Annotated in this window: 38 protein-coding genes (1 of these 38 only partly in view); 16 read left to right on the top strand and 22 right to left on the bottom strand. The window is 65.7% G+C overall.

The window, feature by feature from the left end; all coding sequences use genetic code 11:
• Positions 1-72: 72 nt before the first annotated feature.
• From J7I12_RS10350 to J7I12_RS10380, 7 genes are all read right to left on the bottom strand, one after another.
• Positions 73-3,192, bottom strand: a complete 3,120-nt coding sequence (locus J7I12_RS10350) for an efflux RND transporter permease subunit (protein WP_270229366.1) — start codon at positions 3,190-3,192, stop codon at positions 73-75.
• Positions 3,193-3,275: 83 nt separating this feature from the next.
• Complete coding sequence (locus J7I12_RS10355) at positions 3,276-6,413, bottom strand: multidrug efflux RND transporter permease subunit (protein ID WP_302548989.1); 3,138 nt, start codon at positions 6,411-6,413, stop codon at positions 3,276-3,278.
• Positions 6,414-6,476: 63 nt separating this feature from the next.
• Positions 6,477-7,784, bottom strand: a complete 1,308-nt coding sequence (locus J7I12_RS10360; RefSeq protein WP_302548991.1) for an MdtA/MuxA family multidrug efflux RND transporter periplasmic adaptor subunit — start codon at positions 7,782-7,784, stop codon at positions 6,477-6,479.
• The gene (locus tag J7I12_RS10365) at positions 7,781-9,277 is read right to left on the bottom strand and encodes a sensor histidine kinase (RefSeq protein WP_303192732.1); all 1,497 of its coding nucleotides are present in this window, start codon (positions 9,275-9,277) and stop codon (positions 7,781-7,783) included. The genes J7I12_RS10360 and J7I12_RS10365 overlap by 4 nt, the downstream gene beginning before the upstream one ends.
• Positions 9,277-10,005, bottom strand: coding sequence for a response regulator transcription factor (locus J7I12_RS10370; protein WP_130958004.1), 729 nt, complete (start codon positions 10,003-10,005; stop codon positions 9,277-9,279). The genes J7I12_RS10365 and J7I12_RS10370 overlap by 1 nt, the downstream gene beginning before the upstream one ends.
• A complete protein-coding gene (locus tag J7I12_RS10375) occupies positions 9,980-10,429 on the bottom strand; it encodes a YgiW/YdeI family stress tolerance OB fold protein (protein ID WP_130958003.1) in 450 nt (149 codons plus the stop codon). Before J7I12_RS10375 ends, J7I12_RS10370 begins: the two co-directional genes overlap by 26 nt.
• A 274-nt stretch (positions 10,430-10,703) precedes the next feature.
• Positions 10,704-11,117, bottom strand: a complete 414-nt coding sequence (locus J7I12_RS10380; RefSeq protein ID WP_165450917.1) for a NirD/YgiW/YdeI family stress tolerance protein — start codon at positions 11,115-11,117, stop codon at positions 10,704-10,706.
• A gap of 119 nt (positions 11,118-11,236) precedes the next feature.
• Here J7I12_RS10380 and J7I12_RS10385 point away from each other — a divergent pair, with 119 nt between their 5' ends.
• From J7I12_RS10385 to J7I12_RS10395, 3 genes are all read left to right on the top strand, one after another.
• Complete coding sequence (locus J7I12_RS10385) at positions 11,237-11,506, top strand: hypothetical protein (RefSeq protein ID WP_242621235.1); 270 nt, start codon at positions 11,237-11,239, stop codon at positions 11,504-11,506.
• 97 nt (positions 11,507-11,603) lie between these two features.
• Positions 11,604-12,560: an iron exporter MbfA gene (gene mbfA / locus J7I12_RS10390; protein ID WP_118229725.1), complete on the top strand. Its 957-nt coding sequence runs from the start codon at positions 11,604-11,606 to the stop codon at positions 12,558-12,560.
• Between the two features lie 306 nt (positions 12,561-12,866).
• Positions 12,867-13,067, top strand: coding sequence for a twin-arginine translocase TatA/TatE family subunit (locus J7I12_RS10395; protein ID WP_118229724.1), 201 nt, complete (start codon positions 12,867-12,869; stop codon positions 13,065-13,067).
• A gap of 218 nt (positions 13,068-13,285) precedes the next feature.
• Here the strand turns inward: J7I12_RS10395 and J7I12_RS10400 are convergent, their stop codons facing one another.
• Positions 13,286-14,215, bottom strand: coding sequence for a hypothetical protein (locus J7I12_RS10400; RefSeq protein WP_303192730.1), 930 nt, complete (start codon positions 14,213-14,215; stop codon positions 13,286-13,288).
• A 266-nt stretch (positions 14,216-14,481) separates the two neighbouring features.
• Here J7I12_RS10400 and J7I12_RS10405 point away from each other — a divergent pair, with 266 nt between their 5' ends.
• Together J7I12_RS10405 and J7I12_RS10410 are read left to right on the top strand one after the other, a co-directional pair.
• Positions 14,482-15,498, top strand: coding sequence for an NAD-dependent epimerase (locus tag J7I12_RS10405; protein ID WP_118229723.1), 1,017 nt, complete (start codon positions 14,482-14,484; stop codon positions 15,496-15,498).
• Positions 15,495-17,654, top strand: coding sequence for a peptidase U32 family protein (locus tag J7I12_RS10410; RefSeq protein ID WP_303192729.1), 2,160 nt, complete (start codon positions 15,495-15,497; stop codon positions 17,652-17,654). Before J7I12_RS10405 ends, J7I12_RS10410 begins: the two co-directional genes overlap by 4 nt.
• 160 nt (positions 17,655-17,814) lie before the next feature.
• Here J7I12_RS10410 and J7I12_RS10415 read toward each other — a convergent pair whose 3' ends face one another.
• The 3 genes from J7I12_RS10415 to J7I12_RS10425 form a co-directional block, all read right to left on the bottom strand.
• The gene (locus J7I12_RS10415) at positions 17,815-18,990 is read right to left on the bottom strand and encodes a glycosyltransferase (RefSeq protein WP_302413123.1); all 1,176 of its coding nucleotides are present in this window, start codon (positions 18,988-18,990) and stop codon (positions 17,815-17,817) included.
• 92 nt (positions 18,991-19,082) lie between these two features.
• Positions 19,083-26,045 carry a VCBS domain-containing protein gene (locus J7I12_RS10420; RefSeq protein ID WP_487125679.1) on the bottom strand — a complete coding sequence of 2,321 codons (6,963 nt, stop codon included), beginning with the start codon at positions 26,043-26,045 and terminating at the stop codon, positions 19,083-19,085.
• 534 nt (positions 26,046-26,579) lie between these two features.
• Positions 26,580-28,244 (bottom strand): FmdE family protein, encoded by a 1,665-nt coding sequence (locus tag J7I12_RS10425; RefSeq protein ID WP_130958000.1) that lies wholly within the window; start codon positions 28,242-28,244, stop codon positions 26,580-26,582.
• A 192-nt stretch (positions 28,245-28,436) separates the two neighbouring features.
• Here J7I12_RS10425 and J7I12_RS10430 point away from each other — a divergent pair, with 192 nt between their 5' ends.
• The 3 genes from J7I12_RS10430 to J7I12_RS10440 all read left to right on the top strand — a co-directional run bounded on the left by J7I12_RS10430 (position 28,437) and on the right by J7I12_RS10440 (position 33,619).
• Positions 28,437-29,723: a phenylacetate--CoA ligase family protein gene (locus tag J7I12_RS10430; protein WP_288907915.1), complete on the top strand. Its 1,287-nt coding sequence runs from the start codon at positions 28,437-28,439 to the stop codon at positions 29,721-29,723.
• Positions 29,724-29,891: 168 nt separating this feature from the next.
• Positions 29,892-30,587 (top strand): acyltransferase, encoded by a 696-nt coding sequence (locus J7I12_RS10435; RefSeq protein WP_118229717.1) that lies wholly within the window; start codon positions 29,892-29,894, stop codon positions 30,585-30,587.
• Between the two features lie 20 nt (positions 30,588-30,607).
• The gene (locus tag J7I12_RS10440; protein WP_302548413.1) at positions 30,608-33,619 is read left to right on the top strand and encodes a DEAD/DEAH box helicase; all 3,012 of its coding nucleotides are present in this window, start codon (positions 30,608-30,610) and stop codon (positions 33,617-33,619) included.
• Positions 33,620-33,909: 290 nt separating this feature from the next.
• On the opposite strand, the gene tsaB is transcribed toward J7I12_RS10440, so the two are convergent.
• The 10 genes from tsaB to J7I12_RS10490 form a co-directional block, all read right to left on the bottom strand.
• Complete coding sequence (gene tsaB / locus J7I12_RS10445; RefSeq protein WP_302548406.1) at positions 33,910-34,755, bottom strand: tRNA (adenosine(37)-N6)-threonylcarbamoyltransferase complex dimerization subunit type 1 TsaB; 846 nt, start codon at positions 34,753-34,755, stop codon at positions 33,910-33,912.
• A complete protein-coding gene (locus J7I12_RS10450) occupies positions 34,752-35,921 on the bottom strand; it encodes a M50 family metallopeptidase (protein WP_302548407.1) in 1,170 nt (389 codons plus the stop codon). Before J7I12_RS10450 ends, tsaB begins: the two co-directional genes overlap by 4 nt.
• Positions 35,915-37,246, bottom strand: a complete 1,332-nt coding sequence (gene dxr, locus J7I12_RS10455) for a 1-deoxy-D-xylulose-5-phosphate reductoisomerase (protein ID WP_118229714.1) — start codon at positions 37,244-37,246, stop codon at positions 35,915-35,917. The genes J7I12_RS10450 and dxr overlap by 7 nt, the downstream gene beginning before the upstream one ends.
• A 543-nt stretch (positions 37,247-37,789) precedes the next feature.
• Complete coding sequence (locus tag J7I12_RS10460) at positions 37,790-38,611, bottom strand: phosphatidate cytidylyltransferase (RefSeq protein ID WP_302548408.1); 822 nt, start codon at positions 38,609-38,611, stop codon at positions 37,790-37,792.
• On the bottom strand, positions 38,601-39,323 hold the full coding sequence (uppS, locus tag J7I12_RS10465; protein WP_288908081.1) for an undecaprenyl pyrophosphate synthase: 723 nt from the start codon (positions 39,321-39,323) through the stop codon (positions 38,601-38,603). The genes J7I12_RS10460 and uppS overlap by 11 nt, the downstream gene beginning before the upstream one ends.
• 464 nt (positions 39,324-39,787) lie before the next feature.
• Positions 39,788-40,348, bottom strand: a complete 561-nt coding sequence (gene frr, locus J7I12_RS10470) for a ribosome recycling factor (RefSeq protein ID WP_118229711.1) — start codon at positions 40,346-40,348, stop codon at positions 39,788-39,790.
• 30 nt (positions 40,349-40,378) lie between these two features.
• Positions 40,379-41,092 (bottom strand): UMP kinase, encoded by a 714-nt coding sequence (gene pyrH, locus J7I12_RS10475; protein WP_118229710.1) that lies wholly within the window; start codon positions 41,090-41,092, stop codon positions 40,379-40,381.
• A gap of 98 nt (positions 41,093-41,190) precedes the next feature.
• Positions 41,191-41,595: a DUF4911 domain-containing protein gene (locus J7I12_RS10480; RefSeq protein ID WP_242621234.1), complete on the bottom strand. Its 405-nt coding sequence runs from the start codon at positions 41,593-41,595 to the stop codon at positions 41,191-41,193.
• Between the two features lie 15 nt (positions 41,596-41,610).
• Positions 41,611-41,955 (bottom strand): AzlD domain-containing protein, encoded by a 345-nt coding sequence (locus tag J7I12_RS10485; protein WP_118229709.1) that lies wholly within the window; start codon positions 41,953-41,955, stop codon positions 41,611-41,613.
• Positions 41,952-42,701, bottom strand: a complete 750-nt coding sequence (locus J7I12_RS10490; RefSeq protein ID WP_118229755.1) for an AzlC family ABC transporter permease — start codon at positions 42,699-42,701, stop codon at positions 41,952-41,954. The genes J7I12_RS10485 and J7I12_RS10490 overlap by 4 nt, the downstream gene beginning before the upstream one ends.
• Positions 42,702-43,243: 542 nt before the next feature.
• Between J7I12_RS10490 and rpsB the strand changes: the two genes are divergently transcribed.
• From rpsB to J7I12_RS10525, 7 genes are all read left to right on the top strand, one after another.
• On the top strand, positions 43,244-44,038 hold the full coding sequence (rpsB, locus tag J7I12_RS10495; RefSeq protein WP_118229754.1) for a 30S ribosomal protein S2: 795 nt from the start codon (positions 43,244-43,246) through the stop codon (positions 44,036-44,038).
• Between the two features lie 230 nt (positions 44,039-44,268).
• Positions 44,269-45,126: a translation elongation factor Ts gene (gene tsf / locus J7I12_RS10500; protein WP_118229708.1), complete on the top strand. Its 858-nt coding sequence runs from the start codon at positions 44,269-44,271 to the stop codon at positions 45,124-45,126.
• A 373-nt stretch (positions 45,127-45,499) separates the two neighbouring features.
• Positions 45,500-46,663 carry a glycosyltransferase family 4 protein gene (locus J7I12_RS10505; protein ID WP_302548409.1) on the top strand — a complete coding sequence of 388 codons (1,164 nt, stop codon included), beginning with the start codon at positions 45,500-45,502 and terminating at the stop codon, positions 46,661-46,663.
• Positions 46,660-48,009: a sugar transferase gene (locus tag J7I12_RS10510; protein WP_118229706.1), complete on the top strand. Its 1,350-nt coding sequence runs from the start codon at positions 46,660-46,662 to the stop codon at positions 48,007-48,009. The genes J7I12_RS10505 and J7I12_RS10510 overlap by 4 nt, the downstream gene beginning before the upstream one ends.
• Before the next feature lie 231 nt (positions 48,010-48,240).
• The gene (locus J7I12_RS10515) at positions 48,241-49,317 is read left to right on the top strand and encodes a hypothetical protein (RefSeq protein ID WP_302413117.1); all 1,077 of its coding nucleotides are present in this window, start codon (positions 48,241-48,243) and stop codon (positions 49,315-49,317) included.
• Between the two features lie 9 nt (positions 49,318-49,326).
• Positions 49,327-52,698, top strand: coding sequence for a UvrD-helicase domain-containing protein (locus J7I12_RS10520; RefSeq protein WP_498793668.1), 3,372 nt, complete (start codon positions 49,327-49,329; stop codon positions 52,696-52,698).
• A gap of 97 nt (positions 52,699-52,795) precedes the next feature.
• The gene (locus J7I12_RS10525) at positions 52,796-55,234 is read left to right on the top strand and encodes a penicillin-binding protein 1A (protein ID WP_118229703.1); all 2,439 of its coding nucleotides are present in this window, start codon (positions 52,796-52,798) and stop codon (positions 55,232-55,234) included.
• 465 nt (positions 55,235-55,699) lie between these two features.
• Here J7I12_RS10525 and J7I12_RS10530 read toward each other — a convergent pair whose 3' ends face one another.
• Positions 55,700-57,172, bottom strand: a complete 1,473-nt coding sequence (locus tag J7I12_RS10530) for a sigma-54-dependent transcriptional regulator (protein ID WP_118229701.1) — start codon at positions 57,170-57,172, stop codon at positions 55,700-55,702.
• A gap of 169 nt (positions 57,173-57,341) precedes the next feature.
• Here J7I12_RS10530 and J7I12_RS10535 point away from each other — a divergent pair, with 169 nt between their 5' ends.
• On the top strand, positions 57,342-57,671 hold the 5' portion of the coding sequence (locus J7I12_RS10535) for an adenine nucleotide alpha hydrolase family protein (RefSeq protein ID WP_118229700.1). Its footprint extends 738 nt past the window's final position; 330 of the gene's 1,068 nt are visible here — the first part of the coding sequence; the start codon lies at positions 57,342-57,344; the stop codon falls past the right edge of the window.

Below are 57,671 nucleotides of genomic sequence, written 5' to 3' on the forward strand. Positions count from 1 at the left end.
TTACGTCCGGGCTTTGCGGTTTTTGCGTTTAACGATAGGGCGTTGTTTCGTGCCGCTACACGGCAGGCCGCGTTACGGTTTGGCTTTGCGGCTTCGCCAGCGGTCCAGGGTCAGGTAGACCACGGGCGTGGTGTAGAGGGTGAGCAGCTGGCTCACCAGCAGGCCGCCCACGATGGTCACGCCCAGGGGCTGGCGGATTTCGGCTCCGTCGCCCTGGCCCAGGGCCAAAGGCACGGCCCCCAGAATGGCGGCGAAGGTGGTCATCATAATGGGCCGGAAGCGCCGCAGACAGGCTTCGTAGATGGCTTGTTCCGGCGGCAGGTTGCGGGTGCGGGCGGCCTCAATGGCGAAGTCCACCATCATGATGGCGTTCTTTTTGACGATGCCGCAGAGCAGCAGCACGCCGATCAGGGCAATGACGCTGAACTCCATGCCGCAGGCCATGAGGGCCAGCAAAGCCCCGCCGCCCGCCGAGGGCAGGGTGGAAAGGATGGTCAGGGGGTGGATAAGGCTTTCGTACAGAATGCCCAGCACGATGTAGAGCGCGGCCAGAGCCGCCAGGATGAGCACCACCTGGTTGCCCACCGTGTCGCTGAACATCTTGGCCGTGCCCTGAAAACTGCCCACTACGGTGGAGGGCATGCCCAGGCGCACCCTGGCGGCGTCGATGGCCGTTTGCGCCTGGGAAAGCGCAGCCCCCGGCGCCAGGTTGAAGGCCAGCGTCACTGCGGCAAATTGCCCCTGATGGGCTACGGAAAGAGGCGCAAAGGCGGGGGTTACCTGGGCCACGCTCAACAGGGGCACCAGCCCCCCCGTGCCCGGCAGACGCACCTTTTCCAGGGCCTCGGCTCCGGCCAGCCAGTCCGGCCCGTATTCCAGCACCACGCGGTATTGGTTCTTGTCTTCATAGATGGTGGAAACCTGGCTCTGACCAAAGGCGTTGCCCAAGGCGCGGTCCATGTCCTTCATGCTCAGCCCGTAGCGGGCCAGGGCATCGCGGTCCGCGCTGATTAAGGTTTGCAGGCCGCGTTCTTCTATGTCGCTGTCCACGTCCTTGAAAGCGGCGTCCGCAGCCAGGGCCTGCTGCAAGCGGCGGCCCCAGGTGCGCAGGGCGTCCAGGTCGTCGGCCTGGAGGGTGTACTGGTACTGCGCGCGCGCGCCGCGGCCGCCCATCATGATGTCCTGAGCGGGCTGCAGAAAGATCTGCAGGCCCGGCTCCGAGGCCAGCTTGCCGCGCAGGCGTCCGATAACGCCCTGTGCGCCGATTTTGCGTTCCTTCAGCGGCTTGAGGGCGATAAAGACCCCGGCCCCGCCGCGGCTGCTTGAAAGGTGGGCCGAAACCTGCTGCACGGCCGGGTCCGCCCGAATGATGTTGACCAGCCGGGTGAGTTTGGCCTGCATGGCCTGGAAGGACGCGCTCTGGTCCGCGCGTACGCTGCCCATGATTACGCCTGTGTCCTGCACGGGGAAAAAGCCTTTGGGCACTACAACGTACATCCACACATTGGCGGCTACCACCAGCAGCAGAGAAAAGAGCGTCAGGCGGCGGTGGCGCAGCACCACGGGCAGGCTGCGGGCGTAGCCCGTCTGCAGGGCTGCCAGGACATGCCCCCAGGCGTCGCCCACGCGGGCCAGCAAACGGCGCAGCGCGCCCACCAGCCCCCCGGCCCCGCAGCGCCTGGCGGTTTGGCGGGCCTTGGCTTCGTGCTCCAGGGGGCGCAGCAGGCGCGCGCACATCATGGGCGTGGTGGTGAGGGAAACCAGCATGGAAACCAGCACCGCCGTGGTCAGCACTACGGAAAACTCGCGGAACAGTCGCCCCACAATGCCGCCCATGAACACGATGGGCGTGAACACCGCCACCAGCGAAAGAGAAATGGAAACCACGGTAAAGCCCACTTCGCGCGCGCCGCGCAGGGCTGCGCGCAGGGGTTTTTCGCCCGCTTCCAGCCGACGCACGATGTTTTCCAGCACCACGATGGCGTCGTCCACCACAAAGCCTGTGGAAACGGTGAGGGCCATGAGCGAAAGATTGTCCAGGCTGTAGCCGCAGAGGTACATGACGCCGAAGGTGCCCAGCAGGGATACGGGCGCGGCCACGGCGGGGATAGCCGTGGCCCGGCCGTTGCGCAGAAAAAGAAAGGTCACCAGCACCACCAGGGTCATGGCCAGAAGCAGGCTTTTTTCCACCTCGTGCAGGGAGGCGCGGATGGTCTGGGAGCGATCCATGCGCAGCTCCAGATCCGCGCTTTCGGGCAGCCAGGAGCGCAGCTGTGGCAAGAGCGCCTTAACATGGTCCACAGTGGCGATGATGTTGGCGCCGGGCGAGCGGAAGACGATCAGCAGCACCGCCGGTCTGCCGTTGGAAAGGGCCATGGCGCGCACGTCCTGCGCGCCGTCCTCCACCCGGGCCACGTCGGCCAGGCGAATGGTTTTGTCGCCCCGGCGGGCCACGATGACGTCTTTGTAGTCCTGCGCTTTGCGCAGCTGGTCGTTAGCCCCCACCAGCCAGAAGTTTTTGTCGCTTTCCAGCATGCCGCGGGGCAGAAAGGCGTTGGCCCCGGCCAGGGCCTTGCGCACGTCTTCCATGACCAGGCCGGCGCGGCTCAGGGCGTCCGGGGTGACCTCCACCCGCACGGCGGGCAGGGCCCCGCCCCCTACGACCACTTCGCCCACGCCGGGCAGCTGTGAAATCTTTTGCGCCAGCACCGTGGAGGCTGCGTCGTAAAGCTGGGAGCGGGTCAACACGCCGGAAGTGATGGACAGGATCATGATGGGCGCGCCGGCCGGGTTCACCTTCCGGTAGGTGGGGTTGGAAGGCATGGTGGGCAGGGTGGAGCGGGCCGCGTTGATGGCGGACTGCACGTCCCTGGCCGCACCGTCGATATTGCGGTCCAGATCAAATTGCAGGACCACTTCCGAGGAACCCAGGCTGCTGGAGGAGGTCATTTCGGTCACGCCGGCGATGCGGCCCAGGGCGCGTTCCAGCGGGGTGGCCACGGTGGCGGCCATGGTTTCCGGCCCGGCGCCGGGCAGTTTCGCCCGCACCACCACCACGGGAAAATCCACCTGCGGCAGCGGGGCTACGGGCAGCAGGCCAAAGGCCACCACGCCCGCCAGGGCAATGGCCAGGGTCAGCAGGGTCGTGGCCACGGGCCGCCGGATAAAGGGCGCGGAAAGGTTCAGAGGCAGGATTTCCGGCCCCAGGCGGTGGGCGCGCCCTTCCTCGCGGTTCTTGCGGCCGTTGTCGGGCGTTGCGCCGCGCGCCGTGTCATTCACGGTCGCGCCTCCGGGGCTTCCAGCCCGTCTGCGTCGCCCGCTGCGTCCGTCCGGGGCAGGGCCGCGCCCCGGCCTCGCAGCCGACGGCTCAGACGGTCAAACCAAAGGTAGACCACGGGCGTGGTGAAGAGGGTCAGCACCTGGCTTACCAGCAGCCCGCCCACCATGCTCACGCCCAGGGGACGGCGCAGTTCCGCGCCCATGCCCCAGCCCAGCATGAGGGGCAGGGCCCCCAGCAGGGCCGCCAACGTGGTCATGAGAATGGGCCGCAGCCGCAGCAGACAGGCCTGCCGGATGGCCGCCAGGGGCGTTTTGCCCTCGCGTCGTTCGCCCTCCAGGGCGAAGTCGATCATCATAATGGCGTTTTTTTTGACGATGCCGATGAGCAGGATAATGCCGATAATGCCCACCACGCCCAGCTCCATGCCCGCCAGCATGAGGGCCAGCAGAGCCCCGATGCCCGCCGAGGGCAGGGTGGAGAGGATGGTCAGGGGATGGATGTAACTTTCGTACAGCACGCCCAGTACAATGTAGACCGTGACCACGGCGGCCAGAATAAGCCAGAGCTGATTGTCCGTGGAGGACAGAAAGGCGCTGGCTGCGCCCTGAAACTGGGTGCGCAGGGCCGCGGGCAGGCGGAGTTCGCGTTCCTCTTCCTGCACGGCGCGCACGGCTGCGCCCAGAGAAGAGCCCTGCGCCACATTGAAGGAAAGGGTGGCCACGGGGAACTGCCCCTGCCGGGCCAGAGCCAGCTGCACGGGGCGCTCTTCCACCTTGGCGATGCTGGTGAGGGGTACGGGCTTGCCGTCCCCGCCGGTAACGTAAATATGCTCCAGATCCTGCGGCGTGCGACGGAAATGTTCTTCCGTTTCCAACACCACTTTGTATTGGTTGGTCTGGGTAAAGATGGTGGAAATGAGCCGCTGGCCCAGGGCGTCGTAAAGGGCGTTGTCCACATCATCCATGTTGATGCCCAGGCGTCCGGCGGCGTCACGGTTGATTTCCACCCAGGCCATGCGCCCGGGGGGCAGGTGGTCGCTGGTGACGGTGTCCAGTTCCGGCCGCCGCTGTAAGGCTGCTGTCAGTTTCGGCGTCCAGGCTTCGAGCTGTGTACGGCTGAGGGCCTCTATGGTGAACTGGTACTGGCTGCGGGCCACGCGGTCTTCAATGGTCAGATCCTGCACGGGCTGCAGATACAGGCGCACGCCGGGCAGGGCCGCGGCCCTGGCTGCAATGCGCCGGGCAATGGCCGGTGCGCGGGCGTCGCGCTCGTCCAGGGGTTTGAGGGCGATGCTCAGGCGCGAGGTAGCCGGGCTTTGGTTTACGCCGTCCACGCCCACAAAAAAGACCACGTCGGCCACGGCCGGGTCCTGCAGGATGCTCCGGGCCAGGTCGCGCTGCCGCTCGGCCATGGCCGCGAAGGAGGTGTCCTGCGGAGCCTCGGCCAAACCCTGGATGACGCCCGTATCCTGCACGGGGAAAAAGCCCTTGGGCACGAGCGTATAGAGCAGGGCTGTGAGCGCCAGCGTGCCTACGGTGACGGCCAGGGTCAGGCCTTGATGGGCCAGCACCCAGTCCAGCCGTCGCTCGTACCAGGCCAGCAGCTTGGGGAAAAAGCCGCCCTGGCCTGCGGCCTGCGCCTCCGGCCGCAGCAGTACGGCGCAGAGCATGGGGGTGAGCGTGAGCGAAATGACTGCCGAAATGAGGATGGTGACGGCCAGGGTGACGGCGAATTCGCGGAACAGCCGCCCCACCACGTCGCCCATGAAAAGCAGGGGAATAAGCACCGCCACCAGGGAAATGGTCAGAGAAATGATGGTAAAGCCGATTTGCCCCGCGCCAATGAGGGCGGCCTCCCGTGGTTTGTGTCCTTCTTCCAGATACCGGGCGATATTCTCAATGACCACAATGGCGTCGTCCACCACAAAACCCGTGGCGATGACCAGGGCCATGAGGGTCAGGTTGTTGAGCGAAAAGCCCGCCAGATGCATGACGCCCAGCGATCCCACCAGCGAAAGGGGCACGGCCAGGGCCGGAATGAGCGTGGCCCGGCCGTTGCGCAAAAACAGCCAGATAACCCCGATGACCAGGCCGATGGAAAGCAGCAGCTCCAGCTGCACGTCGTGCACTGTGGCCCGGATGGTCACGGTACGGTCCGTGACCACGCGCACGTTGACGTGGCCGGGCAGGGTCTGCTGCAGCACGGGCAGCAGGCGCAGCACGCCGTCGGCCACGCCAATGACGTTGGCTCCGGGCTGTCGCTGCACCGAAAGCACGATGGCTGGGCGAAAATTTCCGCCTTCCCCAGCCACATAAGCGGCCAGGCGGGCGTTTTCCGCCCCTTCCACCACCGTGGCCACGTCCTCCAGGCGCAGGGGAGCGCCGTCCTTGTAGCCGATGATGGTGCGGCCGTATTCCGTTGCCGAGGTCAGCTGGTCGTTGGCGTCCAGGGTGCTGGCGCGCTCCGGCCCGTCAAAGCTGCCCTTGGCGTCGTTGACGTTGGCCTTGTCTATGGCCGTGCGCACGTCGGCCAGGGTCAGGCCCGCGTGGGCCAGAGCGCGGGGGTTCACCCGCACCCGCACTGCCGGGCGCTGCCCGCCCGAAAGGGTTACCAGACCTACGCCCGGCAGCTGCGAAATTTTTTGCGCCATGCGCGTGTCCACCAAGTCTTCCAGCCGGGTAAGGGGCATGGCGTCGCTGGTGACGGCCAGGGTCACCACGGGCGGGTCCGCCGGGTTGACCTTATTGTACACGGGGGGCGTGGGCAGGTCTGAAGGCAGCAGATTGTCCGCCGCGTTAATGGCCGCCTGCACCTCCTGTTCGGCCACATCCAGCGCTGTGGTCAGGTCAAACTGCAGAGTCACCACCGAAGCGCCGGCTGTGGACTGCGAATGCATCTGCACCAACCCCGGCATGGTGCCGAACTGCCGCTCCAGCGGGGCCGTGACCACCGAAGCCATGACGTCCGGCGACGCGCCGGGATACAAGGTCTGCACCTGAATGGTGGGGTAGTCGATCTGCGGCAGGGCCGCTACGGGCAGATAGCGGTAGCCCAACAGCCCCGAAAGCAGCAGGGCCGCCATGAGCAGCGAAGTGGCCACCGGGCGGAGAATGAAAATGCGCGAAAAATTCATGCGGGTTCCGGGGTAAGGTGCGGGACGATGGAATTTTTGTGGAGGAGGGGCGGCGCGGCCGGTTTAACTGCCTGCACTTTCCCGCTGTTGCGCAGGCAGAACAGGCACGGCTTCGGCCTTGGGCGTGTCCACACTGGCCGCCACGCTCACCGTGCTGCCGTCGCGCAGCCGGTCCAGTCCGTCCACTATCACGGTTTCGCCGGCGGCCAGCCCCTTTTCCACTACCGTCAGACTGTCCGTTGTCAGACCCACGGTAATCAGACGCAGACTGACCGTGCCCGTCGGAAGGGCGGCTGCCGGTTTTTGACCCTTGGGGGCGACAGCGGAAGTCTGCGCGGCGGCCTTGGGGCCGGAGGCGGTTGCGGCGGCCGCGGCGTTCAGCACATAAACGTAGCTGCCGCGCGTGCCCAGCTGCACGGCGGAGGCCGGTACGGTAACCGCTTCGGGCAGCACGCGCGCCAGCAGGCGGGCATTGACAAACTGGTTGGGGTAGAGGGCTTCCGCCACATTATCGAAACGGGCCTTGAGCTTCACCGTGCCTGTGGAGGCGTCGATCTGGTTATCCAAAGAAATCAGCCGCCCCAGGCCAAGACAGGTTTTCTGCTCTCTGTCCCAGGCCTGCACGGGCAGGGGGCCGGAACCTTCCTGTTCGCTGCGGCGCAGAGCCTGCACCACCAGGGGTACCTGGCTTTCGGGCAAGGTAAAAACCACGTCGCAGGGGCTGACCTCGGTAATGCGTACCAGCCCCTCGGTGGAAGAGCTTTTGATCATATTGCCTTCGTCCACGTTGCGCAGGCCCAGCCGGCCCGACACCGGGGCCGTGATGCGGCTGTATTCCAGCTGCAGGCGGGTCGAATCTGCGGCGGCTTTGTCCGCCGCCACCGTGCCTTCGTACTGGCGCACCAGAGCGCGCTGGGTTTCGTATTGCTGGGCCGCGATGAAGTCCCCCTTGGAGAGCTGGGCGTAGCGGCGTAGGTCCTTGCGGGCATTGTCCAGCTGCGCCTGGTCCTTGGCCAGAGTGCCCAGGGCCTGATCCAGAGCGGCCTGGAAGGGACGCGGGTCAATTTCCGCCAGCAGCTCACCGGCCTTGACGCGCTGGCCCTCGGTAAAGTGCAGACGCAGCAGCTGCCCGTCCACCCGGCTGGTCACCAGCACGTCGCTGGAAGGCAGCACCGTGCCCAGCCCGTTGCAGAACTGGGGCACGTCCTGCGCCAGGGCCACGGCTACGCGCACCGGAGCCGCGGCTATGGGCGCGCCCTGACGGCCGCCGCTGGAGAGCAGCCGCCAGCCCGCCAGGGCCAGAACGACCAGAAGCAGGACGGCCAGCCGACGACGTGAACGGGGGAAACAGGACGGTAAAACAGGACTCATGCGAGAGGTTCTCCTTGAGGCAGGGGCCCGAAGCTGACGCAAAAGACGGCTTCTTCCGGCCCGGCGGGCAGCAGTTCCAGCCGCCAGTGCAGACGTTCACAGGCGCGCAGGGCAAGAGAAAGCCCCAGGCCGTGGCCGGCAGTATCCCGCCCTGTGTGGCCGTGTCGTGCGCCGCGCGCAAAAACATCCACATCCGCCGGGATGCGGCCGCGGTTGCGCACCAGCAGCGTTGTAGCCGTAAGGCTGACGGCGGCGCGATTATCTTCTGTGTACTTGCAGGCGTTGTCTAGTAGATTTTTAAAGATAATGGTTGTCAGATCTCTGTGCCCCCAGACCCGTACCGCCGGGGCCAGGGCTGCGCAGACCTGTACGGGCGCGCGCTGTGCGCTGCGGGCAAGCGCATTGGGCGAAAGCGGCGGCCGCGACGGCGAAAGCCCGCCCGGCAGCCCGTGGGCGGCGGAATCTGCAGCGTCGCGGACCGGCACACTCCCGTCAACGTCGGGGGGTGCCGGAATAGATTCCAGGCGCAGCAGTCCGTCTTTTTCCATGCGGTGCAGCAGTCCGCACAGCAGGGCTGTGGCGTCCAGTTCCCGGCACTCCAGCTCTTCCGGCCGCCGGGCCAGCAGCAGCAGGGTGCGCACAGTGTGGGCCATGCCTTCGGTGGTGCGCGTCAGCCGTCGCAGGGTGGGCATAAGTGCGGCGCTCTGGGGCAGGGCCGCCAGACGCGGTTCCAGAATTTCCAGGCCGCCCTGCAGCACGGTGAGGGGCGTGCGCAGCTCGTGGCTTACGTCACCGGTAAAATTGCTTTCCCGCCGCACATAGCTGCGCAGGGCCGCCTCGCGCGCGGCCACGGCCCTGGCCAGCACGCCCACCTCGTCATGCAGCTCCGTGCAGGGCACGGCGGGTGTCTGTGTTGCTCCGTCGTGCAGCAAGGCTTCCGGCGGGCGGGCCTCCACGGCGGCGGTAAGTTCGCGCAGGGGCGCGGTGAGGCGGCGGCTCAGCACCACGGCCAGCGCCACGGCCAGGCCCAGACCCGCCAGCGCGCAGAGCAGCAGCGCGCCGGTGAGCTTTTGATTGAGTGCCGCAAACACGCCCACCTCGCCGCTGAGGGCGTAGATGACGTTGTCGCGCCGCGCCACCAGCACGAAGTCGCGGCTGTTTTCAGTCAGGTGCAGACCGTCGGGCAAGGCGCGCCAGGGGTCGGGCACTTCTTTGCCTACCAGAAAACGCCAGTGCATGACGGCGGCCAGATCTTCGCCGTAGTAGAGTTTTTCGCCGCCGCGATCTTCGGCTTCCCAGGCGCGGCGTTCCGCCTCCATGAGGGCGTCCATGACCGGCCGGGTATGCCAGGCCAGCAGCGCCGTGCCCAGAGAATCAAAGGAAAGGCGTCCGGCCAGGCCCAGCGCCGCGCCCATGCTCAGGGCCAGAAAGACAAAGGCCGCCAGCAGGCGACGGCGGATGCTGGCGCGGCGTGGGCGGAAAGCGACAGACATCAGGCTGTCCCCTCCGTGTCCTCTGTTGCTTCGTCATCGGCATCCAGGCACAGACGGTAGCCCATATGGGGCAGGGTGTGCAGCAGGGCGGCGGCAAAAGGTTTGTCCAGTTCGCGCCGGAGTTCGTGGATGTGGGTGCGCAGGGCGCTGCCTTCGGGCGGCGCATCGCCCCAGAGGAGGTTTTCCAACTCCTGGCGGCGCACCAGGGCCGGAGCTGCGCGCAGCAGTTCCGTCAGGATGCGGAAGCCCGTGGGGCTCAGGCGCAGGGGGCGGCCCGCGCGTTGGGCCCAATGTTCGGCCGTGTTGAGCTGCACGTCGGCATAGGTCCAGACTGCGCCGGCAACCTTGCCCGCCTGCAGCCGACTGCGTCGGAGCAGGGCGCGCACGCGGGCCGCCAGCTCTTTGAGGGCAAAGGGTTTGACCAGATAGTCGTCTGCTCCGGCCTCCAGGCCCAGTACGCGGTCGGCCACGGTATCGCGGGCCGTGAGCATGAGCACGGGCAGGGTCTGCCCATGCTCTTCCCGCAGGGCGCGGCAGAGGGCCAGACCGTCCATGCCTGGCAGCATGACGTCCAGAATCAGGCAGTCAAAGCGCCGTTCCAGGGCCATGGCCAGGCCCGCGCGGCCGTTGCGGGCGCAGTCCAGCTCATAGCCCAGGGGCTCCAGGTAGGCATAGAGGTTGGCGAGGATATCCTCGTTGTCCTCAACGAGCAGCAGGGTGTCGGGCATGGCCGGGGGCGTTTTCCTGTCGGGGCTGGACGGGGGGCAGGTCCGCGTCCGTCACCGGGCCCAGAATGGTGAGGCTGTCCACCTCCACCGTATTGGGGCGTTTGCGGTTCCAGTCCACATGGCCCTGCAGGCGGATTTTGTCCTTGGGCGTCACAGTAGACTGGCCGAAAACCGCGTTTTCGATTTCCACTACCACCTGGCCGCTGCGGTCTTCAAACAGATAACGGTGCTTACGCCGGGGCAGCTTTTCCACCAGGCGGCCTTCCAGCACGCAGGGGGCATCGTCCTGCGCATTGAGCACGTCCACGGCGCGGGTCACCGCCGGGGCCACGCCTGGCCCTTCAAAGCCTGCGGCTTGGGCGGGCGGGGAGCAGATTGTCAGCGCCAGCAGGGCCAGCAGGGCGGCAAGGGCTGTTCTGGGCATGGGGCCTCCTTGTAAAACAGTTTGCCTTTGAAAACAGACATAGGCAAAGTTTGCGTCATGTTCATTGCGGCGCGCGCCGACCTGAATGCGCGGCGTCGGCCTCTGTGCCGCGGGGACTGGCGCACGTCGTTGCCGGAGCGAGGTTATGATGAACAGGCCCCGGCAGATGCGGCGCAGCGCTGGGCGGGCGGGTTTGCCCGCCCGCCCAGGGAATAACGGCGGATCGGGCCCCTCCGGGCCTGCAGAGACCCGGAGGGCGCGAAGGGCGGCGGTTTTACAGGGGCTGCACGCTGTGCGCCACCATCACAGGGGTAGTTTTGTTTTTGACGCGCAGCACGCCCGCCAGGCGCACTTCGCTCTGCAGGGCCGGCACGGCCGCGCCTTTGAGGGCTTTTTTGCCCAGCGCCACGGTTACGCGGCCGGTGGCGTCCTCAAAAACATACTGCACTTTTTTGCCGGGCACTTTTTCCACCAGGCGTCCGGTAACGCGCATGGGGGTTCTGTCGCCGGAAGCAAGGGCCTTGGCCACTGTATCCACCGGGGCTTTTTTTGTCACCCCTTTGGTTTTGGCGGCTTTGGTTTTGTGGGGCGCGGCGGCGGCGGGAGCGCCCGTGCTGTCGGCAGCGACGGCATAGGCGGCGGGAGCGGCCAAGGCCAGGGTCAGAAGCAGAATCCACAAATAACGCATGGTGTGTCCTCCTGGAACAGGCATAGAGTTTAGGCAGTGCGGGCAAAAGCACTGTGGGGGCCACCATGCGCCCCCCCGTGTCAGCAAAGCGTTAAGGCGCTCCTCACGCCGACGTTCTTGTGAAAAGATCGCAACACTGCTATCTTGCGGCCATGAAAGAGCTCGATCCCCATACCATCCGTCCTTGCCTGGCCTGCGGCGGCACCGACGTGCACCTGGAGTCCATGTTGCCGCCGGGACGCCGGCAGGAAGTGTGGCGCGTGGTCTGTTCTTGCGGGCAGACCTCGCAGCAGTGGTCGGTTTCGCAGGGGGCGGCCATCCGCGCCTGGAACCGCAACCTGGCCAGCGGGCACGATGCGGGCAGTCTGCACACGCCCGAAAAAGCCTGACCAACCCCGGCCCCGGCGGGGCGAGCTCTTGGGACTGTTGCCCCCTGCGGGAACAGCCATCCCCCGACCCTGAAGCCCTGCGGCGGAGCTGCGCGCCATGAAAAAATTTTCAGAACTGAGCGAGGCGGAAATCCTTGCCCTGGCCATCAGCCTGGAAGAAGAGGACGAGCGTATCTATGCGGACTTCGCCGCCGCCCTGCGGGAGGACTTCCCGGCCACCGAGGCCGTGCTGGCGGGCATGGGCGCGGAAGAAACCGTGCACCGGCAAAAACTCACCGAGCTGTTCCAGAAAAAATTCGGCGGGCACATCCCGCTGATCCGTCGGCAGGACGTCAAAGGCTTTGTGCAGCGCAAGCCCTTGTGGCTGGTGCGTCCGTTGGGCCTGGAGGCGGTGCGGCGCTTCACGGCCTCCATGGAGCTGGAAACCCGTCAGTTTTATGAAAAGGCCGCATCCAGAACCGCAGACCCGGATATCCGCCGCCTGCTGGACGACCTGGCGCAGGTGGAGAGGCGACACGAAATCAACGCCGAGCGCCTTTCCGACAAATACCTGAACAAGGACGCCAGAGCCGTGGAAGCCGCGGCCCAACGCCGCCTGTACGCCCTGCAGATCATCCAGCCCGGGCTGGCCGGGCTCATGGACGGCAGCGTTTCCACCCTGGCGCCGGTTTTTGCGGCGGCCGCGGCCACGCACGATTCCTGGCAAGCCTTTCTGGTGGGCCTGGCCGCCTCCCTGGGGGCGGGCATCAGCATGGGCTTTGCCGAGGCCCTTTCGGACGACGGCAGTGTTACCGGCCGCGGCCACCCCTGGGTGCGCGGCCTGGTCTGCGGCCTTATGACCACGCTGGGCGGCATAGGCCACACCCTGCCGTTTCTTATCGGCAACTACCGGGCGGCGCTCATGGCGGCGCTGGTGGTGGTGGCGCTGGAGCTGGCCGCCATTACCTGGGTGCGTTCCCGCTTCATGAACACGCCCATTGTTTCCGCGGCCCTGCAGGTGGTGCTGGGCGGGGTGCTGGTCTTTCTGACCGGACTGCTTATCGGCAACGCCTGAGGGCGCACAAGAAAAAAGCCTTTGCACTGGTGGTCGTTTTGGCCTAACACTAACCCTAAGGTGTCCCTGGCGGCCCGCAGCTTTGCCGCTGGCCGATTTGAGAGCAGATCAGCTTTGAGCGTATCCATTCAAAGTTCAAAGTAAAAGATGCGTCCGCTTCAGCGCGTAACTGCAACTACATTGCGCGTATGCCTTTGCGGAGGACGTCTGCTTCGGCAGCTGCCAGGGCAATTTCACTGTGGAATTGCTTCAGGGGATGTCTTGGGACCGACATACCGCGAAAACGCTCGGAAGGGGGGGCGTATCATGTTAGATTTCTTCAGCGTACCACATTTGCTGTTGGTAATGGTTATAGCCATGATTCTGTTCGGCACCAAAAAATTGCCGGAAATCGGCGCCGGTCTTGGCCGGGCCATCCGGGACTTCCGCCGGGCGGCCAGTGAGCCTGACACGGTGGACCTGCCCCGCCGGGAAAGCAAGGCCGAGGACGTGGGCCGCGACAGCTGAGCCCGGTGACCTGCCGGAAACAGAACGCCATAAAAACACGGCGGCTACGTCCTCAGAGGCATGGCCGCCGTGTTTTTATGGCGTTTCCCGCGTGGTTTGTCGCTTGTGGTAAAAAGGACGCTGGCCCTGTCGGCGTGCCCGCGCAGGCCAACAGGGCTGCAACCCGCGCGGCGGGTTCTTTACACGCCATGGCCCACGCGGGCTCACGGTGAAATTGTTCAGTCCTTGCGCGGCGGGGCCACTTCCGCATCCACGATGTCTTCATCGCTGTCGGGGGACGCGGTGGCGTTTTGCGGCCCGCCTTCCGGTCCCGAATCCGGCTTGCCGTCCGGTTCGGAGCCTGGCCCTGTGTCCGGGTCGGCGGCGTCCGCGCCCTGGGGCAGGGCGTGGGCGTCCAGTACCTGCGCGTTCAGGGCCAGGCGCTGTTCCTGGTTTTGCGGCAGGGGCACGCAGCCTTTGTCCACCAGCACAATGCCCGTGCGTTCCAGCACCTGGCGGCGGTAGGCGTATTCTTCCTGCATCTTATGGTGCCGGTAGACAAACCAGCGGTGCACCAGGTAACAGACGGCCAGCAGGGCCGCGGCGCTGCCAGCTATCCAGGGGATATACGGCGTCAGCGCGCCGCCCATGCGCACCAAAGCCGTAAAGGCCCCGTCCACAAAAAACAGCCCCGCACCCAGCAGCAGGATGCCCAGCAAGAGCACCACCGTGGGCGCATTGCGGATAATGGCGTAAAACCGTCGTAGGCGTTCGGGCACCTGCGCCTCGTCCGCATCGCCCCCGGCTTCTTTTGCGGCTGGCGCGGCGTCTTCCCGGCCCAGAAAGCGCGCCACCCAGGTGCCGGAAAGGTGCACCAGCAGCATGAGCCCCACCGGGGCCAGCACGGCCGCCACGGCCCAGCCCAGCCAGGGAAAGCGGGCCAGGGGCGGGCCGCCCGGAGTTTCTGGCGCGGCGTGCATGACCCCGTAAAAAAAAGACACGCCGCCCACGGCCAGTTCCACCAGAAAAATGGCTACCATCAGATAGAGCAGGGCGTCTTTGTACGGCCCGGCGTACCAGGCCAGCCGCCCACGGCCGGCGCGGGGGCCTGCTCCGGACCGGTCGGCAAACTGGGCGGCTGGCCGCCCGTTATGGTCAGATTTGCGCATGCGTTCCCTCACGAATAGGCAGCATACGTTGCCGCGCGCCGTCCCGCAAGCCCCGGACCGCCCCTTGCCCGCAAGGCGCATCTGGCTTACCGTGCGCGCAGACGTGGGGCGTTGCAGCCTTGAGCCGAGCGGACGGCTGCGTGAGCTGACGTCCGCCGTGCAGCCGTAGCGCGGTTTGCCCGGCGGATAAGCGTCGGAGTGGGGTCTTGTCCTTGCAGATATACTTCCGCAACGGCAAGCGGGGCCAATGGAATGGAGGACACAGCATGCATGTACTTGTGACGGGCGCGGCGGGTTTTATCGGCTACCATCTCTGCCGGCGGCTGCTGGCCGACGGGCATACGGTGGTGGGGCTGGACAACTGCAACGACTACTATGACGTGCAGCTTAAAAACGACCGCCTGGCGCAGCTGGCGGCACTGCCGCAGGCCGCCGGTTTTCGCTGCGTGCGGGGAGATTTGGCCGATGGCCCGGCCCTGGCCGCGCTCTTTGAACAGGAAGGCTTCAGCCATGTGGTCAACCTGGCCGCCCAGGCCGGAGTACGCTACAGCCTGCAGAATCCTGAGGCCTATCTCAATGCCAACCTGCTGGGTTTTGGTCACATTCTGGAGGGCTGCCGCCGTCACAAGGTGGAGCACCTGGTTTTTGCCTCCTCGTCCTCGGTCTACGGGCTCAACGCGGCCCAGCCCTATTCTGTGCGCCACAATGTGGACCATCCCGTAAGCCTGTATGCGGCCAGCAAAAAAAGCAACGAACTCATGGCCCACGCCTACAGCCATCTGTTCCGCATTCCCTGCACGGGGCTACGCTTTTTTACGGTTTACGGCCCCTGGGGCCGACCGGATATGGCCCTGCACCTGTTTACCACGGCCATTTTGCGCGGCGAACCCATCAAAGTTTTCAATGCGGGCCGCATGCGCCGCGATTTTACTTATATCGACGACATTATTGAAGGCGTGGCGCGCATCCTGCCCCAGGCCCCCGGTCCGGACCCGGATTTTGACCCTGCGGCCCCCAACCCGGCCAGCAGCTCCGCGCCCTGGCGCATCTACAATATCGGCAACAACCACACGGTGGAGCTCAACGACTTCATCGCCACCCTGGAAGACGCCCTGGGCCGCAAAGCCGTCAAAGAGCTGCTGCCCATGCAGCCCGGCGACGTGGCCGCCACCTGGGCCGACATTGACGACCTAACCGCCGCCACGGGCTTTGCCCCCCATACGCCTCTGCGCGAGGGCATTGCCCGCTTTGTGGCCTGGTACCGGGAGTACTACAGATCATGACCCTCCAAAGCGCGCCCCTCCTGCCCGTTCCCACGCCGGAGCGCCCCGAAATCCTCGCCCCGGCGGGGGATGTTCCTTCCTTTCTGGCCGGGCTGGCCGCCGGGGCGGACGCCATCTATCTGGGGCTCAAAAATTTTTCTGCCCGCATGCAGGCCGAAAATTTCGGCCTCACCGAACTTTCGCGCCTGACGGACCTGGCCCACGCTTCGGGCGCGCGCGTTTATGTGGCCATGAACACCTTGCTTAAGCCGGACGAGCCCGCCCAGGCCTTCCGGCTGGCGGCCCGGCTGGCCCGTCAGGTGCGGCCCGACGGCCTGATCATCCAGGATCTGGCCCTGCTGGATCTGGCCCGTCAGGCGGGCTTTGAGGGCGGGCTTTTTCTCTCTACCCTGGCCAACCTCACCCATCCGCAAAGTCTGCTGGAGGCTCGCGCTCTGGGGGCCAGCCGGGTTATCCTGCCGCGTGAACTCTCCATTGACGAAATCCGCCTTATGGGCGCGGCCTGCCCCGAAGGGCTGGACCTGGAGTGTTTTGTTCACGGCGCGTTGTGCTACTGCGTTTCCGGGCGCTGCTACTGGTCCAGTTATATGGGCGGCAAAAGCGGCCTGCGCGGTCGCTGCGTGCAGCCCTGCCGCCGGGTCTACCGTCAGGGCGGGCAGGGCACGGCCCAGGCCCTGATCCGCCAGGCCGCGCCCGATGCCCTTGCGCGCGGCCGCCGCCCGGACGGACGTCCTGAGCGTGAGGATGTCCGGTCCCGGCGCGAGGCCCCCCGCCGTTCTCCCCGCGCCGCTTCCCGGCCCGGCAAAGAACACGAAGGCCGTTGGTTTTCCTGTCAGGATCTTTCGCTGGACGTGCTGGTCAAAACCCTGCGTGACGTGCCCCACTTGGTTTCGTGGAAGATTGAGGGCCGCAAAAAAGGCCCCCATTACGTCTACCATGCGGTTACGGCCTACCGGCTGCTGCGCGACAACCCCGGCGACCCGCAGGCCCGCAAGACAGCGGAGGAGATCCTCCAGTGGGCCCTGGGCCGCCCCGTCACCCGCGCGCGTTTTTTGCCCCAGAAGGACAACGCCCCCACAGCCCCCGACGGCCAGACCAGTTCCGGCCTGCTGGCCGGCAAGGTGCGCATAGAGCCCGACGGCAGCGTGCTGCTCAAACCCTATTTTGAACTGCTGCCCCAGGACTATCTGCGGGTGGGCGTGGAGGACGAGCGCTGGCACGCCACCCTGCCCGTGACCCGCCGCGTGCCCAAGGCCGGCAACCTCACGTTGCGGCTAGCCAAGCACAAGACCCCCAGGGCGGGCACGCCGGTCTTTCTGATCGACCGGCGCGAAGCGGAGCTCATGGCCATACTCAAAACCTGGCAGGCCCGCCTGGAGGCCCTGCCAGGACGCCCCAGCGCCCCTGTGGAGGCCCTGCCCGTTCTGCCGCGACCCGTAAAACCCGCACCTCGGCCGGATATGTTTGTCCACGCCAGCCAGCCCCAGGGCAGGGAGCGCGGCCGCGGCCGCAACGCCCTCTGGCTTTCCCCCCGCAGCGCGGAAATTTCCCGCACGCTCATTTCCCGCACCTGCTGGTGGCTGCCGCCGGTCATCTGGCCCGAAGAGGAGGCCCCGCTGCTGCGCGCCATCCAGCGCCTCTGGCGCGACGGCGCACGCCAGTTTGTCTGCAACGCCCCCTGGCAGCGTGGTCTTTTCCCCCAGGATCTGCCGCCGGAGGCGGACCTCATGGCCGGGCCCTTCTGCAACTGCGCCAATGCTCCGGCCCTGGGCCTGCTGGCCCGCATGGGCTTTACCGCCGCCTTTGCAAGCCCGGAACTGCCCCGCGAAGAGATGTTGGCCCTGCCCGCCCAAAGCCCCCTGCCCCTGGGCGTGGTGCTTGCGGGCTTTTGGCCCGTGGGGCTGAGCCGTTTTCCTCTCACGGGGGTCAAGGCCAACGAGCCCTTTTTGAGTCCCAAGGGCGAACCTTTCTGGGCCCGGCAGTACGGCGGCACGCTCTGGATCTATCCCGGCTGGCCTCTGGATCTGACAGCCCAGCGCTCCACCCTTGCCGCCGCGGGCTACAGCTTTTACGCCCATATGGAAGAAAATCCGCCCGCGTCCCTTCCGGCTTTGCGTCGTCCGGGGCTGTTCAATTGGGAGGGGAGTTTGCTGTAACGCACGGCGGCAGAGCAATTCCATTGGCAAATTGCTTTGGTGGCCGCTGACGCGACCACCAGGACATGGCCATGTTGCAATGCCCTGGCATGCCAGGTTCTTTTTCTGAAAAATGTCGGCTTGAGTGCGGGGGACTGCGGCGTGCTGTCTCCCGCACTTTTTATTGCGGCTTTTGTTCCCGCGCCCAGCGGGCATAGGCCTCTTGCAGGCGGTTGAGCTGGCGGGGCAGCTCGGTGCGCAGGGCGCAGTAGCCTTCAATACTGCGGCGGGCCTGGCGGCGAAGGGTGGTCATGCCGGGCAGGGCTTCGAGCAGGTCGCCCACCCAGGCGGCCAGTTTGTCCGGTGCAGCGTTTTGGAAGAGAAAGCCGTTCTGGCCGTGGCGCAGCACTTCGCGTACGGCGCCGGTATCCGTGGCCAGTACGGGCAGGCCGCAGGCCATGGCTTCAAACAGGCCGGAGGAGAGGGTCTGGGAGGAGTTGCAGTAGACGTAGAAGGTGGAGGCTCGCAGCAGGTCGCGGTATTCCGTGCGGGGGACGTAGGGGAGCAGCCGTACCCTGGGGGAGCGCAGGGCGGCCTTGAGCGGGGCCGGGCAGCCTTCGGGCAGGGGTTCGCTCAGGGAAGCCAGCAGGGCCACGCGGCAGGCGGGCCGCCGCTCCAGCAGGTCCGGCAGGCCTGTGAGCATCTGCAGGAAGGCCTGGGGCGATTCCATGCCCCGGCCGGAAAACGTGATCAGCTCTTCCGTCGGGGCGGGGGTGCCGGCGGGCCGGGGAGAAAAAAAACCCGTGTCCACGCAGCGGGGCCAGACTTCCAGCCGCTGGGCCAGAAAATCGGGGTAGCGGGTGCGCTGCCAGTCTGTGGAGGTAAAGGCCAGGTGGCTTTCGCCCAGGGCCGCTGCCTGCAGAAGGTTGCCCACGGCCTGGGGGGCGAAGGCTGCCGCGTGCGGCGTGGTGTACCATTCGCCATAGACCACAAAAAAAGCCTGAGGAAACAGGCCCCGCGCCAGCATGCCGTTGCCGTGGGCGGCGGAGCAACAGAGGATTTGCGGCTCCCAGCCTGCGGCGCGCAGCCGGGCCAGACGACGGGCGGCATCGCGGGCGCGGGCAGCGGCCCGGTCCAGCAGACGGCCGGCCAGGGCCACGCCGTAGGGGTCTTCTTCCGCCTCCTGGAGGCGGCGCAGGGGGGCATCGCGCAGGTCCAGGTGGCGCACGCCGGGGATGCGCGCTTCGCGTCGGCCGTGGGCCGCGGCAAAGACGACCTCGTGGCCGGCGGCAGCCAGGGCTGCGGCCAGTTGACCAAACTCGCCGGGGAAGACGTGACTCACAACCAGAATGCGCATGTAAACTCCTCTGCGGCTGGGGCCTGAACAGCATGTAGGCCGGGGAGCCAGCCTCCTCCGGCCGTCCTCTTCTTGTTGCTCAAGGTGAGGGCTTATCCGCCGGAATCCGAGGTGATGATCTGGATGGCGTGGTTTACCGTGTCCTCGCTCACGCTGGCGGAATGCGCCACACTGATGTGCAGGTCGGCGGCGATATTGACAAAGGTATGTCCTTCACCTTCCACAGCCTTCCAGCTGCTGTCAAGAACTATTGTCGCCTTGCCGTCCGCGTCCTGCAAGGTGATGCCCACATGTTCCAAAGCCGTCATGCTGGTGAGGCTGGCGGTGTCGTCCGTGGCGGTGCCGCCGTGGTCGGTGATCAGGGCGTCGATGTTTTTGATCTTGCCCGCAGCAAACAGGCTGTCCAGATCGCCCGGGGCGCTTTTGCCCACCAGAAAGTCTATGCCTTTGCCGCCGTCCGCCAGGGCGTCGTCAGGATCGTAGCGCAGGATATCGTTGCCCGCGCCGCCGTGGAGCGCATCCGCACCCGCGCCGCCGTCCAGGTAGTCGTTGCCGTCGCCGCCATAGAGGCTGTCGTTGCCCGCGCCGCCGTCCAGATAATCATCGCCGCCGCCGCCGTAGATGAGGTCATCGCCGCCGCCGCCGTAGATGAGGTCGTCGCCGTCGCCGCCGGAGATAATGTCGTCGCCGCTGCCGCCGGCGATGCTGTCGTTGCCCGACCCGCCGAAGAGCAAATGCGGTTGCCCGTCGTTCAGGTCTGGCGCGCTGGGCAGAGCAGGGTCCAGATGCACCGTGTAGGTGCCGTTGGCGCTGGCCCCGTGGCTGTCGCCGGCGGTATAGTTGAAGGTTTCCGTCAGGTCATTGCCGGCGGCGTGGGCCTGGGCCAGCTTGAGAAGACCTGCGGGGCTGGTATCCAGGGCATAGACATACGCGCCGGCAGTGGCGTCATAATAGAGGCTGCCATAGTGACCATTGAGGCTGCTGGTAATCGTGCAGGTCAGCGTATCATTCTGGTCCGGGTCAGTGGCGAGGTCCGTATAGGCGACGGACACGCTGGCCGTCTGGCCAGGGATAAGGCCGTTGAGCGCCAGGGTGCTGGTGGGGTCAAGGGCCGTGGGGGCGTCGTTGGCGCCCACCAGGTTGACGGTGATTTCCCGCGCGGGGGAAGTGGCCGTGGCCGAGCCCGAACCGTCGTTGGCTGTGACCGTGAAGGTTTCCGTGGCGATTTCGCCCGCGCCCAGGGCGTCGCTGGTCAGGGTATAGCTGTAGGTGCCGTCCGCATTGAGGGTCAGCGTTCCGTACAGGCCCGCCACCTCAGCCGGGGCGGCGTCTTTCTGCGCCACCTCCCTGCTTTCACCGCTTTCAGCGTTGCTCACGGTAAAGATAAGGGTATCGCCATCCTTGTCGTAGGCCGTGAGGCTGCCTTCGGCCTTCTGTCCGTCCTGGTCTTCCCGCACGGTGAGCACGGTGTTGACGCTGAGCTCCGGGGCGTCGTTGGCGCCGGTGACGGTAACGTTGACGGGCACGTCAATGTATTGGCCGTGGGCGTCCGTGGCCTGGATGTGGAAGGCGTCCGTGGCGGTTTCCCCTTCCTTCAGGCCCTGCACGGTCGGGTCGTTGTTGTTGAGGTCATAGACGTACTTGCCACTGACCGGATCGATATAGAGCGTGCCGTACTGCCCCTGGGCCACAATGCCCGCGCCGTTGAAGTCGCCGTCGCCCGCCACGACCTTGTAGCTGAGGTTGTCCAGCCCCTGGTCATCGCTGAACAGCTCGCTGAGGCTGTGGGACCATTGGGTAAGGCCGTCTTCAGTCACGTCCTCGCTGGTGGGCGCGCCGGTGAGGATTTCCGGCCCGTGGTTGGTGCCTTTGATGCTAATGGGAATTTCTTTTTGCGAGGACGCGCCGTGCTCGTCCGTCACCACTACGGTGAAGGCATCATGCAGGGCGTCCCCTGCGGTAATATGCCTGCCGTCTGTGACCGTATAGGAGTAGGAACCATCCGGATTGAGGGTTACCGTACCGTGAGCGGTATTGATTGTTCCGTCGCCGTCCGTATCGCCCTTCAGGCTGTAGGTCACGCTGTCGCCCGCATCCACATCCGTGGCTTTGACGGTGCCCGCATGGCTGAGATCCTTGATGGATGCGGCGGCCGCCACCTCTTGCAGGGTGAAGCCGTCGGCTTGGGTAATGACCGGGCTGTCGTTGGTGCCTTGGATGGTGACGGTGATGGGCACGTTCTGCGGCACGCCGTTGAGCATGACCGTAAATTCCTCGGTGAGGGTATCGCCTGCGTTGAGGGCCTGGACGGCGTCGCTGGCGTTGTTCAGAGTATAAACATACTGGCCCGTGGCCGGGTTGACGGCAATGTAACCGTACTGGCCCTGCAGGCCTTGCACCTGGCTGCCGCCAGCCCCCTGAACGCCGAATTCCGTATTGCCGGCCGCGGAGCCGTCGGGTTTCTCGGCCTGCAGTTGGCCCGACGCCGTGACTGACGGGCCTGCAGTGCCCAGGTGGGGGTTCCAGTCCGTGCCGTTGTCTTCCTGTACGGAAGGGGCCAGGTCGCTGTCAGGGGCCATGACCCGCACGTCCGTGCCGCCGCTGCCGGGGTTGGGCGTGATGTTGATAGTGATGATCTGGGGGTCGGACTGTGCGCCGTGCTGGTCCACGGTTATTACTGGCACCGTGTCCTGCGCGTTGTCGGGGATGTCTGCCTCGTTGTTGAGGTAATAGGTGTAGTGGCCGGTTTTGGGGTTTATGGCAATGGTGCCGTACTGGGTACTGAGCTGCTGGACCTGATTGCCGCTGCTGTCCAGAAAGGCGTAGGTGCGCGTGTCGCCCGTATCCACGTCCGTACCCGCCACCGTGCCGGTGAAGACCACGCCGGGGGCGTCCGTGTCCGTCCATTGGGTCGGGTCTGTTTCAAAGGCGTTCTGCTTGACTGCGCCGGTCAGGGTACTGGCGTCCACAGCAATGACCGGCTTGTCGTTGGCGCCGGTGACGGTAAAGGCCACATCCTTGCTGATTGTTGTGCCGTCCGCGCCCGTGACTGTCACGGTAAAGGTGTCGGTCACGCTCTGGCCCACGGCCAGCGACTGCACGGCATCCTTGTCGTTAGCCGTGAGGGTATAGGTATAGCTGCCGTCGGCATTGACCGTGAGCGTGCCGTAGGTTCCCGTGCCGCCGCCGGACCAAGTGCCCTTTGCGCCGTAGTTTTCCGCATCGCCGTAGTCTGTGGTGTCCAGACCGAAGCTGCCCGTAACCATGGGGTCGTCGGTCGGGTTTGGCTCCGGCCTGACCATTGCGCCGTTGTCTTCCTGTACGGTGGTCTTGCCCGTGGTGATGACCGGGGCGTCTGCCACGCCCGTGATATTGATGTGCAGCGTGCCGTCTGTGTAGGCGTTGTGCTGGTCCATGATGCGGATAGGGAAGGCTTCCTTGTTCAGGTAGTCCTGCGCCGCCAGGCTGTCGCCTGCGCGCAGGGCCTGCAGGGCCGCCGTATCCGTAAGGGTATAGGTGTAGTGGCCGTCCTTGGTCAGAGTAAGGATACCGTAGTTGCCCTGCATGACCTGCACCACGGTGCTGCCGTTCACCAAGCCGTAGGTCAGGCTGCTTGCAGCGTCGTCCGCATCCGCGCCCGCGAGTGTGCCGTTGACCGTACCTTTGGCGCTGTCTTCGGTAAGGGTGGCCTCACTGGTGAATTCCGTGACCTTGGCGCCCGTGCCGTCCACAAAATACGGGCGGTCGTTGGCTCCGTGGATGTGGACCTCCAGGGGCTGGGTGGCGGGGGCTTCTGCCGCGTCGTGGCGCGTGTCGCGCGCGGCCAGGGTAATTTTGTCCACCAGCCCCTGCCCGGCCTGCAGGCCGTTGACCGCGGCATTGTCATTATGGAGGCTATAGCTGTAGGCGGCGGAGAAGGAGCCGTCGCCGTTGTCCGTAATGGCGGTGATGGTCAACTCGCCGTAGGCCATGGACAGCGTGCCGCCCACAGCGATGGACGTGAACTCGCCGTTTTGCAGGACGCCGAACTGCAGGTCGGCCACGCCGGTGGCGTCCGTGGCGTGGATGGTGAAGACGCCCGCCGGAGAAGCCGTGGCACTGGCGTTGTTGGCGTCGTTTGTGCCCAGCAGCATGCCGTCTTCCGTCACCTGGGCCACCATGATATCCTTGTCGCCGGCCACAAGCGCGTCGTTCGCGCCCTTGATCTGCACGGTAATTTCTGTGCTGTCGTAGGCTCCGGCCTTGTCGCGCGCCACTACGGGTATGGTGATGCTTTTTATGCCGTCGCTGTCGCTCAGGGCCTGCACCAGATCGGAATCGTTATACAACGTAAAAGTGTACGCGCCATTGCCGCTATTGATGCTGATTTTGCCGTAGCAGGCGTTGTAGTCCCCCTGGGCAGGGCTGAGCGCCAGATTGCCCGAACCATCGTCTTTTACATACAGGGTTGTAACAACGTTCTGACCGTCCTCCACCTTGAGCGTCAGGCCATAGGAAACGGCGTCGCCGCCGGGGGTATCCGCGTCCGTTGCGACAACAGCCCCCGTGATTTTATAGGAACCGCCGTCTTCGGCAACAAGGTCGTGCCCGTTGTTCCAGCCCCTGTCTGTAATTTCCGGCTGCTCGTTGCTGCCTTTGACCGTCACGGTGAGGTGCCCCTCCGTGACGGCGTGGACGGCTTCAGCGGGCTGCCCGTTGGCGTCAAAGGTTTTGCTGTCCGTAACCAGGGGGGTAAAGGCAATGGGGGCGGTTTTGCCTTCGGCCAGGGCGTTGACGCCCTGGGCCGCGTCCTCCAGGGCAAAGGCATAGCTGCCGTCCGCGTGCAGGGTAAGCGTGCCGCAGAAGCTGCCGTCTGTGGGCTTTTCGCTTACAATTTCGTAGCCCTTGCTGAGCACGTTGCCGGTGGCCTTGAGGTAGACGGTCACGTCGCCATTGACGGCGAAATGGTTGACGCCGTCCGAGGTCTGGATGCCGTAGGTGAGGGTGTCGCCCGCGTCCACGTCCGAGGCCGCAAGGCTTCCCTCCGCCGCAAATTTGTGCTCGGCAAAGTTGGGATCGGCTGCTGTGGTTGCAGTTGTCGCCGTGGTGTTTTCCTCTGCGTGCAGTTTGTTGTCAGTCTGCTTGTAGTAGAGGCCGCTTTCCTTGACTGTCAGGTTCTGGATGCTGTCAAAGGTGGGCGCGTCATTGGCCCCGTGGATGGTCAGGGTAATGGCGTCGTGGCTGTAAGCCCCGTACTGGTCCACCACGGCTACGTTGAAGTCCACGCTTTTGCTGTCGCCCGTGTCCATTTTCTGGACCACGTCGGCCGTGTCGTCCAACGTGAACGTGTAGGCGGCGGAGCTGCCGGAGCCGCTGATTTTCAGCTCTCCGTAGCAGTCTGGCCCCTTGGTGTCCGAGAGCCTGAGGCCGTCGCCGTCCTTGAGCACATAGAGCGTGTCGTGCAGGGTCGCGCCGTCAAGCCCGGCGGCGTCGCCGCCCAGAGCCAGGCCATAGGCCAGGTGGGCTGTGTCGCCGCTGTCCGCGTCCGTGCCCGCCACTGTGCCGGAAACGCTGTTGACGCCTCCGCTGCCGGCGTCTTCAGTGCTTTCCAGTGCGTCGCCGCTGATGAGCTCCAGGTGGGGCTGGTCGTTGCTGCCCCAGATGGTGATATTGATGCTGCCGTCCACGGCCGCGCCGCCCTGGTCCGGACGCAGGTGGTTTGTATCCGTATCGCTGACGCCGTAACTGTCTGTGACTGTGGGGGTAATGGTCACGTCCACGCGCGCGCCTTCGGGCAGCCTGTTCACCAGGCCGTCCGGGCTGTTGTCCAGATCAAAGCGGTACTGACCCGTGGCGGTATTGAAGTAGAGCTTGCCGTAGGCCGTGTCGATGACCTTGTCGTAGGCGGCGTGCGCCGGGTCGGCGGCGGCATTGTCCGCCGCGCCGCTGTAAGACGTGCCGTCGATGTCCACGGATTGTATCCCGTACGTGAGCGCGTCGCCCTGGTCCGGGTCCAGCGCCTGGATCTGCCCTGCGGCGTAGGTGCGGTGCTGGTCGCCGCTCAGTGCGCCGTTAGGGTCGGTCTGGCCCGCGTTCAGGGTGCGGTCGTTTTCGTTGCCGTGCAGGGCGGCGGGGTCGCGGTCCTTCGTTCCGTATGCGCCGGAAAAGACGCCCCCTTCCTTGAGGTTGAAGTCGTCCACGTGCTGCACGTCCGGCGCGTCGTTGGTGCCGGTGACGTGCACGGCAATGGACTGGGTGATGGTGTGCCCCCGGCCGTCGTTCACGTCGATAAAAATGTGGTCTGTGACGCGCTGGCCTTGGGCCAGGGAATCCGTAGCGCCGTAAGGGCTGTTGTCCAGCGTGTAGGTGAAGTTGTAGGTAATGTCTGAACCGCCGCCCACAGGGGTGATGACCAGGGTGCCGTACTGGCCCTGAACCGTGGTGACGCCGTTAATGGCCACGGTTTTGCCCGCTATGCGCACCACGGCGGTCAGGGCGTCGCCGTCGGCGTCGCTGATGTGGAAACTGCCGCTCTGGCTGGGTACGCCGGGGTCGCTGACGCCGGGGGCGGGCTCACCCGCCTCGCGCAGGCTCAGGCTCAGGGTTGCGCCGCCGGTGCTCAGCTCCGGTTCGTGGTTGTACAGACTGCCGTAGGTCCAGAGGTCCGAGGAAGGCTCGCCGCCAAAGGCCGTGCGGTAGTCCAGCGCGCCCAGGCGCCAGGTGCCGCCTTCCAGCGCGCTGTCGGCATAGTCCTGGTAGCGGCCTCCGCCCGTGGCGTTGGCTGCGGGCCCAGCGGCGGGGATGAGGTCTTCGTCGTTGAGTGCGGCAAAAAATTCCTCGCCGGGGACGGACGCGCCGTCCACACTGAACTCCGGTAAGGTTTCTTTGGTGACCACCTTATAAAAATCGGTAAGGCTGACGCTGCCGCCATCCGCAAAGCCGAAGACAAGATTGTCTCCCTGGCGGAACAGGGTGGCGTCGTCAGGGGCGAAGTCCAGAACAATGCGGCTCTGGGCCTGTGCGGGGATGGCTGCCTGCTGTCCGGCCGCGGGGCGGGCAAGGATGATGTCTGGCATGGGGGCTCCTATGGGGACGCCGGAAGCGGCGTCGGCACGGCGGTTGCGTCAGGGGCAACCGGATTGTTTACGCTGTGGCGATGGGGGGCTGCAAAGGCAGCGGGAGGCGCAGTCAAGCCCTGCCGTTTGCGTGGCGCAAAACGGGAAGCCCTCTGTTCGGGAGGGGACTGGGCGACAGCGTCATAGTGGGGAATAAGGACGCAGACAGCCCTGCGCCGCCAGGAGGCGGAAACAGGGCCGAGGTGACCGGAGAAGCCGGGCGTGCCGGCAAGAGGCTAAACATACACACAGTAAGCTCCACAGTGCGGTTGTCCCGACCATCCTGGTCTGGGCGGTTCTTTGTGCGCACTGCTGACCTGGCTGTGCCTTCTCCTCTTCAACCGTGAAAAGGTTGCTCCAAAGCTCTGTAATTATGATTACGTATAAGGAGATATTTGTCAAGTGTGGGGCGGCACATTGCTGCTTTCAGGAATAAAAGCGGACAGCTGCGGTGGCCGAAGCCCCCGCGGCCATCCGCTCCCAGGGGAATTCCGTTTATTTGCCGAACCAGCACTTGGGCCAGGTGCAGGTGTGACAGGCAAGGCAGTAGCCGCCTTCGCCCAGGCGCGCGGCTTCGGCGCGGGTGAGGGAGCGCCCGGCCAGCAGGCGCGGCAGCATGAGGTCCAGAAAGGTGGTTTTGTAGTACAGGGCGCAGGCGGGCACGCCCATGACCTGCATGTCGGGGCCTGCGTCGTCGGCGGGGATGCGCCCCACCATGCTCATGGTGCCCGGCAGTACGGGCACGCCGTGAAGCATGTCGGTGAGGCCCGCTTCCAGCAGGGCCTGGCGGGTCACGTCGTCCGGATCTACGGAAAGGCCGCCGGTGGTGACCAGCAAATCGGCCCCGGCGGCGCGCATGGCCTTTACAGCGGCGCGCATGGCGGCTTTGTCGTCAGGTACAATCTCTGTGCGGACCACACTGCAGCCCAGCATGTTTACCTTGGCGGTAATGACGGGAATGAATTTGTCCTCAATAATGCCCTGAAAGACTTCGGTGCCGGTGACCAGAATGCCCACGCGGGCCTTGCGCAGGGGCAGCACACGGAAGAGCGGCCCGCCCTCCAGGGCTTCCAGGGCCTGAGCGCGCCGCTCCGGAGTGATGTAGAGGGGGATGGCCCGCGTACCCGCCAGAGGGCCGCCGGACTTGACCACGGTGGCGTCCTGGCGGGAGGCGGCCATGACTTCCGGCACCAGATTGAAACGGTAGAGGCGCTCCACATCCACGCAGAACAGACCGTCGCGCTGGGCGGTAAAGTCGACCTTGCCCTCGCGCGGGGGCAGCTCATAGGTCACGCCCTCGCCGGCCATGCGGCGGGCAAAGGCTTCGGCGGCGTCGTTTTCATGAATCGGGGCGCTGTGCCCCTGGGGGGCTTCTTCCGGGGTGACGGCCACGTTAAAGCGGCCCATCTGCTGCAGGCGGCAGATATCCCCCACACTGATGCGCTGTCCGGCTTTGAATTCTGGCCCTTTGAACTGGCCGGGCACAATGCGGGTCATGTCGTGGGCCAGGGTTCGTCCCACGGCTTCCTCCACAGGCAGGACGCGCTGCGCGGGCTGCGGCGCGGCGTCGTCGGGCCGGGGCAGTTCGCGCCGGGCCAGCACATAGGGGGCTTCGCCCTGGCAGCCCCGGCAGACGGGCCCGTCCTCCGCCGGGTAGGCCTCGCCGCAGAGCGGACAGCAGACAATGCGGCTCATGTGCTTGTGGCCCACGAAGCGGCGCTTGACTGTCACCGGCTCCAGCCTGCAGATGCTTTCGCCGGCGGTTTCGATTTCACGCTCCAGGCGGGGTACGTCCTGGTCGCGCTTGGGCTTCTCCTTCAGGAACCAGCCGCGGATTTCGGGGTACTGGTCCAGCGTGGCGGGGTCTATGCTCACGCGCACGCCTTCTCCGGTGTGCTTGTCAAACAGGGACACGGCATAGCGCCCAAGGTTGTGGATTTTCAGCCGGTTGTTGCCTGTGCTGCAGACGGTGAGCAACTGTACGGCGTCGGGCAGGCATTTGCCCGATTCCACTACGGCTTCAAACAGCGTGCCCGGCGGCAGGTGCCGTTTGGCCAGTTCTACCATATAGCCGCCCACCAGCAGGCCGGGGGCCGCGTAACCGTGAAAATTTTCGGCCAGACGGCGGAATTCCTCAAACGTATAGGCGCCTATATTCATATCTTCTCCATAGTTCAAGACAAGTATCCCTATGTTACGCGCAATCGTGATAAAAAGCCAGTTTGCGCAAAAAAGTACCTGACCGCGCGCCGGACGCGGAGCCGGGGGAATGGGCAGGCACGGCTGCTTGCTTCCAGGCCCAAAAACGCGCACAATGCGGCCCAGCATTTTTGCAGCAGGAGGGCCGTTCCGGTGGGCAAGCCGTACCGCTTTATTCCCCAGTTGAGCTTTGAGGAAATCCGCAAAAAGCAGACCGAAGGGCTGCGCTATACCCTGCGGCAGGCTTTCAAAAGCCCGCAGTACCGCACGCGCCTTGCGGCCTGCGGCCTCGCGCCCGATACCCCCCTGACGCTGGAAGACCTGCCGCGCCTGCCCACCGTGGATGTGGACGACCTGCGTGCGGGCTATCCTTTGCCCTTGCTTTGTGTGCCGCCCGAAGAGGTGGTGCGCATCCACGCCTCCAGCGGCACCACGGGCAAGCGCAAAATTCTGGCCTACACAGCCAGAGATGTGGACATGTTCAGCCTGCAGATCGCCCGCTGTTTTGAGCTGGCGGGCTTTACCCCGCAGGACCGCATGCAGCTGGCCGTGGGCTACGGCCTGTGGACGGCAGGCGCGGGCTTTCAGGCCGGCAGCGAACGCCTGGGCATGCTCACCGTGCCTGTGGGGCCGGGCAACCTGGAGATGCATTTGCAGCTTTTGCAGGATATGGGGGCAACGGGCTTTACGGCCACGGCCTCCATGGCCCTTTTGCTGGCAGAAGAGGTGGAACGCGCGGGCATCCGTAAAAATATCCGTCTGCGCCGCATGGTCTGCGGTTCCGAGGCGCACAGCGTCAAGATGCGCACGGCCATTGTGGACAAGCTGGGCTTGGAGGGCTGTTTTGACATCGCCGGCATGACTGAAATGTACGGCCCGGGCACGGCCATTGACTGCGACGCCCACGAGGGCCTGCACTACTGGGCGGACCTTTTTATCATTGAAGTGGTGGACCCGGCCACGCTCCAGCCCGTACCGGAAGGGCAGGTGGGCGAAATGGTGGTCACCAGCCTGTGCAAAGAAGCCGCCCCCCTGCTGCGCTACCGCACTCACGACCTTTGCCGCCTGCTGCCCCGGTCTTGCTCCTGCGGGCTTTCCATGCCCATGCACGACCGTATTCTGGGCCGCTCGGACGATATGCTCATCTACCGGGGCGTCAATATTTACCCCGGTCAGATCATGGAGGTCATCAGCCAGTTCCACGAACTGGGCGGCGAGTATCAGGTGGAGCTGGTGCGCGATGAACGCGCCCTGGACCACATGACCCTGACCGTGGAGCGCGGCCAGGGCCAGACCGGCGGCAATGACGCGGCCCTGGCCCAGGCGCTGGAAACCCGTCTGCACAAGGCCCTGCTGGCCAGGGTGAGCGTGTGCGTCACGGACTACGCCAGCCTGCCGCGCACCTTCAGCAAGTCCAAGCGCGTCATCGACAAGCGCTGAAGGCCGCAACCGGCAATCTTTGCGCCGGCCGCATCCGGTCCGCCGTGCACACGGCGTTGACGGGCTGCGCCGGGTGCAAGCCCGCTCCCGACCGCACCGGGCGCGGGCACATCCTCCTTTCGGGGGCGTGGGGTCTCTCCACGCCCCTTGCCAAACCGGAAGACCGCCATGGATTTTTTGCGCAAAGCTCTGGAACGGGGCCTCAGCCCCGCCAATATCATCAGTTACCTGAGTCTGCAGGCCCTGCGCTGCGGCGGGCTGGCCTGGGGCACCCTGCGGCTGCGCTGCAAGGCGCGGCTTCTGGGCGTGACCCTGGGGCCGGGAGTGACGGCCCACGGCCCGGTGGGCCTCATGCGCTGGCCCGGCAGCGAAATCCGCATCGGGGCCGGAGTCAGCATTATTTCGTCCTGGCGACGGGCCACGGCGGCCACCCTGGCCGCGCCCACCAGACTCCGGACCTTTGGGCCGGGCGCGCGCATCCATATAGGGGAAGGCGCGCAGCTGAGCGGCACGTCCGTCACGGCGCGCTCGCAAACCATCCATATCGGTCGGCAGGCGCTGCTGGGGCCCAACTGCATCATTGTGGACGCGGATTTTCACGCGCCCTGGCCGCCCGAAGCCCGCGCCACGGAGCCTGGCCTGGAGCGCGACGCGCCCGTGTTCATCGGCGACTACGCCTGGCTGGGCCTGAACTGCATTGTGCTCAAGGGCGTGCGCATTGGCGAAGGCGCGCTGGTGGGCGCGGGCAGCGTGGTCAGCCGTGACGTGCCGCCCTATTGCCTGGCTGCGGGCGCGCCCGCCCGCGTGCTGCGCCGCCTGGGGCCGGAGGACGCTGCGGCGCGGGATGCCGCCGCGCGGAGCTGACCGTGTCTGTGGCCGACTATATGGCCGCCCTGCTGGCCTCGCCCACCCTGGGCGCACAGGTGACCTGCCACCGCCTGCTGCCCGCCGTGCCGGCAGTTTATGCGCCCACGCGCCTGCCTTGGCCCGCAGCCATCGCCAAACTGCTGGCGGAGCGCGGCCTTGGCGGGCTATACAGCCATCAGGCCCTGGCTACAGACCATCTGCGCGCCGGGCATTCCATTGTGGCGGCCACGCCCACGGCCAGCGGCAAAAGTCTGATCTACAACCTGCCCGTGCTGGAGCGCTGCCTGGCGGACCCCGACGCCCGCGCCCTGTACCTGTTTCCGCTCAAGGCCCTGGCCCAGGACCAGCTGGCCGGCTTTAACGCCCTGGCCGCCGCCTGGCCGCCCGAAGTCCGCCCCAGGGCCGCTCTGTACGACGGCGACACCAGCGACTACGCCCGGCGCAAAATCCGGCGCGACCCGCCCGCCGTGCTCATCAGCAATCCAGAAATGCTCCACCTGGGCATTTTGCCCCACCACGAGCAGTGGGCGGCTTTTCTGGCCGGGCTGAGCTTTGTGGTGGTGGACGAGGCCCACACCTACCGGGGCGTGTTTGGCGCGCACATGGCCCAGGTTTTTCGGCGGCTCAACCGTCTGGCCGAGCGCTACGGGGCGCGGCCCGTGTACGCGCTCTGCACGGCTACGGTGGGCAATCCCGGCGAACTGGCCGCCGCGCTCACGGGCACGGGCGGCGTACAAGGCGTGGGCGGTGCGCCGCCTGTGGTCATTGACCAGTCCGGCGCGCCCCAGGGGCCGCGCCATTTTGTGTTTCTCAATCCGGAGCAGAGCCCGGCCACAGCGGCCATCGGTTTGCTCAAGTCTGCTCTGGCCCGCGGCCTGCGCACCATTGTCTACTGCCGCTCCCGGCGCATGACTGAGCTCATCAGCCTCTGGGCCGGGCAATCCGGGGCCTTTGGCAAGCGCATTTCTGCCTACCGGGCGGGTTTTCTGCCGGAGGAGCGCCGTCGCATCGAGGCGCGCATGGCTTCCGGCGACCTGCTGGCCGTGGTCAGCACCAGCGCGCTGGAGCTGGGCATCGACATCGGCGGCCTGGACGTCTGCATTCTGGTGGGGTACCCCGGCACGGTCATGGCCACCCTGCAACGCGGGGGGCGGGTAGGCCGCGCGCAGCAGGAGTCGGCCGTCATCGTGGTGGCGGGCGAAGACGCCCTGGACCAGTATTTTGCCCGCAATCCGGAGGATTTTTTCAGCCGCCCGCCGGAAAAGGCCGTGGTCAACCCGGATAATGAAGTCATCCTGGCCCGGCATTTGGAATGCGCCGCCGCCGAACTGCCCCTGACCCTTGACGAAGACCTGCTGCGCGGCCCGGCGGCCCGGCAGGCGGCGCGCGACCTGCTGGGCCGGGGGCTTTTGTTGCGGACGGCGGACGGCAGCCAGCTGCTGGCGGCCCGCAAGCGCCCGCAACGCCTGGTGGACCTGCGCGGATCGGGCCAGACCTGCTGCATTGAGGATGAAGAAGGCAATGTCATCGGCACGGTGGACGGCTTCCGCGCCTGGCGCGAAACCCACCCCGGCGCGGTCTACCTGCACCACGGCCGCAGTTACGTTATTACCGAGCTGGATACGGCCCGCGGCCGGGTCCGGACCAGGCCGGAGAAAGTGACTTGGTTTACCCGCACGCGGGGGAACAAGACTACGGATATCCTGGAAGAAACAGAACGCCGCTCCCTGGGCCGGGTGCTGGTCTGCCGGGGGCGGCTGCGTATTACGGAGCGCATTACGGGCTACGAAAAACGCAGCACGTCAGGCAACCGGCTGCTGACCATCGTACCCCTGGACGCGCCACCGCAGGTTTTTGAAACTGAGGGCCTCTGGTATGTCTTTCCCGACGTGCTGCGCGCGTATCTGGAAGAGCGCTTTCTGCACTTTATGGGTTCCATCCACGCCCTGGAACACGCGGCTATTGGTTTGCTGCCCCTGCTGATCATGGCGGACCGCAACGATTTCGGCGGCATATCCACGCCCCTGCACCCGCAGTTGGGCCTGCCCGCGGTGTTTATTTATGATGGTCTGCCCGGCGGCGCCGGCCTCACCCGCCAGGCCTTTCCCGATGCGCGGCAATTGTTGGAAGCCACCTGCAAAACCGTGGCCGCCTGCCCTTGCGAGGACGGCTGCCCTTCTTGCGTGCATTCGCCCAAGTGCGGCTCCGGCAACCGGCCCATCAGCAAGCAGGGCGCGCTGGAGCTGTTGCGCCAGGCCCTGGCCCCCGGCGACGAGGGCGATCGGCTGGTCGCCTCCCTGCGGATAAGCCCGGCCCCGGACCGTCTTACGCCGGACGTTTTCGCCCCCACATCCCCGACAGCCGCCCCGGAGGTTCCCATGACCGCTCCTGCAGACTCCCTTGGCCCCCAAAGCTCCGCCGCCATAGCTGTGACGGATGCGCCTGCCGATTCCGGCCCGGTCCGGAGCGGCCCGCCCGCGCACTATGTGGTTTTTGACGTGGAAACCCGCCGCTCCGCAGCGGAGGTGGGCGGCTGGAACCGGGCCGACCGCATGGGTGTGAGCGTGGCCGTGGCTTATGACAGCGCGGCCGACGACTTTTTTACCTACCGGCAGGAGGAACTGCCGGACCTGTTTGCGCGCCTGCGCGCCGCCCACTTGGTCATCGGCTTCAACAGCCTGCGTTTTGACTACGCCGTGCTGCGGCCTTTTGCGCCCTTTGAGCTGCGCGGCCTGCCCAGTCTGGATTTGCTGCAGCGGGTGAACCAGTCCCTCAATTACCGGGTTTCGCTGGATAACCTGGGGCAGGCCACTCTGGGGGAGCCCAAGAGCGCCAACGGTCTGCTGGCCCTGCAATGGTGGAAGGAAGGCCGCCTGGAGGATATCGCCCGCTACTGCCGCAAGGACGTGGACATAACCCACCGGCTGTACCGTTACGGGCTGGAACAGGGCTATCTGCTCTTCCGCAACAAGGCCGGCGCAGCGGTACGGGTGCCCGTAGACTTTATGGCGCAGTCAACCGGTCACTGACGGCGGGTTTTATCCGGTTTTTCGGGGCGGGTCCTTGGGGGGCGCAAGCGTCCCCGAGAGCGCCTTTCCGCACAAAAATTTTTTCCGTTTCTCAGGGCAGAGTACCTTTGAGAACAGGCATTCAAAGGTTACGGCACGCGCGTTCCAGCGCTTAAGCGCGCCAATAAACAGCGGTATGGTCTTTATCCGTAGCCTTCTGCGTTGCAACGGCTGAAGCTGCGCTTGCGCCTCCACGGCGGGCGGCTGCTTACGCAACCGTCAGGGCATTGCAACGTTGCACTGCCCCAGTTTCAGATTTCGCTTTGCGGGGCACGGTCCAGCTTTTCTGCCAGGGAGGTTACGGCGGCGGCGGGGTCGAGGCCCAGGCGCGGGGCCAGGCCGGGGAGATTTTCCACGGCGTCGCAGGGGCGCACATAGAGGGGTTCCACGTCCTTGGCAAAGTAGTCGCCGTGGCGGGCCAGCAGGCGCAGGGCCGTTACGGAAGGACAGGTCAGGTCCGGCAGCGCGCTTACGGGCAAGCCGGGGGCGTCTGTGGCTGTTTGCAGGGCGTCGGCCAGGGGGGCGTTGCGGATAAGGCCGCTGCCACAGACCCAGACGCGGGGGGCGGGGTCCGTGCCGGGCGGCAGGGGTTCGGTACGGCTCTGGGCGATGCGTTGGGCGGCGGCCTCCGGTGTGCAGAGGTCCACAGGGCGCAGGGGCTGGGGCGGAATCAGCGGGCCGTAGCTGCGGTAGGGCTGGCAGTGCACCAGGTTGCGGCGGGCGTGGGTCAGCACCCAGATGGGCGCGCCGTAAAGCACGCCCCTATCCACAGCCAGGGTGGCGGCCAGGGCCTGCAGGTAGTCCAGGCCCGCCAGCCGCACCTGCCCCGTGCGGCGCAGGGCCGCGGCCGTGGCCAGCACCAGGCGGATGCCGGTAAAAGAGCCTGGCCCGCGCACGCAGGCCAGGCGGCGAAAATCCGCCAGGCGCAAATCCAGGGCGGCGCAGATATGGCGCAGGGCCGGGGCCAGAATTTCCGTGGCTCGTTCTGGGCGGCGCCATTCCTGGGCGCAGAGCAGGGTTTCGTCCTCCGTCACCACCATCTGCAGCGCGCCTTCGGCGGCGTTGAGGATGAGCTCCAGGCCGGTGCCCGTGGTCATGAGCCGCTCCCGAACCAGCCCGTGTTTTTAAGGATGCGCCAGACGTCGTTGTAGGTGGCCAGCAGCATGAGGGTCACCAGCAGGGCCAGACCAGCGCGCATGGCGTACTCCTGCACCTTGGAGCTGAGGGGGCGGCGGAAGAGCATTTCCCAGAGGCAGAAGAAAATCTGCCCGCCGTCCAGCACGGGGATGGGCAGCAGGTTGAGGATGCCCAGGTTGATGCTGATGAGCGCCGTAAGCGCCAGCAGCCCGGCCAGGCCCTGCTGCGCTTGCTGCCCCACCATCTGCATGATCATGATGGGGCCGCCCACCTGATCCAGGGGCACCACGCGCTCCACCAGTTTGACCAGGCTTTGCCAGGTCAGGGAAACCATTTCAGCGGTCTGGCTCAGGCCCGCGCTGGCCGCATCCAGAAAACTGTGCTCCACCAGGCGTACGCCGCCGGAATTGCGGATGCCGATGAGCCAGGCGGTTTCTTCTTCGCCAAAAATGGTTTTGCGGGTGGCGCGTTCCGGCGTCAGTTCCAGGCTGAGACGCATGCCGCCTGCGGCCATGTCTGGGCCGTCGGGCGCGGTTGCGGCTTCCGGAGCTGCGGGCGCAAGGTCGGGGGCCGTGTCCGGCCGCCGCACTTCCAGGTGCAGGGTGCGGCCGTCGCTCTGGTTGATGGCCTCGGCCATGACCTGCCAGCTGTCCACGGCCCGGCCGTCAATGGAAAGGATGGTGTCGCCGGGGGCCAGACCAGCCCGAGCGGCGGGGCTTTCCGCCACCACGCCGCCCACCTGCGGCAGAAGCACAGGCGTGCCCCAGCCCCAGGCCATAATCCAGCACAGAATCCAGGCCAGCAGCACGTTGGCCACAGGCCCTGCCGCCACCACCAGCAGCCGCTGCCAGGCCGGACGCAGGGCAAAACTTTCCTGCTCGGTAAAGCCGTCGGGAATCTCGTTGGCGTCGCTCTCGCCCACCAGAGCCACATAACCGCCCAGGGGGACAAGCGAAAGGGCGTATTCCGTCTTGCCCTTTTTATACTTGAGGATTTTGGGGCCGAAACCCAGAGAGAAGGTGGAAACCCCCATGCCCAGGCTTCTGGCCACGGCAAAGTGTCCCAATTCGTGAAAAAAGATCAGACCACCCAGAACGACGATCACAGCAATAACGGTTGTCAGCACAGGCATCCTCCGGGGCGGGCCAAGGCACGGACCCGCTCGCGGCTCAGGCGGTCCAGCTCTTCCAGCCGTGCCGCCAGGGTATGGGCCTCCCGCGTCAGGGCGGCAGGCGTGGACGCGCCGGGAGCGGATATGACCGCCTCTGGCGCGCAGAAAGATTCGTGTCCGGGGTGTTCGGCCTCGTGGGCCTGCAGCACGGCGGCAATGAGCCGGGGAATATCTGTAAAACCGCAGTTTCCGTGCAGAAACAGCTCCACCGCTGCCTCGTTGGCCGCGTTGAGCGCCACGCAGCGCCCGCCGCGCCCGGCCAACGCCCGCCGCGCCAGGTCCAGGCAGGGAAAGGCCGCCACATCAGGCCGCTCAAAGGTCAGCGGCGTGCGCGTCAGGTCCGGCGGCGGCACGTCTCCGGCTTCACAGCGCGGCCAGAGCAGGCAATGGGCAATGGGCAGGCGCATGTCCGGCGTGCCCAGCTGGGCCAGCTGGCCGCCGTCCCTGAACTGCACCAGCGAATGCACCACCGACTGCGGGTGCACCAGCACGTCGATGCGCTCCACCGGCGCTCCGTAAAGATGAAAGGCCTCGATGACCTCCAGCCCCTTGTTCATGAGCGTGGCCGAATCCACCGTGATCTTGGCCCCCATGCTCCAGTTGGGGTGCTTGAGGGCCTGCTCTGGCCGGACCTGGGCCAGCCGTTCGGCCGTCCAGCCGCGAAAAGGACCGCCCGAAGCCGTCAGAATGAGCCGGTCCACGTCCTGTCCGCGCCCAGCCAGGCACTGAAAAATGGCGTTGTGCTCCGAATCCACGGGCAGGATAACCGCGCCGCTGCCCGCGCAGACCCGCCGCAGCAGATCCCCGGCCAAAACCAGCGATTCCTTGTTGGCCAGGCAGATGACCTTGCCCGCCAGGGCCGCGGCCAGCGTGCCCGACAGCCCTGCGGCCCCCACCTGGGCCGAGAGCACGGCGTCTGCCTCGGGCAGGGCCGCCAAAGCGGCGTAGCCTTCGCGCCCGATCAGAATGTGCGGAGTGTAGTCCGTCGGCAACAGCGTTCGCAGCGCGTCCGCCGCCGCCGCGTCCAGCACCGCCAGGTATCCCGGCCGCCAGCGCACGGCCTGGGTTGCCAGCTTCTGCACATTGCGCGCGCACGAAAGCCCCACCACCCGCAGCAAGTCCGGATGCCGTTCCACCACCGCCAGGGCGCTGCCCCCGATGGAGCCCGTGGAGCCCAGCAAGACCAGCCGCCGCGGCCAAGCATCGCACCACGCCGCCGAAGGCGGGCCGGAAATGTAATCAACCTGCGGGCCGCCGCGGCCCGGCCAGAGTGTCGTCATAGGTTGCGTCCAGTGGGGCGGAGGGGATTTTGTGGGGGAGGGCCCCTTTTTGCAAAAGGGTCGCCTCCCCCACGCCCCCACCCCCTAAAATTTTTACTTCCTCAGGGCACGCCACAGACGTACCAGGGTACAGGATAGGCGGACGGGAATGCCCAGAGGGTCGCCCCGATCCCGACCGAACCAGAGCTCAAAAGGCGCGCCGCCAAGCCTGACGCCGTCCAAACCGCAAAAAGACGCCCGTGCCGTTTTCTCCCCTTCCTTTGGAAAAATTGCGAGATTTTTGTGGTTTGGCAAGGAAAACCGGTGGAGCGCCGCAGGGAGTATAGTCCACCTATATGACCAAGGCGCGCCACCGAGTTTGACGCAGTCCAAACCGCAAAAAGACGCCCGTGCCGTTTTCTCCCCTTCCTTTGGAAAAATTGCGAGATTTTTGTGGTTTGGCAAGGAAAACCGGTGGAGCGCCGCAGGGAGTATAGTCCACCTATATGACCAAGGCGCGCCACCGAGTTTGACGCAGTCCAAACCGCAAAAAGACGCAATTTTTTAGAAGAAGAAGAACCACTGATCCACCACCGCAAACATGGGCATGGCAAAAAGCAGACTGTCCGCCCTGTCCAGCATGCCGCCGTGGCCGGGCAGAATCTGGCCGGAATCTTTGACGTTGACCGAGCGCTTGAGGGCCGATTCAAACAAATCCCCCAACTGAGCAAAGGCATTGACCGCAATGCCCAGCAGGGCAAAGGAGAACCAGCCGGTTTTGCCGTAAATCTGGCCGTATATGGCACAAAAAAGCACACAGGCCGCCAGGCTGCCCACCGCGCCCTCGGAGCTTTTGTTGGGGCTCACACGGGGCCAGAGCTTGTGATGGCCGAAGCGCGTGCCCACAAAGTAGGCGGCGGTGTCTGAAATGGCCACGGCTGCGATGATAAAGATGAGCTTGGTGGTGGAAAGATAGGTGGCGGGCAGCAGCAACAGGGGCACATAGGCCAGTCCGGCCATAAAGATGCCGCTGGAGGCAAAGGCGTTTTCCTCCTCCACCACGTCCCAGCGGAACAAAAAGCTCATGGCGGCCAGCACAAAGCCCGCGCCCAGGCAGACCAGGGCGTCTTGCGGCCGGTGCAGCCAGGTCAGGCCCAGCATGCCCCAGCCCAGCGCTATGGCGCAGACGCGGCTGGAAATGCGGTCGCCGTGGCCCCAGAATAGGGAATAGAATTCCCACAGGCCCAGGGCCGAGGCCGCCAGAATGACTGCCAGCAGAGGCCAGCCCCTGTGCCAGAGCACCAGCAGCAGCACTGCGGCCAGGGCGAGCCCCGTGACAATGCGCCGAAAATCCATGGGATGACGAGAGGCGGGTTCAATGGGCATGGAGTTGCTCCTCTGTTTTGCCGAAGCGGCGCGAGCGGGCGGCGTAAGCCTGCAGGGCCGCGTGCAGTTCTTTGGCGTCAAAATCCGGCCAAAGCACGGGGGTAAAGTACAGTTCGCTGTAGGCGCACTGGTAGAGCAGGTAGTTGCTCAGACGCTGTTCGCCGCTGGTGCGGATCAGCAAGTCCGGGTCGGGCTGCCCCGCCGTGTAAAGACGGGCGGCGAGGCTCTGTTCGGTGACGTCTTCGGGCTTGGCCCCTTCGCGCAGAAAAGCCTGCACGGCGCGCACCAGTTCGCCCCGGCCTCCGTAGTTGAGGGCCAGGTTGAGGACCATGCCCTGCCCGGCCTCGGTGCGCCTGATGGCGTGGCGCAAGGCCGTGCGTTGGGGCACGGGCAGGCCGTCCAGATCGCCCAGCACGTTGAGAGCAATGCCTTTTTCCTCCATCAGCGGCACTTCTTTGCGCAGAAATTCCAGCAGAAGAGAAAACAGGGCGCTGATTTCGGTTTTGGGGCGGCTCCAGTTCTCGCTGGAAAAGGTGTACAGGGTCAGGTAGCCGATGCCCAGGGTGCGGCATTCCGTGACTACGGCGCGCACGGCTTCAGCCCCGGCCCGGTGCCCGGCTTCGCGGGGCAGGCCGCGCTGCTGGGCCCAGCGGCCGTTGCCGTCCATGATGATGGCCAGATGGCGGGGCAGATGTTCGCTTTTTTCAGTCATGGGCATACAGCCTGCGCGTTTGGGCCCGGCGTTTCTGCCGCGCCGGCCGGGTGTCGCGGTCGGAACGACTGCCGGACAAAGCACAAAAGACGCGGACGGCGCGGGGCCGCCCGTCGCAAAAGGCACGAGTTGCCGGATACGGCTTCCTTCGACGGCGTTGCCGCGGCGACCGGCCCTGGACATGTTGCTTCTGCGAAGCGCGTCCTCAGCATTATATCAAGACGTCCACTTCTGCGCTTATCCGCGCGGATACGTCGCGCCGCATCGCCGTGGCGGAGATCCGCCCGTTGTCCGGGCAACTTCGATGTGAAATTGCTCTGGAGCAGAGTGCCTTTGCGAATAGGTATCCGCAAAGGCTACGGCATGCTGGTTACGGCGCTTATTCGCGCAAATAGAGTGCGCTTGCGCCCCCACGGCGGGCGTCTGCTTACGCAACCGCCAGGGCATTGCAACCTTGCAATGCCCTAGATTTCCATAATCTCTTTTTCTTTGGTCGCGCATTTTTTGTCGGCGTCGGCCACATATTTGTCCGTGAGCTTCTGCACGTCGTCCGTGGCTTTTTTTTGCGCATCCTCGGTAATAGCCTTGTCCTTTTCCAGTTTTTTCAGGCCATCGTTGGCGTCGCGGCGCACGTTGCGCACGGCCACCTTGGCGTCTTCAGTGTACTTGCGGGCCACCTTGACCAGGTCCTTGCGGCGTTCTTCGGTGAGGGGAGGCAGCACGATGCGGATGGTGCGGCCGTCGTTGACCGGGGTAAGGCCCAAGTCGGACTTGAGGATGGCCTTTTCTATCACGGCGAGGCCGCCCTTGTCCCAGGGCTGGATGGTCAGGGTGCGGCTGTCCGGCACGGCCACCGAGGCCATCTGGCCGATGGGCGTAGGCGTGCCGTAGTAGTCGGCGCGGATGCCGTCCACCAGGGCGGTGGTGGCGCGGCCGGTGCGCAGTTTGGCAAAATCGCGCTCCAGCGCGGCAAGGGCTTTTTCCATGCGTTCTTCGGCGTCCAGAAGGATGCTGTCAATATCCATCAGAGGTCTCCTTGAAAATGGCTGTGCGGCCTAGCTGTGGACGATGGTGCCCACGCCTTCGCCCAGCAGCACGCGGCGGATGTCGCCCCCGAACATGCGGCAGACAATGATGGGCACGTTGTTGTCGCGCACCAGGGCAAAGGCCGTGGCGTCCATGACGCCCAGGTGGCGGGCCAGGGTTTCGTCGTAGCTCAGGCTGGTGTATTTGACGGCGTCGGCGTGCTGGGTCGGATCCTTGTCATAGATGCCGTCCACCTTGGTGGCCTTGATGATGGCGTCGCACTTGAGCTCCATGCCACGCAGGGCCGCCGTGGTGTCGGTGGTGAAGTAGGGATTGCCCGTGCCCGCGGCGCAGATGACCACGCGGCCTTTTTCCATATGGCGCAGGGCCCGGCGGCGGATAAAAGGCTCGCAGACCTCCTGCATGGTAATGGCTGAAAGCACGCGGGTGGGGTGTCCGTGTTTTTCAAGCATGTCCTGCACGGCCAGGGCGTTGAGCACCGTGGCCAGCATGCCCATGTAGTCCGCCGAGGAGCGTTCCATGCCCTTGGCCGAGCCGGAAAGCCCGCGAAAAATATTGCCGCCGCCGATGACCAGGGCCATTTCCACGCCCATTTCGAGCACGGCGCCCAGTTCGCGGCAGACCGCGTCCACAGTTTCGGGGTCAATGCCGGTTTTGTGTTCGCCCGCCAGGGCCTCGCCGCTCAGTTTGAGCAGCACGCGCTTGTACTTGAGTGGGGCCATGCAACCGCCTTGGGGTAATGCTGGAAGGTTGGGTCGCCTGCGCGCCCGCCTCCGGGCAGCGCTGCAACGGGTCAGTCATAGCAGAAAACGCGTCGGCCTCAAAGTCTTTTTGCGGCAGGTCCCTTAGCCGCAACGTCGGCTGCGGGCAGTTCCGCCAGCGGCCAGGGCAGCAGGGTGAACGGCACGCTGCGGGCTATGGCCGCCAGGGCCAGATGCGCCTGGGCAGCCATGTGGGGAGAAAAAACCAGCTTGAGCAGCGCCGTATCCGTTTCCAGCACAGTGAAGTAGGCCAGGTTGTCGTAGGCTTCCAGCAGGCGGCGAAACAGGCCCGTATCCTGCGGGGCCATGCGCACCAGCAGACAGCTGCTGCGCGCGGGCGCAGAGGGGCCGGCCGGACGCGGGCGGCGTTGCGGGGCAAGGGCCGTCGGCACAGCCGCGTCCGGCATGGCGGCTGTTGCGGGCTGCGCTTCCTGCGGCGTAAGGGGGGGCAGCGTGGGGGGCATGGGCGCGCTCCGCGTTCAGTACAGACCCAGCCAGCGGGCGGCGATGACCAGGGCCAGCCCGAAGGCGATGGTCAGAAAATAGTTCTTGCCCCACCAGGCCACCAGCACCGAAGGCAGGGCCACCATGAGGAAGAGGTTGGAAGGCCCGGCGTTGAAGCGGCCTTCATAAAAAAATACGTCCGGACCCACCAGGGCTGCCATGACCGCCACAGGCACAAAGGAAAGCCAACGCCGCAGCAGCGGGGGCAGACTGTCGCCGCGCAGCAGCACCACGGGCAGCACCTTGGGCAGTACGGTCACGGCTACGCTGCCCAGCAGGCAGAGCAGCAGGGGGGCGTTTTGCGTCATCCATGCGCTCATGGCCGCGCCTCCTCTCCTTCCGTAACGACGGGCGCGGCGGCGGGCTGTTTGCCGTCCCGCAGGCACAAAAGCGCCGTGCCCAGGCTGGCCCCCACCACCGTGGCCAGGGCAATGTTCCACTGGCTCATGCCCAGGGCGCGCAGGGCAACGGAAAGCGCCAGGGTAAACAAGGCCACCAGCACGTGCAGCCGGTCTACGCACTGGGGCACCAGCAGGGCCAGAAACATGGCCGTGAGCGCGTAGTCCAGGCCCAGGGGTTTCACGTCGCTGACCAGTTCGCCGCAGAAGGCCCCCAAAGCGCTGCCGCCCACCCAGGCCAGCTGGGTAAGGTGGTTGCAGGTGAAGAGCGTGGTCAGGCTGCGCGCCCAGCCGTTCTGAAAGGCCGTCACGTGCACGGCGAAGTTTTCGTCCGTAACGGCGAACCCCAGGAGCAGCCGCACGCCGCGCGTCAACCCCGCGTACCAGGGGGCCAGCGCTGCCGACTGGAGCAGATAGCGCAGGTTGATGATGCCCACGGCGGCGATGATGGACAGCGCGCCCGCGCCCGCGCCCCACATGCTTGCAAACACAAACTGCCCGGAGCCGGAGAACATGAGCACGGACATGCCCACGGCCAGGGCCGGAGGGATGTCGTTTTTGACGGCCAACACCCCGAAAGCGAAACCCACGGGCACATAGCCCAGCACTATGGGCAAGGCGCGCCGCAGGCCTTCCGCCACGGGGGAGGGCTGGGGGGAGTGTGACATGAACCACCTCTGACGCGGCCACGGACGCCGCGCGCAAAAAAAAACGCAAAAAACCGTGACGACCGCGCCCGGAGCGCGGCCCTGCGGCAGGGCGGACACGCGCCGCAACGCCGTCCGCAGCGGCCCGAAAGCCACAAAGTGCCCCTTGCTCTATCCTCTTTGGGGCCTCAAAGCAAGAAGCGGACCCCGCACCGGGCAAGCCCCGCGGCAGGAAGACGTCCTTCCTCCACGGCGCCGCAGGGGGCGGTTCCCGCCCCAAGGCGCGCTGTGCAGGGTGCGGAGGCTTGCCAGATGCGGCACAATGGTGTATGCGTTCCCTTTCTATCAAGCACACCCTGGCAGCGGCCCGGGGTGCCCGGCGGCGGTGTACCGCCCGTTGTTGCCCCATGCGGGGAATGTCGCGTTGCGAAAAAGAGTCTTACCTTTTGCCGGAGCCCCGCGCTCCACAAGGTAACGATCTTTCGCAATGACGCGTTCCGGGGGGCCGGGTTGCAGGGCCTGGAGCCAGGGTGGAAGAGCACAACCCTTTGGAGGCTTTTTCAATGGCATACGTCAGCATGAAGCAGATGCTGGAAACCGGCGTGCACTTCGGGCACCAGACCCGCCGCTGGAACCCCAAAATGCGTCCCTACATCTTCGGGGCGCGCAACGGCATCCATATTATTGACCTGCAGCAGACCGTCAAACTGTTCCGCGTGGCTTACGACAAAATGGTCGACACTGTGGCCCGCGGCGGCAAGGTGCTGTTTATCGGCACCAAGCGTCAGGCTCAGGAGGCCGTGGCCGCTGAAGCCGGCCGCGCCGGGCAGTTTCATGTGACCAACCGCTGGATGGGCGGCACCCTTACCAACTTCGTCACCATCCAGAAAAGCATTGACCGGCTCAAGAAGCTGGAAGGCATGTTTGCCGACGGCTCCATCAACCGCTATCAGAAAAAGGAAATCCTCCTGCTGGAGCGCGAGATGCACAAGCTGGAGGAAACCCTGGGCGGCATCAAAAATATGGACCGCCTGCCCCAGCTGGCTTTTATCATCGATCCGCACCGTGAAGACATCGCCGTGAAGGAATGCCGCAAGCTCGGCATCCCCATCGTGGCCGTGACCGACACCAACTGCGACCCCGACGTCATCGACTACATCATTCCCGGCAACGACGACGCCATCCGCGCCATCAAGCTGTTTGTGACCGCTTTTGCCGAAGCCTGCCTGGAAGGCGAGGCCATGGGCAAGGACAGCAAGGGCGAGGACGCCGAAGCCGCCATGCAGAAGGCCGTTGAGGCGGCTCCGGAAGCCCCCGTGCAGGAGGCCCCGGTGCAGGAAGCCGCGCCTGTCCAATAACGCAGCGTAACGTTGCGGGGTGCGCATTTTTTGTGCGCTCCCGCAAAGGTTACGGCGCGCCCGCTTGGGCGCGCAGCATTTTCCCTGTTTCCGGGGGCAGCGCAACCTGTTTGCAGACATGGCCGCGCTGCCCCCGCCCGGTTGCGGAGGGCGGGCCCTGCCCGCTCCCTTCCGGGCCGCACCAGCAGCACAACCCCGGCCCCGGGCCGGCAGCATGTGGAGTTGATATTATGGCTATCACCGCACAGATGGTAAAAGAACTGCGCGAAATGACCGGCGCGGGCATGATGGATTGCAAAAAAGCCCTGGTGGAAGTGGCCGGCGATGTGGAAAAGGCCGTGGACTGGCTGCGCCAGAAGGGTATGGCCAAGGCCGCCAAAAAGTCCGGTCGCGCCACCAGCGAAGGCCTGGTCACCCTGGCCGTGAGCGAAGACGGCAAGCATGTGGCCCTGGCCTCTCTGCTTTGTGAAACCGATTTTGTGGCCCGCGGCGACCAGTTTCAGGATATGGCCGCTCAGGTGGCCCGCGCCGTGCTGGACCAGGCTCCGGCCGACGCCGCGGCTCTGGAGGCCGTTATGGGCCCGGCCGTGACCCAGCTCATCGCCTCGGTGGGCGAAAACATGCAGTTGGGCAGCTTTGCCCGCCACAGCAAGAGCAGCGACAAAGACGTGGTGGGCCATTACCTGCACGCCAACGGCAAGATCGGCACGCTGGTCTTTCTGACCTGCGGCAAGGCTGCGAGCACGACCAACCCCGATGTGCTGGCCCTGGTCAAAAATCTGGCCATGCAGGTGGCTGCCGCCAATCCCTTGGCTCTTGACGCCTCCAGCCTGGACCAGGCCGCTGTGGAGCGTGAGCGTGAAGTTTACCGCCAGAAGGCCCTGGAAGAGGGCAAGCCCGCCCAGATTGTGGACAAAATTGCTGACGGCGCGGTGAAAAAGTTCCAGAAGGAAGTCTGCCTTATGGAACAGCCCTACATCCGCGACGACAAAAAGAGCATCAACGACCTCGTGCGCGAGACGGCCAAGGCCGTGGGCGACGACCTCACTGTCACGGGTTTCGAGCGCATCCAGCTGGCTGCGGAATAATCCGGGCTGCAAGAGCCTTTTTTCACGGGGAAGGACGCCCTCTGCGGAGGGATTCCTTCCCCGTCCTGCGTTTGCGGCGCGGGCTGGCGGCTTTGGCGTGGCGCACCGCGCCCACGCCCCCAAGGCCGCGCCGGGCCTTTTCAGAACGGCACGGAACTGCTAGGCTGGGGGCCATGCGCCACGTCGCGCCCTTGCGGCTTGCGGCACAAGCGCTGACGGCAGTGCCAATCCGGGCTTTGCACGCCCGGCCGTGCGGGACCAAGACGCGGGCTGTCGTTGGAAAACGGATGCAGCCGGGCTGCCGTCCAAAAGGTCGTCGCAAGTCTGCCGCAACGTCGTCCGCACAGAGGGCAACGCTCTGGAGGAAAGCGGGATGAAGATCGTCGTTCTGGGCAACCAGGCCAAGTCCATGCGCAATTTCTGGAGCGTGCTCATCGCCCACATGCGCCGGGCCGGGCACGAAGTGCTCTGTTGCGTCCCGCCGGGGGATGCGGCCTCTGAGGCCGCGCTCACGGCCCTGGGCGCGCAAGTGCGCACCTATCCTCTGGACCGCAAAGGCCTCAACCCCCTGAGCGACATCCGCACCCTGGGGGCCTTGGTGCGCCTGTTCAAAGAAGAAAAACCTGATCTGCTCTTTGCCTCCACCATCAAGCCGGTCATCTACGGCTGCATGGCGGCCAGGGTAGCCCGCGTGCCCCACATTTACGCCACCATCACCGGTCTCGGCTATGCCTTTGAGGCCGACAGCTTTTTTAAAAAAGCCGTCAACAAGCTGAGCTGCCTGCTTTACCGTACGGCGCTTTCCGGCGCGGAAGGCGTATTTTTTCAGAATCAGGACGACATCCGCGTGTTCCGCCAGGCGGGCATTCTGGGCCCGCGCGCCCGCGTGCTTACTGCCCGCGGTACGGGCGTGGACACGGCCCGCTTTGCCCCGGCCCCCTTCCCCGATCTTACCGAAACCGGCGAGCTCGCCGGCCCGCCCGTATTCCTGCTGGTGGCCCGTCTGCTGGAGGCCAAAGGCCTGCCGGAATACGCCGAGGCCGCGCGCCTGCTCAAGGCCCGATACCCTGCCGCCCGCTTTCAGGTGCTGGGCCCGCCCGAACACGGCCTGGGCAGCGTGAGCCTGGACCAGATCAATGCCTGGGAGGCCCGGGGCAGCATCGAATACCTGGGCGAAACCAGCGACGTGCGCCCTTATGTGGCCGCGGCCCATGTGCTGGTGCTGCCCTCCTGGCGGGAAGGCACGCCCACGTCCATCATGGAGGGCATGAGCATGGGCCGTCCGGCCGTGGTCACCGACGCCCCCGGCTGCCGCGAAGTGGTGCGCCAGGGTGTTAACGGTCTGCTTACGCCCCTGCGCGATGCGCAGGCCCTGGCCGACGCCATGGAAACCTTCATCACCACGCCCCAAAATATCCTGCGCATGGGAGCCGCCGGCCGCGAGCTGGCCCTGCGCGAACTGGACGCCCACACGGTGGCCGCACGCATTCTTGAAGACATGCGCGTGCCCGCCGTCCATAAGGATAGCCAAGCATGATTAGTACCTACCGTATGGCGCTGCTGCAGGCGCTGGATTTTTTCTGTATTCTGCTGGCCCTGGCCGTTTCCGGCATGCTGAGCATTGCGCCGGATCTGAGCGTGTTTCACGACTACACGGGCGCTTCGCTCTTTACCGTCTTTTTTTATCTTCTCTTTTTTTACATCCTCGACGCTTACAGCGTGGGCAGCGAGGACTTCCGCGAGACTATGGGCCGGGTGCTGGTGGCCTGCCTGCTGGGCATCGTTTCTTCGGCAACGGCCTCCTACGCCTTCCAGCACTGGCGCTTTGACCGCGAAACCGTAGTCCTGCTCTTTGCGCTCTCCTTCTGCTTCTGCCTGGGCTGGCGGCTGCTTTACTACTGCAACGCCGACAAAATCACGCACCCCCTGCGCATTCTCCTGGTGGGCGTGGACCGCGCGGGCAAGGTGCGCCAGCTCCTGGCCGAGGGCCTGCCCAAGGCCGAGATTCTGGGGTATGTGGGCGAGCGCGACCAGGGCCCCGACGCCGGTCCCTGCTTGGGCGCGCCCTTTCTGGCCCTGGACATAGCCCAGGAAAAAAAGGCCACCATGATCCTGCTGCTGCCCGACGCCCCCATCGACGACGACATCGCCCACGACCTGCTGGAAGCCAAACTGCGCGGCAGTATGGTGGTGGATATCCGCAGCTTCTACGAACACGTGGTCCAGCGCCTGCCCCTCTCCCAAATTACAGACGAATGGCTTCTCCAGAACGAGGGCTTCTCTCTCAATACCCGCGGTTCCCTGCGCCGACTCAAACGCGTTCTGGATATGCTCATCTCCCTCATGCTGCTCATCCCGGCCACGCCCGTCATGCTGCTCACTGCCCTCATTGTCCGCCTGGAATCCCCCGGCCCCGTTATTTACCGTCAGGAACGCGTGGGCCTGTTTGAAAAGGAATTCACCGTTTACAAGTTCCGCTCCATGCGTGCCGACGCCGAAAAAAACGGCGCGGTCTGGGCCAGCGCCAACGACGCCCGCGTCACCCGCTTTGGCCGTTTTATCCGTAAGGTCCGCATCGACGAGCTGCCCCAGATCTGGAATATCCTCAAGGGCGACATGAGCTTCATCGGTCCCCGCCCCGAACGCATGGCTTTTGTGCAGGAACTGAAAAAAACCATCCCCTACTACAGCGTGCGCCACTCCGTAAAACCCGGCCTTACCGGCTGGGCCCAGGTCTGCTACCCCTACGGAGCCTCCGCCGAAGACGCCCGCCGCAAACTGGAATACGACCTCTATTATATTAAAAATATGTCCATCCTGTTGGATATTCATATTATTCTTAAAACCATCGGCGTGGTCCTCTTCCCCAAGGGCGCCCGCTAAGGGGAAGGAAAAGCAGGAATCTTTGCAGTCGGAAGGGGACTTTGGGGCACTTGGCCCGTTACGGCGAAGGCCGTGACAGGCCAGGGCCGCAGCGCTCAAAAGTCCCCTTCCGCCACATGCCTCACCCGTCAAAATGCTTTCCTCAGGCCGCGCCACAGGCGTATTTCGGCCGCCACAGGGGGCCCCCCCTTTTTCTCATGCCCCAATTTCTCTTCACGATGCGGGTTTCGTGTGACGCAGAACGGCAGAAAAACGTTGCAGGGTACGGGCACGGAACCGGCAGGCCTCTACCCCCACGGGTTGGTCCAGCCCAGCGGGGGCCTGCGTTTCGGCCTGGACGCCCTGCTTCTGGCGGCCTTTACGGCACAGCGGCTGCTGGCCTGGCCGGGGCAGCGGGATATCTTTGCCGTGGAGCTGGGCTGCGGCTGCGGGGCGGCTCTGCTGGGCGCGGCCCTGGCCTGTCCGCGCGTGCGGGGGCTGGGGCTGGAGCGCGAAGTGGCCCTGACCGCAGCGGCGACGGAAAACATCGTCCGGCTGGGGCTCTCGGCGCGGCTGGCCGTGCGCTGCCTGGACGTGGGCGACGCTGTGGCCCTGCGCGGCCTGCCCGGCCCTGACAGTCTGCAGAATTCTGCCAATTGGTCCGGCCCTGGCGGCGGGGCCCTCTGCGGCCGGGCCGACGCAGTGCTGGCCAATCCGCCCTACGATCGGGCCGGACGGCCTTCGCCGGATCCCCTGCGGGAACGGGCCCTGCGCTCTGCCGACGGGCAGGCGCTGGAAGCCTTTTGCCGGGCCGCTGGGCTGCTTTTGCGGCACAAGGGGCATTTTTTTTGCTGTTATGACGCGCGCGCCCTGGGGCGACTGTGTCGGGCCCTGCATACTGCGGGCTTGGGCCTGCGGCTGGCGCTGCCCGTGCGGGCGCATCCCGCAGACCCGGCCCTGTTGGTGCTGGCGGCCGCGCAAAAAGGGGCGGCGGACGATCTGCACCTGGAAGCCCCGCTGACCCTGCACGCCGGGCGCGGCCCCGTGCGAGCAACAGCGCCGCGGCCGCAAGAGGCTGCCGCAGGCGAAACGGGGTCCGGCTTTTTTACTGCGGAGGCCTGGAGGCAGCACGGGACTGGCGCGACCACAGCTGGGGCGGACAAAAAGGATTTTGCCGGGCCGGAAGAAACTGCTGCGGATATGCTTGGTCCGCACGGAGGCCAAGGGCCGGACGGCAAGAGTCCGGCGGGGACGGAGGCGGGGCCGCAGTGGACGGCCGCGGCCCGGCGCTTCTGCCCCTGGCTGGACCGAAAACGGGATTTGGGATAAGGCTCGGGCATGACATTTATTGCAGATCTGCACATCCATTCGCGCTTTTCACGGGCCACCAGCAAGGCGCTCACGCCCAGGTATCTGGCGGCCTGGGCGCGCTGCAAGGGCATTGACCTGCTGGGCACCGGCGATTTTACCCACCCCCAGTGGCGGGCCGAACTGGCGGAACAGCTGGAGCCGGACCCGGAAAGCGGCTTGTACCGGCTGCGGGGCGCGCCCCAAGCGCTGGAGGGCCTGCCGCAGGATATGGGCGCGGGGCAGGGGCCGCTTTTCTTGCTCCAGACCGAAATCAGTTCCATCTACAAACGCCTGGGCAAGGTGCGCAAAATCCACAACCTGGTCTTTGTGCCCAGCCTGGAGGACGCAGAACGCCTCTCCCTGCGGCTGGCGCAGATCGGCAATCTGGCCTCGGACGGTCGGCCCATTCTGGGGCTGGATTCCCGCGACTTGCTGGAAATCCTGCTGGAATGCGCGCCCAACGGGGTCATGATTCCCGCGCACGTCTGGACGCCTTGGTTTGCGCTGTTTGGCTCCAAATCCGGCTTTGACCGTCTGGAAGACTGCTACGGCGACCTCTCTGAACATATCTTCGCCCTGGAAACGGGCCTTTCGTCCGATCCGGCCATGAACCGCATGGTCAGCGCCCTGGACGGCTATGCGCTCATTTCCAATTCCGACGCCCATTCCGGGGCTAACCTGGGGCGCGAGGCCAATCTCTTTGCGGGGCGGCCCTCCTATGCGGGCCTGTTTGCGGCCCTGCGGGCCGTCGCCCGGCGTCAGGACCAGAGCGGCCAGGACTGCCGCTTCCTGGGCACCGTGGAATTTTATCCCGATGAGGGCAAGTACCATCTGGACGGCCACCGGGCCTGCCATGTGGTGCTGGAACCGCGCGAGGCGCGGGAACTGGGCGATATCTGCCCCGTGTGCGGCAAACCCCTTACGGTGGGCGTGCTGCACCGCGTGCTGGACCTGGCCGACCGTGAAGCCCCGGCCGCGCTTGCGCGCGAGCCCGAAGCGCGCTCCGTTATTCCCCTGCCCGAAGTGCTGAGCGAAATTCTGGGCGTAGGGCCCGCCTCCCGCAAGGTGCGGGAGCGCTATGCCGCCCTGCTGCAGGCCCTGGGGCCGGAACTGGATATCCTTTGCCGCCTGCCGCTCCCGGACCTGCGCGCCCACTGGGAACCCTTGGGCGAAGCCGTGGCCCGCATGCGCGTCGGGCGGGTCATCCGCCAGGGCGGCTTTGACGGCCAGTACGGCGTGGTGCGCGTGTTCGCGCCCGAAGAACTGGCCGACGTGCGCGGCGGCGCGCTTTTGCCCGGCTTCCGGCCTGCGGGCCGCCCGCGCGCGGTCAAAACGGACGCCAAGGACGCGCTGCGCGGCCGTGAAAGCCAAAAAACGGCGCAGGCGGACGCAACGCAACAGGACGCCGCAGCGGCGCGGTCCGTCGCAGCCTCCCCCGCCGTGGCGGAGCCGTTGCCGCCGCCCGGCCCGGCATTTTCTCAGGAGCAGACCATGGCCCTGCGGGCCGGGCCAGGGCCGGTGCTTGTCCTGGCCGGGCCCGGCGCTGGCAAGACCCGTGTGCTGGTGGGCCGCTTGCAGTGGCTTCTGGAGCAGGGCGCGCGCGCTGCAGATCTGCTGGCCGTGACCTTTACCCGCCGCGCCGCCGCAGAGCTGCGCCAGCGTCTTGCCGCCGCCCTGCCGGAGCTGCCCACCTTGCCGCGCTGTGACACCCTGCACGGTCTGGCCTGGAGCCTCATGCGCGCGGAGCTGGGCGCGGCAGCCCCCACCCTGCTGGGCGAAGACGCGGCCCTGGGGCTGTTCCGCGCCGCCAATCCGGAGCTCACGGCCCGCGAAGCCCGCAATTTGTGGGCAGCCTGCGCGCTGGCGCGGGAAACGCACGCGCCTGCTGCGGGGGCCGCAGGCAGGCCCATGGACAATCCCGCAGACCGTATCCCTGCGGACGGCGGCGTTCTGAATCCTTCGCCGGACCTGGCCTGCGCTTTGGCCCGTTATACGGCGCGCAAAAAAGCCGCGTCGCCGGGATTTATAGACTATGCCGACCTGCTGGACTGGTGGCTGGAGCACGCCCGGCGTCTGTCGCAGGCGCAAAAACCCCGGCACGTGCTGGTGGATGAAGTGCAGGACCTTTCCCCCATGCAGCTGGAGCTTTTGCGGGCGCTTCTGCCCGCTGACGGTAAGGGTTTTTTGGGCATCGGCGATCCGGACCAGGCCATCTATGGCTTTCGGGGCGTGGCCGGGCAGAGCGAGGACAGTTTGCGGCGCATCTGGCCGGACGTGTCCGTATGTCGGCTGGGGCGGAGCTACCGGGCCAGCCAGCGCGTGCTGGACATGGCCCACGGCCTGCTGGGGGGCGCGGGCCGCTGCGGGCCGCTTCTGGCCGCGCGGGAGCTGACGGCGGAACTGCGCTTGTTCAGCGCGCCGGACGAAAAGGCCGAGGCCCGTTGGGTGGCCCAGCGCGTGCGCGCGCTTCTGGGGGCCACGGCCCACACCCTCATGGATCAAACGGGGAATGACGACATGGCGGGCCTGGCGGGCACGCTGACGCCTGCCGATATTGCCGTGCTGGTGCGCCTCAAGGCGCAGATGCCGCCCTTGCGTGCGGCCCTGGAACAGGCGGGCGTGCCCTGCGCCGCCCCCGCCGAAGACAGCTTCTGGCAGGATGCGGCCTGCGCCCGGCTGCTGGGCCTGCTGGCAACGCAGTATGGTTTTGCGTCCTGGCCCGTGCCGGCGGAACGGCACGGGGCCGACGCGCCCGAAGCCCTTGCTCTGCCCTGGGGGGCAGCGCCTCCCGCGCCGCAGGACATGCGCGCCTGGCTTGGGGCCCAGCCCTGGGCCGGGGAGCCCTGCCTGCAGGGTCGGGCCTGGCGGCAGCTGTGCCGCTTGTGGGCGCAGGCCGGTTCCTGGCCCGCCTTTTTTGCCCAACTGGCCTGGCTGCAGGAGGCGGAACTGGTGCGCGGCAAGGCCGAGCAGGTGCAGATACTGACCCTGCACGCCTCCAAGGGCTTGGAGTTCCAGGCGGTATTCCTGCCGGGCCTGGAGGACGGGCTGTTGCCCTTGCGTCGGGAGCGCCTGTTTGCCGCCCCTGACGCAGTCGCACGCCCCACGGCGCAGGGCGCGTCGGTTGCGGACCAGGCAGAGGACAACGCCCTGGCGGAAGAACGCCGCCTGCTCTATGTGGGCCTGACCCGCGCGGCCCGCATGCTCTGTGTGAGCCACTGCCGACAACGCGCCCTCTACGGCAAAGCTCTGTGCCTGCCGCCCTCGCCCTTTTTGGCCGATATCCGCCGCTTTTGCCGCGTCAGCGTGCTTACCCCGCACCGCCGCCAGCGGCAAAGCCCCCTTTCACTGTTGCCGGAATAGCGTACGTTGGGTGTGAGCACGGGCCAGCACCGCCGCGCCGGGCGCGCTTTCGGCCCTTTTTCTTTACCTCCGGCCCAAAAAACGGTATCGCCTGCTCATGAAAATGCGTCGTATGCTTAAAAAGAGCCTGCTCTGGCTGGTGGGTCTGCTGTTTGTGGGCGGCGTGCTCGGTACGGCCGCCGTGGCCATGCTGTTTTACTGGGCTTCGCGCGATCTGCCGGACCTCAACCGCCTGGCCGAGTACCAGCAGCCCCAGGCCACGGTCATTCTGGCCCGGGACAACTCCGTTTTGGGCACCCTGTACCATGAAAAACGTTACGTCATCGGCCTCAAGGACATGTCGCGCTATCTGCCCATGGCCTTTCTGGCGGCCGAGGACGACAGCTTCTACCAGCATATGGGCGTGGACCCGGTGGCCATTCTGCGCGCGGCCATCAACAACCTCCGCAAGGGTCGGCAGGGCGAGGGCGGCAGCACCATCACCCAGCAGCTCATCAAACAGCTGCTGCTTACCTCCGAGCGCAGTTACACCCGCAAGATGAAGGAAGCCATCCTGGCCTACAGGGTGGAGCAGGACTACACCAAGGACCAGATCCTCACTGTCTACCTCAACCAGATCTACCTGGGTGAACACGCCTACGGCGTGGAGGCTGCGGCCCGCACCTACTTCGGCAAACACGCGGCGGACATTACCCTGGCCGAGAGCGCGGTTATTGCCGGTCTGCCCAAGGCCCCCAGCACGTACAATCCCTTCCGCCGACCCGAAGAGGCCAAAACCCGGCAGATGTATGTACTGGGCCGTCTGCGCGATCTTAAATGGATTACGCCTGAAGAATACGCTCAGGCCGCTGCCGAGCCCCTGGTCTACTGGAGCATGCCCGAAGGCGTGGGCGGCGCGGCCCTTTGGTATCTGGAAGAAGCCCGGCGCCTGCTCATTGAATTTTTTACGGAGCAGAATCTTAAGGCTCTGGGCGTGGATACGCGCAAATACGGCGCGGACTACGTTTATGAGGCCGGACTTACAGTGCGCACGGCCATGGACCCGGTGCAGCAAGAGGCCGCCGGCGCGGCCCTGCGGCGCGGACTGGAAGAGCTGGACAAGCGCCAGGGCTGGCGCGGCCCCCTGCAAAAGCTGGATCCGACCGCGCAGCAGGCCTTTATCCAGGCCAGCGCCTTTACGCCTCTGGATCTGGCTGGTAACGGCTGGGTCAAGGCCCTGGTCACGGGTGTGGAGGCCCGCGAGGCCCGCGTGACCCTGGGGCGGGGCTATAGCGGGGTCATCCCCGTGGCGCAGATGTCCTGGGCGCGCAAACCCAATCCCAAGGTGGCCGGCGTTTACGCCCCGGCCGTCAAGGACGTCCGTCAGGTGCTTTCCCCCGGCGACGTGGTCTGGGTTTCGGCTGCGGACCTGACGCGGGCGGGCAAGGATGCCAAAGGCCGCAAAACGCAGATCTCCGAGCCCTTTGATCCCTCTCAGGTCCAAAAGGGCGCGCCTGTGACCCTGCGTCTGCAGCAGGAACCCGTGGTGCAGGGGGCGCTGGCTTCGGTGGAAGCCCGCAACGGCGACGTGGTGGCCCTTATCGGCGGCTACCAGTTTGGGGACAGCCACTTCAACCGTGCCACCCAGGCCCGGCGGCAGCCCGGCTCCAGCTTCAAACCCGTGGTCTACTCCACCGCTCTGGATTATGGCTTTACGGCCGCCTCCACCGTGCTGGACGCGCCCTTCGTCTATGTCAATCCTTATACCAACGAAGTCTGGCGGCCTTCCAACTACGAGCACAACTACAAGGGCGAGCTGCCCTTGCACACGGCCCTGGCTCTTTCGCGCAATACTTGTACCGTGCGGGTGGCGCAACAGGTGGGCATAGCCAACGTGGTGCAGCGGGCCAAGGCCCTGGGGCTGGAACCGCACTTTCCGCAGGAGCTGGCCATCAGCCTGGGCGCGGTGGCCGTTTCGCCCCTTAACCTGACCCAGGCCTATGCGGCTTTTGCCAATCAGGGGCTGGGCGTGCGCCCGCGCATCATCACCTCCATCACCGATTCCCGCGGGCGGGAACTTTACCGGCAGGACGTGGAGCACTGGCAGGCCGTCAGCCCGCAGAACGCCTATATTATGGCCACCTTGCTCAAGGAAGTGGTGAACCAGGGCACAGGCGGCCGGGCCAAGGTGGAAGGCCGCATTATTGCGGGCAAGACCGGCACCACCAACGACGAGCACGACGCCTGGTTTGTGGGCTTTTCGCCCTATCTGGTCACGGGCGTCTATGTGGGCTACGACCAGCTGCGCAGTCTGGGCCGCCTGGAGCAGGGCGGCCGCACGGCCGCGCCCATCTTTCGGTATTATCGCAGCACTATAGAACACCTCTACCCCAATGATGACTTTACCATGCCTGAGGGCATTGTCATGGCGGACGGGCTGGCCTTCAAGGCCGACGAACCCATGCAGGGCGCTTCGGCTACAGCGCCGGGCACCGAGGACGGCAGCGTGGTGGACACCTCTCAGGGGGGGGAAGATCTTATGCGGCAGATGTTCTAGAGCAGTTAGCGAATGAAATGAGCTAACTGCTCTGCAAGGATTTTCTTGAAAATCCTTGCCACGAAATGCGAGAAGGCAGGCTTTTGCCTGCCGTAAGCGAGCATTTCAAGTGTTAAATGCTCTAGGGACGCGACCCCCGCCCCGCGCCGTCCGCGCCCAACAGGCGGGGCTTCATCTCTGCCCCGGCGCTGCCCCGGAGTTAGGGCCTTGCCATGCTGCAATGTCCTGGCGGTTGTGCAAACAGCCGCCCGCCTGGAACACAAGCATAGCTCCAGCCGTTGCAATGCAGGGGCTTAGCCCGTTACAACGAAGGAAGTTAGGGGCAAAGGCAGCAGCGCTCTGCAGTTGCGCGGGTAAGCGCCGGAACGCGCGTGCCGGACCCTTTGAGAATGCCTATTCTCAAAGGGTTCCTGTTTCAATTCTGCCTTGTCCGGGAAAAAGTTCCCTTCCCCCCACAAGGCTTTCTTATTCCACCGGATGCCCGGCGGCGCGGTATTCGTTGAGCTTATTGCGCAGGGTGCGCACGGAGATACCGAGGAGTTCGGCGGCCTGGGTACGGTTGCCGGCGGTAACTTCCAGGCCTTTGAGGATCATGATGCGTTCCATTTCGTGGAGGGGGATGACCGGTCCGGCGGTGGCAGTGAGCGTTGCAGCGGCAGTGCCACCGGCTGCGGCGGAGGCTGCCGGGGCATCGGCCGTGGGGGTTGGGGATGGCGCCGGGGCTGCTGGGTCCGGCGCGGTTTCGTCTTCAAAGAGGGGCCAATCTTCGTCTTCGAGAAGGAAGTGGCGGGGCTCCAGGGGGCGGCCGTTGGCCAGGAGCACGGCGCGTTCCATGAGGTTCTGCAGTTCGCGCACATTGCCGGGAAAGTCGTAATTTTTGAGCCAGTCCACGGCGCTGGGGGCCAGGTCTGTGGCCGGGAGGGCGTATTCACGGATATAGAGATTGATGAAAAAGCGGGCCAGGTCCAGCACGTCGTCGCCACGCTGGTGCAGGGAGGGCAGGCGCAGGGGAATGACGTTAAGGCGGAAATAGAGATCCTGGCGAAATTTGCCCTGGGCGACCCATTCTTCGAGGTTGCGGTTGGTGGTGGCCAGCACGCGCACGTCAACTTTGAGGGTTTCCGTGCCGCCCACGCGGTCCACCTCGCCTTCCTGGAGCACGCGCAGGAGTTTGGCCTGCAGGGCCAGGTCCATTTCTGAAATTTCGTCCAGCAGCAGGGTGCCGCCGTCGGCCAGTTCAAACTTGCCGGGTTTGCGGGCAATGGCCCCGGTAAACGCGCCTTTTTCGTGGCCGAAGAGTTCGCTTTCCAGCAGGTGTTCGGGCAGGGCGGCGCAGTTGACGGCAACGAAGGGGCGGGCGGCGCGGGGGCTCATGGCGTGCAGGTAGCGGGCAAACATTTCTTTGCCTGTGCCGGAAGCGCCGGTAATGAGCACCGTTGCGCGGGATGGGGCCACCTGGCGGGCCAGCTGGAGCACGCGGCGGATGCTGGGGTGGTTGCCCACGATGCGCGGGCCCGCGCCCTGGGGGCAGACGGGCCTGCGGCCGCCCAGGGTGGAGGCGGCGGGGGCCGGTGCGGGCTGGCGGCGTGCGGCGCCGGCGGCGATTTTGACGCGCTCCACATCCAGGGGTTCCAGCCAGTAGTCGCGCGCGCCCAGGTTGAGCAGGCGTTCGGCCTCCTGAGGGCTGCCTTTGTCGGCCACCACGATGACCGGGGGAAAGTGCGGGTCTTCCGCGCCCACGGCCAGCAGGTCTTCCACACGAAAGCCCGGCAGGGTGGGGCGGGCGAAGATGATGCCCGGCCCGGATTTGCTGATGAAGGCCGACGCGCCCTTGAGATTTTCGGCAATGCCCAGTTCAAAGCCCGCGTCGCGTAACGCGGGGAAGATGCCGGTCACGGCCTGAGCGGGAGTGAGGAAGAGCAGACGTTGCGTGGCCATGCAATGCTGTGTATCGTGTCGCGCGCCACAATGCAACACGGGGTGCGCCGGGGCCGGCCGTTGCCGGGCGCAATGGCGGCGTGCGCACAAAAAGCCTCTGCCGCGCCCATACGTTCCGGCTGGGCGCGTTGTTGTAAAAACTCCTCTACATCCTTTATGTCCATACGTTATGAAAAATCCCCAAATTATCACGCTGTTTTCCGGCGGGCTGGACAGTCTGCTTACCGCCAAGCTGCTGGAACGTCAGGGTCTGACCGTGCGTTGCCTGCACTTCACGGCGCCTTTTTTCGGCAGTGCCGCATCCGTGCCGCACTGGCGGCAGGAATACGGTCTGGATATTGCGGTCCAGGACGTGAGCGAGGCCTTTGCGGCCCTGCTGCGGGCCTGGCCTGCGCACGGCTTCGGCAAGGTGCTCAACCCTTGTGTGGACTGCAAGATTCTGCTGCTGCGCGAGGCCCGCAAGTATATGGAGGCCGTGGGCGCGCAGGGTCTGGCCACG

This window comes from Desulfovibrio diazotrophicus (assembly GCF_902498985.2).
GTDB classification, from domain to species: Bacteria; Desulfobacterota; Desulfovibrionia; order Desulfovibrionales; family Desulfovibrionaceae; genus Desulfovibrio; species Desulfovibrio legallii.

Bases quoted from the DNA above. Each gene is read 5' to 3' on its own strand.
- J7I12_RS10355 (WP_302548989.1), bottom strand. From the start codon at position 6,413: ATGAATTTTTCGCGCATTTTCATTCTCCGCCCGGTGGCCACTTCGCTG.
- J7I12_RS10360 (WP_302548991.1), bottom strand. From the start codon at position 7,784: ATGAGTCCTGTTTTACCGTCCTGTTTCCCCCGTTCACGTCGTCGGCTG.
- J7I12_RS10365 (WP_303192732.1), bottom strand. From the start codon at position 9,277: ATGTCTGTCGCTTTCCGCCCACGCCGCGCCAGCATCCGCCGTCGCCTG.
- J7I12_RS10370 (WP_130958004.1), bottom strand. From the start codon at position 10,005: ATGCCCGACACCCTGCTGCTCGTTGAGGACAACGAGGATATCCTCGCC.
- J7I12_RS10375 (WP_130958003.1), bottom strand. From the start codon at position 10,429: ATGCCCAGAACAGCCCTTGCCGCCCTGCTGGCCCTGCTGGCGCTGACA.
- J7I12_RS10380 (WP_165450917.1), bottom strand. From the start codon at position 11,117: ATGCGTTATTTGTGGATTCTGCTTCTGACCCTGGCCTTGGCCGCTCCC.
- mbfA (WP_118229725.1), top strand. From the start codon at position 11,604: ATGAAAAAATTTTCAGAACTGAGCGAGGCGGAAATCCTTGCCCTGGCC.
- J7I12_RS10395 (WP_118229724.1), top strand. From the start codon at position 12,867: ATGTTAGATTTCTTCAGCGTACCACATTTGCTGTTGGTAATGGTTATA.
- J7I12_RS10400 (WP_303192730.1), bottom strand. From the start codon at position 14,215: ATGCGCAAATCTGACCATAACGGGCGGCCAGCCGCCCAGTTTGCCGAC.
- J7I12_RS10405 (WP_118229723.1), top strand. From the start codon at position 14,482: ATGCATGTACTTGTGACGGGCGCGGCGGGTTTTATCGGCTACCATCTC.
- J7I12_RS10410 (WP_303192729.1), top strand. From the start codon at position 15,495: ATGACCCTCCAAAGCGCGCCCCTCCTGCCCGTTCCCACGCCGGAGCGC.
- J7I12_RS10415 (WP_302413123.1), bottom strand. From the start codon at position 18,990: ATGCGCATTCTGGTTGTGAGTCACGTCTTCCCCGGCGAGTTTGGTCAA.
- J7I12_RS10420 (WP_487125679.1), bottom strand. From the start codon at position 26,045: ATGCCAGACATCATCCTTGCCCGCCCCGCGGCCGGACAGCAGGCAGCC.
- J7I12_RS10425 (WP_130958000.1), bottom strand. From the start codon at position 28,244: ATGAATATAGGCGCCTATACGTTTGAGGAATTCCGCCGTCTGGCCGAA.
- J7I12_RS10435 (WP_118229717.1), top strand. From the start codon at position 29,892: ATGGATTTTTTGCGCAAAGCTCTGGAACGGGGCCTCAGCCCCGCCAAT.
- J7I12_RS10440 (WP_302548413.1), top strand. From the start codon at position 30,608: ATGGCCGCCCTGCTGGCCTCGCCCACCCTGGGCGCACAGGTGACCTGC.
- tsaB (WP_302548406.1), bottom strand. From the start codon at position 34,755: ATGACCACGGGCACCGGCCTGGAGCTCATCCTCAACGCCGCCGAAGGC.
- dxr (WP_118229714.1), bottom strand. From the start codon at position 37,246: ATGACGACACTCTGGCCGGGCCGCGGCGGCCCGCAGGTTGATTACATT.
- J7I12_RS10460 (WP_302548408.1), bottom strand. From the start codon at position 38,611: ATGCCCATTGAACCCGCCTCTCGTCATCCCATGGATTTTCGGCGCATT.
- uppS (WP_288908081.1), bottom strand. From the start codon at position 39,323: ATGACTGAAAAAAGCGAACATCTGCCCCGCCATCTGGCCATCATCATG.
- frr (WP_118229711.1), bottom strand. From the start codon at position 40,348: ATGGATATTGACAGCATCCTTCTGGACGCCGAAGAACGCATGGAAAAA.
- pyrH (WP_118229710.1), bottom strand. From the start codon at position 41,092: ATGGCCCCACTCAAGTACAAGCGCGTGCTGCTCAAACTGAGCGGCGAG.
- J7I12_RS10480 (WP_242621234.1), bottom strand. From the start codon at position 41,595: ATGCCCCCCACGCTGCCCCCCCTTACGCCGCAGGAAGCGCAGCCCGCA.
- J7I12_RS10485 (WP_118229709.1), bottom strand. From the start codon at position 41,955: ATGAGCGCATGGATGACGCAAAACGCCCCCCTGCTGCTCTGCCTGCTG.
- J7I12_RS10490 (WP_118229755.1), bottom strand. From the start codon at position 42,701: ATGTCACACTCCCCCCAGCCCTCCCCCGTGGCGGAAGGCCTGCGGCGC.
- rpsB (WP_118229754.1), top strand. From the start codon at position 43,244: ATGGCATACGTCAGCATGAAGCAGATGCTGGAAACCGGCGTGCACTTC.
- tsf (WP_118229708.1), top strand. From the start codon at position 44,269: ATGGCTATCACCGCACAGATGGTAAAAGAACTGCGCGAAATGACCGGC.
- J7I12_RS10505 (WP_302548409.1), top strand. From the start codon at position 45,500: ATGAAGATCGTCGTTCTGGGCAACCAGGCCAAGTCCATGCGCAATTTC.
- J7I12_RS10510 (WP_118229706.1), top strand. From the start codon at position 46,660: ATGATTAGTACCTACCGTATGGCGCTGCTGCAGGCGCTGGATTTTTTC.
- J7I12_RS10520 (WP_498793668.1), top strand. From the start codon at position 49,327: ATGACATTTATTGCAGATCTGCACATCCATTCGCGCTTTTCACGGGCC.
- J7I12_RS10525 (WP_118229703.1), top strand. From the start codon at position 52,796: ATGAAAATGCGTCGTATGCTTAAAAAGAGCCTGCTCTGGCTGGTGGGT.
- J7I12_RS10530 (WP_118229701.1), bottom strand. From the start codon at position 57,172: ATGGCCACGCAACGTCTGCTCTTCCTCACTCCCGCTCAGGCCGTGACC.